Raw genomic sequence first — 57671 nt, forward strand, 5'->3', positions numbered from 1 at the left:
GTTGCTGGAATCGGTGACGGCCGACGCGCCGGACGGGTACGAGGCACAGCCGATGGCGGCGTGCGCGTACCTGATGTGGATGGCCGACCGTTCGACCGTGGCCGCGGTGCGCGCGCTCAAGGCCTTGGCCTTGGACGATGACTGTTCGCTGGCGACCCTCGTGCTCGCGGCCGGCGAGCACGGCATCCGCCCCGCATGGGCGGGACGACGACGCTGAGCGTCGGGCGTCCCCGCGGATTCACCCGGCCGGGGCGAACGGCCGGCGAGACGCCGGCGCACATTGCGGTTGAAGTCCCCGCGCAATCCATCCAACGCATCGCCCTGCAGGGGCATGGCGATGCTGCGCGTCACCTCCTCGGGATCCAGCATGCGCGTGGCGACCGTGATCCGCACGCCCATGTTCTTGCCCGCCGAGTTCCAGGAAACGGCCCCACCGGTCCACGACGTCCAGCTGCTGGTCCTGGGTCGCGACCTGATAGTTGATGTCGCTGATCCGCAGCGACACGTTCCACCGGTCGCCGCCCAGATACGCGATCCCGTTGGACAGCATCGAATCATAGCCAATCAGTTCCTTCGACGAACGAGGAATGCGACGGTTCTTCGACCGGCTTGTCCCGGTCATCTTCCCATGCCGCAATCCACTGCTTTTGATCGTCTTATCGTTTTTTGACATCAGACATGGCGACGCACGTTCCTTCCCCCTGACCCGACTGTGGCTCTTCTCCTTCAACGACGGTTTGCCGGGAAACCTCGCGGGAACATAGGACTCAAGCAGGTAGACCCTCGGACCGAAACGCTGGCGCAGCATGTATCCCAGATACCGTTCAGGCTTCAGCCCCTTCGGACGCCACCAGCCCCACAACGCGAACGGCAGGCACACCGCGTTCGCCGACGTGCGCGCATGCGACTTGAAGAACCCCACGCCGATCGGCTTGGTGTCCTCATGCACCAGGAACGCGAACGGCAACGACTGGAACGCCGTCAACGCATACAATTCGATGAACCGCACATACAGCACCACCGTGAACACCACCGACGTCAAAGGCTTGACCGCCACATCATGCACGTTCACCGCCAGCTGGTAGAGGGCGGGATTCCATGTCTCCGGCGCCTGGGACAGCAATCCGGCCGTGACCGAGCCGGCGCCAACGCCGCCGATCATGTTGAGCATGGCTACGATGAAGTCCTCCACATGTGACGGCACCCCACACCAGCCACAGGCCGCCGCCGATAGTGGCGAACCTGACGAACAACTGAAGCACCTGATTCAACAAATCCACGACGGCCTCCTCTGACGACGATCAAGGAGCCCGACAGGCAACGGCCTCCGTTGACACTCATCGTCAGGGAAAACCGGCGGAATAGCGGCGGACAACCATGTCGATCACTGCAGAGACAGCAGACAGGCTGTCATCTAAAGATGACAATTGAGCGGGAACAGGAACCGCTCAACCTGAGAACTGCAATACTGAGAATGTACGTTTGCGGAAGGTGCTTCTTTCCGTACTATATCCCGCGTCGAAGCGGGTGGTCCTATCTATCGTCATTTCCTAATGAACGCTAAGGACTAACTATGAAAACCCTCAAAGCGACACTCGCCGTATTTCTGAGCTTGTCAATTTTTATTGCGACTCCGGGAATCGCATTCGCTGCCAACACTTCTCCACATCCCGATATTCCTACCGATTCTCGATATGCGAAAGCGTATCAGGAAGATCAGGAAACGATTGCTGAAATCAATCGCAACCTACCACAGCTTCTTGCTGAAGGTCAAGAAGCTGCACAACACGATGCAAAAGCTGGGGAGCCAGTTCTGCTTGCTAACAGTCTTGGAACGTATGGAGACATCCTAGTAAGCACTCTTATAGATTCCGGCAGCGTGGCGTTTACCGGGCATGCCGCAATAGTCTCATCGTCCAGCTCGACGACTATCGAATCCTACGCCCAAAACTGGAGCCCGATCAACAAGGACGGCGTCCAAAAGTATAGCAACAACTGGGGCTCTAAAAGTGGTGCCTTTCTAGTGCGACCCTACGGCGCATCCTCTGCTCAGTTTTCCAGTGCGGCAGGATATGCAGCCAGTCAAGTTGGAAAAGGCTATAACTGGAATTTCTTCGACAAAAACAGAACCGACAAGTTCTATTGCAGTCAGCTGGTATGGAGAGCCTGGCTCAATGCCGGAATTAACACGGAAACGGGTTCTGTCCCTAACGGTGTCATAGCGCCTGCAGACCTTGTAAATTCCTCGAATACCTACGTGGTAAGAAGAGTGTAACTTAGAATACTCCTGCCCTCATTTCCTATATGAGAGCAGGAGTCACTATATACGATGAGGTGAAAAATGAGAAACGGAAAACGTGCCACACTAGTAGTGACGACGACCCTTTTAATTATAGCACTTCTAGCTATGTGCCTATTACTGCGTTTCCTATTTAACGGACGATATAAGAAATCCAATCTTCCTGCGGCTTATGAAATTATTTACTCGGATATGTTTTCGTCAAATAAAGGCGGAATGATTACAATTGATGATCAAGGGGGAATTATTGGCAGCAAGCCCCTAGATGACTTGCAAGATGCGTTTAAGTACTCATATGAAGATGGCGTGTTCGTTGCGGGGGGACATCGTCATAATACACATTTGATTGTAGGGAAAAACAGCGAATCAAAACTTGTTCATCTTCTTTCGGATTCCAATTACTCCGGAGTTATGTCCATTGAACCTCATAACGGAGGAATTGCTGCAGTAATGAATGGCAACGACTCTCCTGAGCATGATTCCTATCTCAATTTATTGGTCGTCGAAGATTCTCATGGCAAAGTTTTGGAGAAGCGTGTACTTAAAATTTATACTGAAGATCAAGTCTCCACAGATGAGGATATGTTTATCGTCGGTCACGAACTTACGCTGAGTTCTAATCGATATCAGGGTAATATAATCAGATATAACTTCTCGACAAAGAATATTGACGAGAATGTCACAGATGACAATTTACTTTATAATCAAACAGTCCTGTGGGGTGGCCGACTTCTAGCTGTTGGAACCGATCTTAATGGATCACCAAAACAGATAGATGTATTTGATGCCAATACCTTAGGCAGAGTAGCAAGTATGCGAGTGGAATCAAACTTTCAATCTCTTCTTTCTGTAGGAGAAAGGCCGTGGATTATTAGTTCTACCCAAGCATGCCAAATTTCTGATGGCTCATACGATATCGATCATTCTGAATGTCTTGATATTCCAGTCATAAAGGACACTCAATATGTCGCACAAGCTATTGCTTCTCGAGATAAAGCTCTTATTCTTGTAAGGGATAAAACTATGTCAGAGGCGAAGGGAATCAAAACCATCGGAAGCATTCTCGCAATAGATACCAAAACAGGAGATAGCGTCATCACGCCTGTCCGTATTCCTTCAAGCAAAAGCGCTGACAGTATTCTCTTTCTGCCGTATTCTTCTCGATGAACAATGCATGTGTGGCAGTGGAGCGCAGGAGCCGCAGGCTGTTCGCCCGGCTCGTCGACGACAAGAGCGCGTCCGCCACGGCCAGGGCCGAGTACGAGATATTCAAGGGCATGCCGCCGGCCGCGCGCGTCGACCGCACGTGGGACAACGGCACGGAGGCGTCCCTGCACGTGCTGGTGGACGAGGCGCTGGGCATGCTCACGTACTTCGCCGACCCGTACGGTTCCTGGCAGCGTGGCAGCAACGAGAACAGGAACGGCAGGATCCGCCGCTACCTGCCCAAGGGAACCAGTTTCGAGGATCTCACGCAGGACGAGCTCGACGCGATCGTCGGGGAGATCAACGACACCCCCATGAAGCTCCTCGGCTACAAAACGCCCAACGAGGTATGGGACGAGGAGATGGCCAAGCTATAATCAAAACAAGCCGACCCGAAACCAGCCGTTGCACTTACAAGTTGAATCCGGGGAAGCAAGCATTAGCAACGTCGTCGTAGCATCGTGCGTTCCTAGAGGCAAGCCTTGTCTCTAGGAACGCCTTTTTGGAAGGTGGATCATGCCAGTTATATTGGCGACCAATCTCTCGATTGGGTACAAGAATTCCCCGATTGTCAGTGACATCAACTTGCGGTTGAATACGGGTAGGATCGTCTGTCTGCTCGGGGCGAACGGCGCGGGTAAGACCACGTTGATGAAGACGCTGCTCGGGCGGATCAGGCCCGTGAGCGGGGAGGTCACATACACCGGGACGAACATCAACGAGATGTCCGCGGCGATAGACCATCCCAGTTTCTTTCCCTACCTGTCTGGTAGGGAGAACGTCGAGGTGGTCTCCGCGTTCTGGGGTCTGGACGTGGACCCGGAGACGGCGTTGAACAATGTGGGCATCAACCACGCGGCGCATGGACGGAAGGCGAAGGACTATTCGACGGGTATGAAGGAGCGTCTGGAGCTGTGTCTCGCCCTTGTGCCGCATCCGAGGTTTCTGTTCCTCGATGAGCCGCAGAACGGATTGGATCCCGATGGCATAGCCTCCTTGTCCGAAACGCTTCGCGCCTATCGGGACAGGGGGAACTGCGTCGTCATCTCCACGCATCTGCTTCATGAGATTCAGGGAGTCCCGGATGAATGCATCGTGATTCGACATGGCCGGGCCGCGCAATTCACGGATCTGACCGGGGTAAACCTCGCGGACCTGTATCAGGGGAGGTAAAGGTGAGTGCCGTTTCTCCTGTTCGCGCGTTGGTCGCCTATTACTGGAACGTATGGTATTTTCTCGCCGCGGTGTTCGGAGCCGTGGCGTCCCTTCTGCTGGGTTCGTGGATTTCAGGCGCGGCGAACGGAACCCCGATAGCTGGAGGATACAGCTTCTTCTTCACCGGCACCCAGCCGGTGATTTGTCTTGCGCTGCTCTTTGTGTGCGATGCCAGGGTTGCGAAGGCGCACTATGGAGGTTTGCCCCGCCACGTGTATTCCGCATGGAAGCCGTGCTCGCTCAGAACCATATTCCGGGCTTTGATTCTGGCCGCTGTGAACCTGCTGAGCGTATTATGCTTCGACGTCATCATGGTTCTGATGGGTACCGGGATGCATCCGAATCTGGCCGTCGTCCTGTGCTTCGTCGTGCTGCAAAGCCTTTTGACTGCCCTGATCTATTCGATCGTCGAGATTGCCGTCAATCCCGAAGTCGCCGGGATCGTCTCGGCCATCCTTTGCTATGTATGGGTTCTTCTGCCGGGCGACTTGTCCGACTATGCGACGCCCTACGTCGCGAACGCCCTACGGGTCGTCGGGTTGAATCTGAACGGCACCGTGATGTCGCCGGCGGAAACGGCGAGCCGATCGTCTGTCGGCCCTGTGGTGGTGGTCGTCCCGATTGTGGTGCTCCTGGTTGTCTATGTTTTGTTGAGCTGGTTCCGTCGCGAAGGAGTGGACAGGAAATGAAGTCCCTATTGCGTATTGAGCGCGTGGCATTGATCCGTTGGTCGATGCTCGCCTTTGTGGCCGTGCTGCTGCTTCCGCTGTTCTTTTTGCGTTACGGGAGCATGGGCGCGGTGGCGCAGTCGGCGATGGTGATGGCACTTCCCATAACCACGGCCGGCCTTGTTTTCTCCCATGCGAGGGTGCCCCGCTCATATCGTTCCTTCAGCATCCACGATCGGCTCCTGCTTCGCTTTACCTTGAAGTCACTATTGCTTGGTGTCGCGGTCAGCATCTGCCTGACTCTGCTGTACGGATTTGCCGTCGGATTTATCGTCAATAAGAGACCGCTCTCGTTGCATGTCGCTTTGATGTTTGCGTTCACCGCTGTCGTTCTTTCCCTTGCATGCTTCGTCCTGCGACTCTGGGCCAGTCCTGTTGTCGCTTGGAGCATTGTCGGCTTCTTCATCGTCGCCGGCCTTCCGGTCAGCTCCGGCATGTTCGAGGGCTCGCCGATTCTGCATGCCGTTATACCGACCACATGGATGCTAAGCGGGGCGCGATTTGCCGGTTATGTGATTCCGGTCGGTGTAGTTGTTGCCATGGCAAGTGCATGGCTGCTGCTTAAGGCGGTGAAACGTGTCTAGATATACTCTGCTCGGATCTCCATACGTGAGGATTGCAGCGCTTCCCGTCGACAAGTTTCCTAAGAAAGGCAGTTCCGCGTTATCGGTGTTCGCGGACACCGTCATATCCGAACCCGGTATTCGTGCAGTTCTAGAAAACTCTGCTCCATCATTTTACGCTGCTGTCACAAAAAATCTTGCAGAAGATTCGAAGACTGAGCGAACAAAGGTTTTGAAGGTAGCTCGAAGCGCGCTAAAATACTTATCGCGCCTTACAACTAGAGCGACTCCTTTTTCGACTTTTGCAACCGTTGGAGTGCTTGAGAATGTTGTATCAAATCCCGATGGTCTTGAGTTAGAAGTAGGACAGCGACGTATTCTCGAGCGGATAGCCGTAGGGATTGATGACATTGAAAAGACCTTCACATTTAACCCATCCGCTTATCTTCTTGGTGAACGGCTTTACATTCCATCACCATCAAAGAGCCAAGAGACGATTTCTGTTCGTTACAGCGAAGCCGTACAAGCTGTAAAACAAGTAACAGAAGGTCGCCTAATTGGTCTTGAACAACTTAGCTCAACACTCGCAACCAAATTCGGACCTCTGAGGGCCTAAGTGCTTTTATCGATGGCCTTATCGATTCCGGCATACTCCTTGCCGCACCAATCTCCTATCAAATGAGGGATTGGAAGGAGGATCTAGCATCGTCAGATGTTACCTCAACCGTACAGCTATTTTCGCTGGCACGATTCAGTGGCACGTTTCCAAGTAATCTCATCGACGATACAGGATTGGCAATTGAGTTGATGGGAAGACTGTTCTCATTTTCAACTCAAAATAGGAATATTGAATCCTTTACGGAACGCTATATTTCTAGATATGGTAACTTCCGTTTTCCCGCCAACCAAGTTATCGATAACTATGATGGCATTGGTCTGCTTCCGCCTCTTGGATCGGAAGACCTTCAGCCTGCAGGGCAAGGTAAAGCTCGATTTGATTTGACCAACAAATTTCTATCTGAGGTTATATTTACAAATTCAGATAAGTCAAGTATCGATTTAAGCCGTTATGCTTCTCGCATATTAAGAGAATGGCCGGCAGTGGAATTTGCTTCATCCTATGACGTCATACTGAAAGTCGAAAAAGTAAATTCCCAAACATGCGAGGCTTCGACCAACTTTGTGTTCGATGATATTGGAACAATCCCTTTAGCAGGACGTGCCATGGCTAGGTTTGCTGAGCTCTCTGCCGAGATGAAGAACAATCATCGTGAAATTGTCACCCGAGCATCTGGCCTTGAGCGCACCGAGAGATTACCACTCCTATATCGTTATAATTCCCCGAGGCCGGATTTTCTAAGTGGAAATTCTTCTGTATCCGGGAATGCTCTATCCTTGGGATTTTTGCCTCATGTCGAGCAAGCTGTTTCAATCGTTGGTTTGTCAGACATCTCAGTTTTCGAGAGTTCCAGCAAGATGTACTGCTTCGATGAAAGGCATCAAAAAGTTGCAAATATCCACCTTCCTGGCTTGGTAAATCAAGACTTGCTATCGGGAATAGGTAGATCATTGGTGCAAATCTCTCAAATGAATCAAGCCACACCATATTGGAGCTGGTTGGGTTATGAAAATCACGCTAATCACTTACCGGAGATCCGCCTAGGAGTCACAATACTATCACGAGAGAAATGGAAGTTGACTAATAGGGGAATTGGGACGCTTGATGATTTGAAACGAGTTTTGGCTGATCGAAAAGTTCCTCGATATATCTATGCTGGTGCGTCAGACAACAAGATTCTGCTTGATACTTCAGCTTTCGACCATCTTCGACTCCTAAAGCACGTCATCGAAAACTCTGATGAGGATATCTGGATAGAGAGAGGCGTCGAACCAGAAGATTTAGGTGTTACGAAGTCTGAGTCAGACGATAAAGCTAGGTTTGCTACGGAAATTGTCATTTCGGTTTCTTCGACTGATTGGGCGGAGACGGCGACTCTGCCTGTCGCTCAGATTCCGCCCGTCGGTCTCAATCTAGACTTGTCAAAACGGTCCGTTCTAGAGAGTTCAACCGCTTTTACCTTTGTTGTGCTATGCAACGACTCTAATCAGGAGAGGGTTCTTGCAACTGCCTTTGATGTTCTTGATGACGCTGGTCTCGAAGCATACTTTGTTCGCTACTCTGAGGAAGGTCGCCCAAGTTTACGTATCCGCGTGCGGGGAAGCTTTGACGACACGTTCATTCGGGTGTTTTGCGATTCGGTACTCTCGCTACGCCTCGCGACAGATGTCGAATTCAATCTTAGACTTCCCGAGTATTCACGGTATGGAGGTCCCGAGTGCTTTAAATATTTAGAATCGTTCTGGTGTCTTGAGAGCACCCAACTGGTTAAGATGTTTACCCGCTTATCATCGGATACCCCCGAGCAGGTACAAAAAGCCAAAAGCAATTATATGTGTTTCCTTATCCAGCAACTGGGGTTCACCAGACATTACGTATCTGCCGTAGCAGAAAGCTATGAACATGAGTTTGAAGCAGATCGGCATTCTATTAGAAAAGCCGCCAGAGCTCTGCGAAGTGTTTTTAGTTCCGACGATATGCCCGAAGTGTTTACCGACGAAATGCAAGAGGTTCTTGCGCGTTTTTCATCCTGCCAGCTTCAAAGTAATGCTTCAGCCCAAGACGTTAAGCAATCTATTGCACACATGTCTGCAAATCGCCTTGGGCTTGATCGTAAAGACGAGGCCATATTCTGGCGGGCTCTTCTCAATCATCTAAGATCCGCAGATTTTGGAGGTGAGGAATGAAGACACGTAATGACATTCAACAGGAGGTGACCCTCATTGCAAGTAATCTCGAAGATATCATCCCCATTCGGTATCAAGAGGCTAATCGTACGAAAAGCTTTAACATTAACGGAGGGACTCCTGCCGCAATTCTATATTTAAGTGTCCTTGACGCATTATTTCCCGATGCTGGATATGATGTTCAGGCTCACAACTACGCGACAAGCATGATTTTGGAATATAAACATACCCCAAACATTGGAATTGGACTGTTCGGGGGGACCACACTATTGGCTTGGTGTCTGCAGTCGATTTCCCGTGGAGGAAGCAGATATCAAGGCGCGATTAGAGAACTTGAATCGAGGATCGTCTTTCAGGCAAGACAACAATTGACATTTTTATCAAACGTGAATGCGCCAATATCATCCGAATATTACGACGTTATATCCGGACTCTCTGGCGTGGTTTTGTATGGCATGCGATTCCGGTCCGATGGGCTGCGATTGATTTCTCGGCAGATTTGCAGTAGATTTTGCGAACTATTAGCAACTTCGAATTTCCACGCCTTCGGGTCTTTATCAGCCACTTCGGGACAGGATTCCGTGGCTCAGAAGACGACCACCGACTATGGTTACGCGCATGGTATTTTGGGAGTATTGATGAGTTGCATTCTTTCGGATGTGAACCATGATAATAATATGGAACCATTCGCTGCGATAAGGCAGCTTGTTGATATTTCGAATCACTCGAGAAACTACATACTTCCATACTCTTCCTCAGATTATACTGAAACCGTTAGTAATGGACGGTATGCCTGGTGTTACGGCAACATGCCCTTCTATTTTTTGTCGCTAATGCTGAAACCGGTTGATCCAATAATTGCGGAATCTCTATTGAATGCCGCTATTGCTCCCCTGAAGGTTAATACCAGTCAAGTACATGATCTTGGCGTAATCGGTCTTGTTGATAACTCTATATGCCATGGCCGAGCGGGAATAGTCCTAGGGCTTCACCCCTACTTGAGCCACAAGGATAGTCGGCCTATTCGCGATCAGCTCCTTGAAGAGATCGATTGTTCTGTTGCGAATCCTATTGACAGTGGATTTCTCGAAGGCGACTTGGGCACCTTGGCTGTCCGAGTGGCACTAGAATACACCGACTCTATTGCGCATCTACCGGCTTTCTTTCCTTTTGTTTCTCCTACACTTTGTGAGGGAATATGATTGCTAGAGCATTAAATGTGACACTGATCTATGGAAAATCGAGAAATCCAGTCTTGCATAGTTTGAACCTTGAAATCGATTCAGGGCAAGTTCTTCCAATCCTTGGCGGTAATGGAACAGGAAAAACGACACTGTTGAAAGCACTATCGGGGCTACTTCGCCCACACTTGGGTCGAATCCTAATTGATGATTCGGATCTTTATCAGAAGAGAGGGAGTGCACTGCAAAGGCTCTCGAGCTCGCTCTACTCCGAAAGATCATTTTATTATCGCTTGTCAGCCCGCGAAAATCTCCGCTATTTCTTGTCGCTTCGTGGCATTTATGGCAGGACTGCAATGTCGTCAATTGACATGGCTCTGGACAGATTCGATTTGCTTGGATTGCAGGATATTCCATTCATGCACTTATCCCTAGGGCAACGAAAGCGACTAGGACTTGCGCGAGCGCTCGCTGCGCCAGCCAGTCTCTATATCTTAGATGAACCTACGGCAAACCTAGATGCCAAGTCATGCAGGCTTGTCTATCAAGCCATGACGGACAAGAGCGCCGACGGAGCTAGTATACTATTCTCTACCCACAACGTGGCCGACCTTGCTACCTCCACAGGAAATGTAATATATCTTAAAAATGGGAATGCGACACGTGTTCATCTCGAGACTCGAGACTCCATTACTGCCCGCAAGCGTTTTAGAATAGTCGGATCTCTTGACCCTGAATCCATTGCATCAATTCCCGAAGTGTCTTGTGTGATTTCTCAGTCCGAGGTCGAGGTTGATATACCTGTTGGTAAGTCTCTTGGATCAGTGCTTCAATCCTTTGAACGAATTGGGATCGAGGTCAACGAAGTAATTGATGACCGGAGTAGATAAAATGCATTCTTTTTTAATCGGCCTCTACCTGTATTTGCGGAGAGAATTCCTTGAACTCGTAACTTATAAGCTCTCCTTGATGCTAGGTGTTGTTTCAGCGGTTGTTGGCATAGTTCAGTTTGCTTTCTTGGCTGTTTTTCTCCAGCAGGGAAACAGTTTTCCTTCATTACAGAATTATGGTGGAAGCGTGATGGCGTTTCTGGTCTCTGGAGCGCTTTTTACTGGTTTTATGAGTTCTTCTCTCTCCGGTTTCTCGCAACTAATATCCTCTGAGCAGCGGACAGGTACATTGGAAGCTGTTTTGACTACACCATTTTCTATTGGCCGAGTGATTGCATATGCTGCGGTTAGCTCATTTATTCAATTGGTAATCGGCACGTTTTTAATGATCACTTTTTTTGGGATTGCATTCTCTATCCCCTTCAACGTTAACCCGTGGCAACTCATATTGGTCATGATTCTCGGCTACTTCACACTTGTTGGCCTCGGGCTCGCGGGTGGAGGAGTTCTTTTGGTTACAAAGAAAGGCGACCCGGTGACATGGTTGTTGACAACTTTTACGACATTATTTTCCGGAGTACTTTATCCGGTCGAAATTCTTCCACAGTGGCTTCAATCGATTAGTTGGTATGTGCCAACCACGCGGATATTGAGTTCTCTCCGGGGGGCATTAACCGGCTATACCAGTATGTTTATGCTTGATGTGGTTTACCTTATAGTTGCAAGCATAGTTAGTATGAGTATAGGATTGCTAGTATTTAGATGGGGTCTAAACAGAGCTATATGGGATGGTTCCGCGACAAGTTATTAAATAATCATACATTTGGGATATTGAAGTTTGACAATATGGCATAGAAAAGCGTTTCTTGTCAAATATCATATGAACTTTGGGATTGACATACTCTATTAGAATATTGTACCAGATTAAGGTCATTATTTCAAAAAAATGACTCTATTCTAATAGAATGTTTCCTTCTTTCGTCGCGCCAAAAGAAACATCAATTGTAATCCGTAATAATTTGATGAATACATGATAGTTCTTCCAATCGTAAGATACTCCGACTGGAAGAACTATCATGACGGGAAGCAGGTCCGACGTCCGGGTCAGATCACGGACGATTCGTAAGGAATCTCATCCGTAGTCTCGGCGACATCCTCGTCGGTATCCGCGATATCGCTGGACTGCGCCGATTCTGAGTGACGGCCGCCAGCACTGTTCCCGTGTCTGAACCGGCGGGCGGCGACCAGTCCCACGCCGACGGCGAGCAGGGTGATTGCCGCTGCGATCACGCCCTGGATGGCGGCGCCGGTATGGGCGAGCCCGGTCCGGTAGCCGTTCCAGTCGTCGGTGTTGCTGACCACTTCGGTGTCGGGGCAGACGAGCCTGCCGTCGATCGTGACCGCGTCATCGGGTGCGGACGTCTCGTCCTTGCCGTCGAACGGATCCGGGTCGGAGACGACGCATTCGACCAGCGGCGTGCCGGTGACCGTGGCGCGGTCGGTGTGATGATCGGTCACGCCCTTGAGGATGCCCTTGACCTCGACGCTCTCGCCGGGCTTGAGGACACGGCTGTCCCAATCGGCGGGATATTCGAGATCGGTCACCCGGCCGTCGCCGGCGACCAGCTGGTCCTTGAGGTTCAGGTCCTTGGTTCGGTACCATGCGCCCTGCTTGGTGTCGGGGTCGGTGGTGCTGGTGTTGGTGATGGTGAACACGATGCGCGTGTCGCCCTGCATGGCCAGCGCGTCCTTGACCTGGTCGCGGTCGCCGGCCGGCCAGCCGGAGGCCTCGTCCCATTTCTCGATCTTCAGGCTCGGGGTCATGTCGGGCGTGTGCGTCTCGACCTGGTTGGATGGACGTTTGGTGCCGTTGAGGGTTTCGTCGAACCGGTTGGCGATGTGTTCGCCGGTCTTGACGCGCTTGCACTGGATGAACGCGGTCCATGCCTGCTCGCTTTCGTCGTTGCCGCTGACGAGGTCGAGCATGCGCTGGGTCGCGGTAACGGTGACCACGCCCTTGTCATCCTGCGTAAGGGTGAACAGTTCGCCGCCATACACACTGGCGTCGAAGCCGCTGCCGGCGATCTTCACGCCCTTGCGGGCGATCACCCTGCCCTGCTCGGTCAGGTCGCGCATGGCGTACACGGCCCATTGGCCGGTGTACTGGTCATGCTCGGTGTCGAGCGGGTCGGTGATGCTCCAGTCGGTGACCTTCTGGTAGGCGCGGTGCGCGGGTAGCACGGAGCTGTCGAGGCGGTAGAGGAACAGGCTGTTGAGGTACACGCTGTGCTTGTCGATGGATTCGCCGTCCACCTTCACGACCACGTCCTTGGACGGGTTGACGGGTTTGAGGGGGTTGGCGACCTCGTTGGTGTCCTTGCGGGTGTCGTTGACGACCTGCGTGGCCTTGTTCTTCACGATATGTCCGTCGGTGACCTTGATGACGGTCATCGGCAGGCTCACCTCGTAGCTCGTGCCCAGCATCGACTGGTCGATGGCCGGCTCCTTCAACGGGTCGTGGTCCTTCTTTTCGGCGTATTCCTTGAGGTTCTTGGGCTGGGGGTCGCCCTTGATGGTCTCGCCGGTGGCCGGCACCTTCGTGTCCGCGGTCTTGGCGTACACGTAGGCGACGCCGTCGATCGCCGCGATGTTGAACTTCGCGGTCACGTCCTTGCCGGTAGCGGTGTCGGTGACCTCGATGCGCTTGGCGTCGAGGGAGAGGTATTCGTCGTCCCAGTCGTCGGTCATGCCGAGTCTCCAGACCTTGTAGGCCTGGTTGGTCTGCTTGGCGTCGATGGTCACGCGGTAGTAGATTCGGTCGCCCAGCAGCGCGGTCTTGCCGTCGATGCTGATGGACGGGTCGGCCTGGGTGTCCTTCTTCACGGGAGTGAAGTCGGGCGGCTCGTTCCATACCTTGTTGCTCGGGGTGATCATGTTGTTCAGGGTCAGGGCCCACTGGTTGCCGATTTTGGTGTCCGTGGGCGCGTCCTTGGCGACCGTGCCCTCGAAGCGGACGATGATGCGCGGGTTCGCCCCGTTGCGCCAGTTGGTCTTCACGTACCCGTCGGAGAACACGAGGCGCACCGCGTGCTGCGCGTCGTTCCACTGGGTCTCGTACTCGGTCTTCGGGATGAACCTGCCGGTGGACAGGTCGGTGACCTCCAGGGTCTGCTTGTCCACTTCAAGATGCTCGTCATAGGTGTCGGTGACCGCCACCTCGCTGACCGAGTACGCGAGATTGCCGGGCAGGTGGGGCTGGGTCTCCAGACGGTATTCCACGCGCTGGCCCGGGTAGACGACCCTGCCGTCCACGGACGCCTGGTCGCCTCCCTGCGAGGATTCGCCGACCACGTCCTTGACGACGGGCGGTATGTAGCCGCAGATCTTCGGCTCGTTCGTGGGGATGGTGTGCGTGTTGACGGTCTGGGAGCCCTTGTTCGTCAGCGCCTTGCCGTCCGGCGCGGTGCAGAACGACAGTTCGTCGCTCGCCTGCTTGCCGAAGTCGTCGCGCACCTGGCCCGCGCCCTTGCCGTTGGCGTAGGCCGCCTTGCCGGGAATGAGCAGCGTGACCTGCTTCGCGGTCTTCAATCCCTTCAATCCCTCGCGATAGGCCCGGCCTGCGGTGGCGGTCACCGTGGTGCCTTCCATCGTGATCGTCCACTGGTCGGTGACGTCCCTGCCGTGGTTGGCGATGTCGGTGACGCTGGACTCGCGATCGGTGCCGGCATCGGCCTCGTACACCTTGATCTTCGACTTGTCGTCGGCGTCGAACAGGTAGTCGGCGGCCGACCAGTCGTCCGTGAGCGTCAGGGTTTCCGGGGCCTGGATGAGGTTCTTGGCGATGGTGCCGTTGACCACCGAGGCGACCCGGTCCCCGTCCAGAAGCGTCATATCGTCGGCGCCGGTCCGGTTGGTCTCCTTCGGGTCGATGACCGCCTCCCACTGGCCCTTCGCGTTCAGGCGGATCCAGCTCTTGTCGGGATTCGGCCGCCACGTATCGAACTGTTTCTTTCCGGCGTCGGCCTCGGGCTCGTGGTTCCACTGGCCCCACGCATGGTCTTTGACCTGCTGGAAGTCGGAGGGCTTCGACACGGTCACGTCGAAGCTGAACTCGTAGACATGGTCCATGGGCATCTCGCCCTTGTCCGCCGAACGCGCGGCCGACACCGTGTTCGACGCCTTGTCCCAATTGATTTCGAACTCGCCGGAAACGTCGCGATTGTCGTCGGTCCTGTCGATGAGCCTGTAGTTGTCCACGGAGTATTCGACGCCGTTGGGTTCGATCACGTCGCGGAAACGCATCTCGTAGCCGCCGCGGCCGGTGCCGTACGTGATGGTGGTGCGGTTCGTCATCCGGTCGGCGCTCACGCCGTCCTCGATCTTCTTGACCGGGGGTTCGGGCGGCACCGAGCTCACCTTCCAGGATTCGGCCGGATCGCGGTCCGCGGTGTCCACGGCCGCCTGCATGCGGCCCTGCTTGGGTACCTGGATGTCGATCCAGTACGTGCCCTCGGCCCAGTATTTCATGCCGAAATCCTTCGGCGAGGCGAGATCGTCGAGCTGAGTGTCCCCATTGCTGGAGAAGCTGATCGGCTTGCTCACGCTCTTCGCGGGCAGGTAGGGGCCGTTCTCGTAATGGATGATCGCGGTGCCGTTCAACGTCTCCTTGATCGCGGAACCGCCGTTGTCGGCGTGGATGACGTCGCCGACCGGGTCGGTGGAGCCGACCTGCATGTCGGTCTTCTGCTTGTGGCTGGTGGTCACGTTCAGCTTGTAATCGACCGGCGGCTGGTTCTGCGCCAGCACAATCACGCGGAACGAGGCGTTCGGGTTGGAGTTGATCGACTCCTGCGCCAGAGAGTCAACGCTGCGTGTGCCGAGCTTGTCCTTCCACGTGGTCGAGGTCGAGTACTTCTGCCCCTGATACGTGTAGTCGCCCTTCGCCTCGGCCCTCCACTGCGCCTCCCAACGATTCTTCGCATTCGAACTCACATAGCTGCCATTGAACAAGCCGTTCCCGAGCCGGGCGTATCCGACGGCCACCATACGACAGTCCGCGTTTCCCTCACCCGTATAGGAGCGCCGGCACTCATCGATCGCGTCGCTCAAGGTCTTGTTCATGTCCACGTACTCGTTCGCGCCATCAGACAGGTCCGACGACAGCGTGACGTTTGCGTCGCGCAGCGCTGACTTCATGCCATCCAGCGTGGCCGGCCATGAATCCTTGTAGATCCAATGCACGTCGGCGGTCTGAGAAGGACCGCCATGGTCGCCTCCGCCTCCCTCGCCGGAACCGCCACCGCCGTTATCGGCCAACGCAACCGGAACCAGACATGTCAGCAACGCCGCGGCTGCCGTGATTGACGCCACCGCGCCGATACCCTTCTTCCCGAACCTCATACGAAATCCTTTCCCACATGCAATCACAAGCCCCTCTCCGGGAAAGGGAGGAGACGGGGACTCCAGAACCCGCCTCCTCCCGGGTCCCTGGAAGAAAAGCACGCCCGCAAGCCCGACGGCCGGCCGCCGGACCCCGAACGCACCATCAGCATCACCCCGCGTCGGGTTCCTCTGCGGCGGACAAACGTTGCCTCGGTCGAACCACCTCATCGTGGATCGGGGCTGTTGTGTCGCTCCGGTTATGATCTGATTACGAAACGCGGTGGTATGCACACAGGTTACGCTGTATAATAGTCATGTATTTCAATTAAAAATTGATTATTGTGAGTTTTAGAGAATGGCAATGTGATGATTCGTTTGAAAAGACTTGTTCTGGATGACATGAGGAACATATCGCATGGCGTCTTGGATTTCGATGATCTGCCCACCGGCGGCAGCGTCACGGGTATTTACGGGCAGAACGGGTCGGGCAAGACCACCGTCATCGACGCCATCGGGATACTGCGCGCGCTGTTGTCCGGGAATATGCTGCCGGATACCGCCGGTGATGTCGTCAGCGCCAGCGCCGGTTCGGCGACCGTGACGGCGACGTTCCTCATTGGAGATAAGCAGAAGCCGAGCTATCTTGAGTACAGGGTGTCCATGCGCAAGGCGAATCCGGATTCGACGCGGGCGCGCGTCGTCGCCGAATCGGTGCGTATCGGCGACGATCCCTCGCGTTTGGGCCGTGAGGTGCTGGGGCATCGTATGGAGGATTCCGAGGCGGACGGGTTCGTGTCGACCCCGGTCTACGTGTGGCGTTCCATCGAGGCGGTCAGTTCGGTGAAGACCGTGGTCTCGCGCACCGCGGACCGCGCGTACATGGAAGGGCGTTCGTTCCTGTTCTCCCGGTGCGCCACGCTCGACGACCGGCCGGACGCCGAGTTCCTGATCGACTGGGCGGTGGCCCGTGTGCGGGAGACGAATGGCGTGTCCTCCAGGTCGTTGACGTATATCAACGAGCGTTTCGGCGAGTTCGTCCGCCTGCGCGAGACGCTGTGCGGTTACGCGACCAACGACATCTTCGTGTCCACCACCCGTCGTGGCTCCTACGCCGCGTTCGCGATCATCCCGATCATGGAGGAGAACCCGGAAGGCCGCAACACGGAATTCCCGTTCGACCTGCTGCAGCCCAATCCACTGACCCCCGGCCAGGCGAAGCGGCTCGGACAGACCGTGGAGTCCTTCGACCGCATCCTGCCCACCATCGTGCCCGGCCTGCACGTCCTGCTGAAGACCGGCACCGCGCCTTCCGGCAAGGACGGCGAGGACCGGGTCACCGCGGAACTGTTCTCGCGCCGCGGCGACGTCATGGTGCCCTTCCGCTGCGAGAGCGAGGGCATCATACGCATCACCGCGCTGCTCGGCTACCTCAAGCACGCGTACAACGACGAGAACGCGCTGGTCGCCGTGGACGAGTTCGACTCCGGCGTGTTCGAACTGCTGCTCGGCGACATGCTGGACCAGTTGGCGGACGGGTGCGCGGGGCAATTGGTGTTCACCGCCCACAACCTGCGTGCGTTGGAGGTGTTGCCGAACAGCTGCATTCGCACGACGGTGACCGATCCCGACAACCGGTTCGCGACCATCCCCCGTAAGTCCTCCACGAACAACCAGCGCAAACGGTACCTGACAGCCAGCGAGCTCGGATGGAACGGCCCCGACATCTATGATTCGCCCATACCGCGCATGTTCGGCAACAGCCTCTACGCCGCCGGCCACCCCGACGAGGACGACGACATCGACGACGATCTGGCAGCACTCAATGCCGCCGGGACGGAGGCGGACCGTGGCTAAACGCAAGATCGTCCTGCTGGTCGTGGAGGGCACGAGCGACGCCAGCCTGCTCGTGCCGGCGTTCTCGGCGTTGATCGAGAACCGCCTGTTCCAAGGTCAGGAATTCCATTGCGACGTGCTGACCGCGCCGAACCACCGCGAGGAATTCCATCGGCGCAACGGGTTCTACCCCGCGGACAAACCCTCGCAAACGGTGCGCGAACTCGTTGAGTATTATCTCAAGGACCATGATCGCACATGGGGCCAGCTCGGCCATGTCATCCAGATCTGCGATCTGGACGGTGCGTTCGCGCCTGACGACAGCGTGCGGGAGAACCCGTCAGCGGAAGAAACCCTGTATTCGACGACCGACATTGTCACCACGAACCGCGACGCTCTGATCGCGGACCGGACGACCAAGCGAAACGGCGTGGGCTCCCTGCTCAAACTCGACGGATTCAGGAAGAAGCAGGGCGGTCGCACCGTCTTGATTCCATACCGTCTGTTCTATGTCAGCCGCAACCTCGAACACGCGTTCCGCGGCAGGACCGACAACCTGGACGCGCAGCACAAGCAGAGCGGCGCCATCAAACTGGCCGACCGCTTCACACGGGACCCGAACCTGTTCTCGACGACTCTCCAATCCCTGCTACGCATACACGGCAACCCGGCCACTTGGGAGGAATCCTGGCGATACGCCATGCAGGACTTCCACTCACTCGAACGCGGCAGCAACCTCGCCTTCGTGGAAACCATACCTGGCAGGCGAACTGCAATAGGTCATCCGTAGCTGGATAGCCTGGAGTCACATTAGCAATCCTAGGACCATCCGGCTGCGGACACGAATTATGGTTAAGAATATGGACTTAGAGTATTTGTAACATAACGCAGAGGTCGTCTATAACATTGTATTTCGCATCTATTTCAGTTTCGACAAATGCGGGCATGATGTAGATAATGAGGACTATATGGAACGCGGATTCGCAGTCGATAAGACATTGTCGATGAATTGCAGATGATTACGTACAAGGAAGTATACAATATGATAATACATGAAAAACATATCTCCGCACCTTATAAAAGTCCGCTATATCGCAATAATGAATATCATATTTCGGTTGGTAATCAGGGAATCGACCTAGATAGTATATATAATGACAACAAGGTTGAAAACGCTGAATTTTTACGATGGCTTGGATATGAGTCTTTCTGGCTTATTATTGGAATAATATTATCCTCTATTTCGGCCATAGCCCGTCATTATAAGGAATTATCTTTAAATGAGTTGGCAGAAAAATCTTCTTGGGATAAGACGGAATCTATACTAAAAGCTTTCCCCTGTTTTGCAGAAGATGCAGGCCTGTCTATTATCCTCGCTTTATTGGCGATAGTTGCGGGTCTTTCCGTGGGTATCGCAGTTGAGGATCTTTCAAAAAATCATATGTTTAGATTCAGATCTATGGGTAGAACGCTCATACGATTCAGTAATCTTTCCGTCTGCTTTCTCGGCCTGTCATCCGCTAGTCTGATTCTCCGGTATGGGAAAGGACTTGGTGTTCTTCTTATTTTTGGTTTATTGTTTTGTTTCACTATGCTTTACGGCATAGGCGATATATCTGTGAATTATCGTACTCGATTGAAGGAATTATCCAATAGATTGCACGAAGCGGAAAAAGAGCTATGCAATGTCGCCAATAGGAAAAGAAAGCGCTATGTGTTTCGCAGTGTAGGAAGATGGAATAGGACTCTTAATAGTATCGGATTGTCGTTTGTGATTCTGGTCTATGTTTGCTCATCCGTGCATCAGCATAAGTTATTGTTGGCCAATTTGGTGATTTCTTTTACATTGGTTGTTTTTTACTGGTTGTCAGTTTACGTTCTAGGAAGCATCCTTTATGATTCAATAAAGGTGTTTGAAGGATTGACGAAAGAAATTCGTCCACTAAAAATACTTTATCGCATTGCATTGTCAGTTTTCTCATTTACCGCATCAATGTATTTGAGTATGATTTTTATTCTTACGTCTCATCAATGCCTGTATTATGTAAGCTGTGTTTTATTGTTTATCCTATTGCTTTATATCTGCTACTTTTCTTTATCGTCAAAAAATAGGCGGTTTCTGTTTATTGAAACAAGAACCGCAAAACTAAAGAAAAACGTCAGTTTAACTCGGCGACTTATTGGCCTAATGCAATCTGAGGAACAATTGGTTTAATTGGGTTAATTTTCTATATTTATCAAAGTGATTATCGTCCGGGTCATGTATATTTTTGGGTATTCGGATTTTATGGTGGAAAAGGGCTTATAAATCACCCTTCTCCAAATTCTTAATAAGTGTGGAAAAATCGACACCTAAGTTGTCTGTAATGTCGTGATCATTCACTTCATGCCAATTGAAAGTATCGTATAACATAGCTTTATTGAAAGCACTTGAATTAAATCGTGGCTTACGCTTTTTATGGAGCTTCTCATTGAAAAGGATTTTGGCTCGTAAGGCATCAAACGAGTAACCTCTACCCATTCGCTCTACCTGCCTAATAATGCTGTTAATTGACTCCGTATAAGCATTAGTGAGCCTTTTATCAAAGTAGTTGAATATTTCAACATGCCAGTTGTCTACGGCTCTCACGAGGTCTTTATATGCGTCTTTAGAGTTGCTGGACATACAACGGTGTCTCCATTGACTATAACGAAGATGACCTTCATCTGGATCAGGAGTATCCCATATCCAGTAAAACTCTTCTTTGAGTTCATAGGCTTCTTTTAAAGCAGGAAGATTACCTAACCAAGTATCTAAGAGGAATGATTCACGTTCATTTAGATCGTGTTTACGCTTTAGAAGGATAAACCTTTCACGCATAAGGGTACGTCTTTCTTTTTGGCTCATATGGGCTTTCAAAGACTTTCTGACGTTATCTAAGGCTTGATTAGCCATTCTAACTACATGAAACTTATCTACGACAACTTTAGCTTGTGGAAGGATAGTGTTCACTGCGTCTTTGTAGGGCTTCCACATATCCATTGTGACGTACTCAATGTAAGTCCTGTCACTGATTTCTGAAAGACGTTGGATGACTGTTTCCTTGTTACGGTTAGGCTTGATGTCATAAATAGTCCTGCGTTCAATATTAGTCAATACAAGCCGAGGTCTACGGATAATATGTATCTCGTCTATCCCAAGCCACTTAGGAGTTTCAAACTGGTATTCACGTTCTTTGAGTGCCACATAGTCCTTAAAAACGTTCCTAATGGTTTTCTCGTCAACACCAACGCTTTCTGCGACTTCTACAAAGGTCTTAGACATGGATTGCTCTTGAATGGACTTTAAAAGCCTTTTGGTCATACTACGCTTTTCATCTACAGATATTAGGCGTTCCCAGAAGGTAGATCCGCATTCACGACACTTGTATCGTCTACGGTTCAATTGTAAGCCCACTCGCTTTAAACGAATGGGCAAATCCATAATTAGTTGATTTCTTGAACTGTGTTTGTACAACTTGTCAAAACCACATTTAGGACAACGTTCAGGTGGTCCGACTGCTTCAACTTTAAACATCATATCGGTTTCATTTTCTTGTGGCGGTTCTATTGTTTTAATGTCTGGTAGGGATAATAAGTCTGACATATTATTCATCCTTTATTACTCTGCGGTGTTAAGGTATCAATTATAGATTTGATGTCGAAATCATCAGTGTTAAATTATTTTTGTGACCACAAATGCACTTAGAAAATCCCTTAAAGCATTAGCTGGTTCACTTGAATAGGGAGTTGTAAAAAAGTTCCCTTAGCCTGCACAACAAGATAATTTCGAAATATCTTTATCGAACGTAAGTGCAACTAATTTTAGCCCTTCAGCCATTGTTAAATATGGTGCTAGGGTTTCTGTTAAATCTTCTATCGTTAAGCCAAATTTAACAGCTAATGATGCTGCATAGATGACATCTCCTGCATTTTCAGATACAATATGAACCCCTAATACTTTTAGTGTTTCTGCATCTGCTACTAGTTTAAATACACCGGTTGTTTCACGGTTTACAATTGCTCTTGGAACAGCATCTAAAGGTAATACAGATGTCTTCACATCATACCCTTTCTCTTTTGCTTGTTCTTCTGTTAAACCAACCGTTGCAACCGTCGGATTCGTAAACGTAACAGCAGGAACTACCGATAAATCTATTTTTTTGTTTAATCCACCAATAGCATTATCAGTAATAATTCCACCTTCATAGGCTGCTACATATACAAATTGTGGTCCTAAAGTCACATCTCCTGCTGCATAAATCTTTTCATTACTTGTTTGACCAAAATCATTGATCAGGATTTCATTATCTTTTCCAGTTTCAACACCTGCTGCACTTAAATTTAAAGAATCCGTATTTGGTTTTCTTCCAGTGGCAACAAGTAACTGATCTGATTCAATGACTTCTCTACTGCCATTTACTGTTACGTAAACCCTTTTTATCTCTCCACTTTGTTCAACACGCTCAAAAGTCGCCCCTTTGACAAGGTTTATACCCTGTTCAATTAACGCTTTTTCAACTGACTCTGAAATCTCAGGATCATACTCCTTTAAAAGTCGCTCACTTCTTTGCATAAGCGTTATTTCTGAACCTAAATGATGAAATAGTTGTCCAAGCTCCATTCCAATGTATCCTGAACCAATTACAGTTAATCGTTTTGGTATTTTCTTTAACTCAAGAAGTGTTGTACTAGTTAAATAGTCCATTTTTTCAAGTCCTGAAATTTGGGGCAACGAAGGCGATGCACCTGTTGCAATTAAAAAGCGTTTTGCAGATAACTTTGTCCCATTGACCTCAACCGTACTAGCATCAACGAATTTTGCTTCACCTTTAATTAAATCAAAATTATATTCATCAATTAAATCCATATATTTTTGATTCCGAAGTTCGCTCACCAATTTATCCTTTTGCGTGATTAAACTAGCTAAATCCACTTCTCCAGCGGATGTTTGTAAACCTATAAACGGATTGTCTTTTGATAAATGATTGATTTCCCCTGCCCTAAGAAGAGTTTTTGACGGAACACAGCCAATATTCACACAGGTTCCCCCAACCGTTCCACGCTCAATCATTCCAACTTTTGCACCGTATTCTATAGCTTTAATTGCCGAAGAAAAGGCAGCAGCACCAGAACCAATAATAAGAAGGTCATAATTGTCTTCATTAATTAACGCCACGTTTTCTAGTGATGATACTTCTTCAATTTCTCCGGCTTGGTAATTTGCTTCATCAATCGCCTTTATTGCACTTTCAACCTCAATATCATCGGGCAGTTCAAATACTGCTTCACCACGACGATAACTAGACTCAATATTTTTAGCACCTATCTTTTCAAGTGCTGATTCTACGTGTTTTTCACAACCCGTACAAGTCATTCCTGAAATGTTTACCTTAAATTTATTCATAAAAAAGCTCCTTTCGTTAATTAATCTCTCATGTTATAATGTTTCTATTATTGGACACGAATGTAATTTCTTTTCATCTGGACATCGTTGTTTTAAGTCGTCTAACATAGTTTCAATTCGTTTTAAATCCTCTATTTGTTTTTGCACTTCCTTTTGTTTTTTAGAAACAAATTCGAACATATCTTGACAACGAACTTCATCTTTATCTACAACACCAAGTAATTTATAAATCTCGCTTAAAGAGAAACCAAGTTCCTGTATTCGTTTAATAACCCCAACACGCTTAACGTCATCATATGAATATATCCGATAACCAGCTTCCGTTCGGTGAGGTTCTTGTAATAAATTTTTTCGCTCGTAATATCTGATCGTTTCTTTATTAACTCCACATTTATCTGCAAACTCACTAATGCGATAAATCATCTTATTTCACCCCCTGAATATTATAAACCATGTACCATAGTACACGGTCAAGTAAATTGGACTATTTTATTTTTTTCCCAAAGTATCACTCGTATGTGATTGATACTTTTATATAATACTATTGATTTTCCTAACATCCCACCAGAAAATCCGATTTAAACACCAGTTGTTTTTAAACTATTAAGAAAGTAATTCCACTATATATTCCGAAGACCCTATTTTTTTAACGTTTTAATGACGCAGATAGCGAAAGCGCCAATGATAGCGATGGCGGCGAGGATTGCCAGTCGCGTTTCACGGCGTTCCCTGGCCGCCATGTCGGCCTGCCGGTTGGCCAGGGCCTCGGCTTCGGCGGCGACGCCGCTGGCGGCGATGGCCGCGATGTGCGCGCTCATCTGGTCTTCGAGCGTGGAATCCTCGCTCGTGCCATCGAAGGGCGCTTCGTCTTCGTTGTGGTTGTCGTTCATGGTTCTGCTCCGTTCCTGATTGTTGGATTGTTTGTTTTCCTGATTGTTGGCTTGCTTGATTGCTTGCATGTCCGATTGCCTGCATGCAATCAAGTTTGATTGTTTGATTATCTGCATGCGGGCTTGTCTGCTTGTCAGCTTTCGGCTTGTCCGGCGAGGATGGACATGCGGGCGGCGATGAGCGCGTGACGTGCGATCGCCAGATAGAGCTGGTGGCCCTCGCCGTCGCCCCAGAACCGGTCGAACCGTTCGGTCGGCATCATGGTGGCGGGATCGAACCCGTTCCACACGCCGCCGCAGAACACCTTCGCCGCCGCGTTCACCTCCTCGTCGGACGGCATGCCCGGATGCCCCTCCGCAGCGTCCGCAGCCGCGCGCATCTGCGCACCGAACACACGGGCCTGCAACGGCGAAAGCGTGTATGCCAGACCCGCCGTGGAACCCGCGGGAAATCCCGTGCTCACGCCGAGGGTGATGACGTGCGCCTCCTCGCCGATGCTGATCCGGTCGCCGAGCGCGGAGACCTCCATCGAATAGTCCATAGTGGCTCCTTTCCGCAGACGCGGCGCGTCTCATGGAATCGTGTCTGCAGGTTGATTGCTTGAATGCTTGGTCGTTGAGTTGTTTGCTTGCTGGATTGCTTGATTGCTTGATTGTCCGACGGATTACGGCTCGTCGTCGCCGCCGAGCCGGTCGAGCTCGCGCTCGATAGCGGCGCGCAGGAGCTGCTGCATGGGCAGGTCGTGCGCGGCGGCCGTGGTCTTGAGCCGGGTCTTGAGCGACACGGGTATGCGCAATGAAAGCATGACCAACGGTTCGTCCGCGGTCTTGGAGGTCTTGTTCTGTTGGCGCAGCACGTCATCGAATGGTACCGGTCGTGCCAGCGGCTGATAATTGCCCTGCATGGTCTCCTGCTTTCCGGCGATCTGCTGGAGTTCGGTGACGAGGTCGCGGTATTCGCCCAGCTGGTGCGGGTTGGTGCCGAGCGAACGCTTGTAGGACTGGGCCTTCGGCACGATCGTGTCGAACCGGGGCGTGTCCATGGCGTTGAGGGCGTCCATGGTGTCGTGGAACGCCTTCGTGCTGCGTTCGGCCTTGACCAGCAGCAGCGCGGCGGGCGTACTCATCCTGGCCATGTCGAGGGTGCTCCATGCCTGCTGGAGATCCATGGGCGAGTCCGATGCCGGCACGATCACGAAGTCGGCCGCCTTGATGGCCATGTCCAGGGTCGGCCCCTGCGGCGGCGCGTCGATGATCGCCCATTCGTCCGGATCCGATCCCGCGGCGAGCTGGCGGAGCGTGGCCTGGTTGGCGGGCAGCACGTCGAACGTCAGCGGGCCCGCGGTCTGTTCGGCGGCGGAAGCCCACAGGCTCGCGCTGGACTGCGGATCCGCGTCGTACACGACGGCTCTGCCTCCCCTGGACACGATGACCGAGGCGATGTAGATGCTGGACGTGGTCTTCGCGACCCCACCCTTGGCGTTGGCTATGGCGATGCGCATTCGTTCTTCTCCTTTGCGATTGCCTGTAACCATGCAAGCCTGATTGTCTGCTTGCCTGGTTGTTTGGATTACTGCTTGTCTGATTGTCTGATTGTCCGACGTGGTCATGCGAGGCGTGATGGTTGGCCCGTCCGGCGTGCGCGAAGACGCCGTTGCTGGCGTTCGGCGCTGGCCTCGCCGGTGGCCTCGTCGAACACGTTCAGGTGGGAGCGGATCCAGTCCGTGAGCAGCCGCCAGCGCTGTGGCCACGGCAGGCTGCGGTCCCGGCAGGGGACGCCGTCGGCTTCGGCCATGCGCGCGATCCTGCGCCGGTCGGTGCACACCTTGCCTCCGTACACGCCCCATTCGAGTCCGCCGCTGGCGGCGTAGGCCAGGCATTCGGCGCGTACCGGGCACTGTTCGCACACGGCCTTGGCGACCGAATGGAACGCCTTCGCGTCGTCGGGCCGGTGCTCGAACTCCAACGACCACAGGTAGTCGGACCACGGCTGCGGGAAGTCGCGGCATTCGCCGGCCTTCTTCCATTCTTCGAGACGATTCCCGTCCCCGCTCATGACCGTACCGCCTCAGCCGGTGCGGCGGTTTTGGTCCTGCTCCGCCCTGCGACGTCGTGGGTGGCGTGGTTGCGTTTGTCGTACGCGCATACCGGGCACGCCTCCTGCGGAACGGCGCCCTCGATGTGCTCCTGGCATAGCGAGGTGCGCAGCAGCGCCGCCCCGTAGATCGGCACGCGGCTTGCGGACGATGAGCTGACCGGTATCGCCCGGTTGGGATCCTTGACGACCGGCAGCGGAGTGTCGGGTGCCCGTTTGCCCGTCGGGTCGGGATGGGTGAGCATCTCCAGCCGCAGCTGCACGTAGTTCGCGGCGAACCTGGCACCGCTGGCGAGCCGGGGCAGCCAGTAGCGGTTGCGGTACGCCCAGTCCATCGTCGCGACGACCTCGCCGTACGGTCGGTCGATCAGCAGCGAGTGAACGGCCTTGCGGTCGGCCATGGTCGCCGGCACGTCGAACCTCTGGTCCACGGCGAGCATACGTCGGCGGATGCCGTCGAGCACGCGCACCTCCTGGCCGGCGCGTTCCGTGACCGGTTCGGGCAGCTTGCCCGGGTCGGGCACCCACAGCGGGTTCCTGCAACCCCTTGGAGGCAATGCCTTGCCCCAATCGGTCGTCGGAGCGGTTTCGGGATTCGGGCCGGCAGCCGGCTGTGCGCTGGCTTGTTCGTCGTTGAGGGGAGCATCCCCGAAGGGGATGAGGGGAGAATTGTTTATCACTTGTCTATTGGGTGACTTTCTGTCCAAGATTCCGGGACAATTTGTCCGCGGTCCCATGCCCTTCGGCTCGGGTGACGATCCGTCGGGTGACAAATTTTCCTCGTCTGCTTCGGGATTGTTTTCGCGATCGGCCAGCGCGTCCAGGTTCCGGGGCCTCTCCTCGATGTTCTCGACGGGGCGGTCGCCATCCATGATGACATCCCACACGCGCGAACGGTGCCCCTTGGCGATCGGCTTGCGGGTGCGCGGGTTGCGCGCCGACATCTCCTGATCGCCCGGCCTGATATAGCCCTTGCGCTCCAGCTCCTGCAACGAACGGATCACGGTGCGCTCACAGCACCCGCAGTTGAACGCGATGGTCTCCACGCTCGGCCACGCGGCGGCCCCATCGTCGTAGTAGGCGCGGCGGGCCAAATACACCAGCACGAACTTGGTGATGCCCTTGACGTCGTCGCGCTCCCATGCCCAGTTCTCTGCTCTGCTGCTCATCGATCGACCTCCCCGTCGTCATGCGACGGATCCGCTTCACGGCGTTCACGCAGCCTCTCGCCGATGTCGTCGCCCAAACGGGCCGCGCGGCAAAGAGCGTACGAGAGAACGCCGCCGGATACGTACACGGCGACTGCGACCAACCACCACATGGTTCGGCCGGTATCAGGGAAACGGTCCTCGGACGCGCGCCTCAACGGCGCGAGCCCCGGGACGGATGGGCGAGCATGGACAGCACATGCGCCTTCGCGATGCGCAGATCGACGTTCCCGCCGGCCCGTGCTGTCCGCCGCGCTGCGCCGCGCGTACGGATAGGCTCGAAATCATATGCCGGACGAGCGCCGGCGATATTGGTAGAATCGGTCATGGTGATGACCCTCCTTAGGGGAATCGGAACGGCGGGCGTCTGATCTTGGCGGATATGCGCGCCCGCATGCTCCATGGTTGTTGCCGTTCAATCCCCGCGCCGGGTTCCAGCCGGTTCGGGGATTCTCGTTGCGGGTTTCCACCCGCCGTCCGTGAGATAGGCGTCGATGCCGAGCACGTACCCCGGGGACAGGTTTCGGTGAATGGCCAGCCAGACCAGGTCGGACTGCTGCCACGGTATGGAGCCGTTGACCTTCCCGGCGACCGAGGATTTGGATTTGCCCATCTCCCTCGCGAGGGCGCGGCAGCTCAGACCCGCCGCCAACATGTAGCGACGCATCGGAGAATCCATTATTCCTGCTTTCAGTCCATTCACGATAGACAATATATCAAGGAACTTGCGTCGAAGCAAATCGCTGTTGTAGATTATGTCCATCGATATTAGACGACTGCAATATGGAGGAACTTGATATGACGAATGTCGAATCATCGCCCGAGATCAATGGACTCGGCGACTACATGCAGAAGGTGTTCATCTGGAACGTCAACATGCAGCTGACCGGACGTGGGATGAACCAGCAGGCCCTGTGCGCTCCGTTGGGGCTGAAGAAGGGTGCGGTGTCCGCGAAGATGACGGGCAAGACCACCTGGACCATTCAGGACATCGCCGCGGTGGCGGAGTTCCTCAACGTCTCGCCCCTCTATCTTCTGGATGCGACGATGTACGAGCAGATGATGCGCGGAATGAGCGGCGACGGAGGTGCATCTTTGGTGGCAGTGGCCACCGCCGGGTTTCCTGTGCGCCCGTCTGAAGGCCAAGCTGACGGCCTGAAACCGTTGGAAACAAAAGGCTCCGGGCCACGATACCTCGTGGAAACCGGAGCCGGTGGGTACCCCCAGAGAGAGTCGAACTCTCGTTGTCAGATTGAAAGTCTGGTGTCCTAACCGTTAGACGATGGGGGCGAACAACTCGAGTTACTTTACGGGAGGTTGTTCGGTTGTGCAAATCGACGGCATTTCGGCGTGTCGCAATCAGTGCAGGGCGACGGCCTGATAGGTGAAGTCGTGAATCACGCGGCCGGCGGCCAGGCCCTTCTTCTCGAAGTTGGTGAGCACGCGGCCCTCGAACCGCTCGGATTCGGTGAAGTCGGCGTGCGGCATGTCGGCGGCCAGATCGGCGTTGCCCTTGCCCACGTGCTCCAGCGGGAGGCTGACGGTTACGCTGCCCAGGTTTTTCCACCCGTCGAGTCCGTCCATCACCTCGTGCACGTGCAGGGCATAGTCCTCGATGTCGGTGGCGATGCGCCAGACGCCGTCTGCGGACAGTGCGCGATGGATGTCGCCGGCCATGGCCTCCTGCACGATGCGGCGCTTGTGGTGCTTCTTCTTGGGCCAGGGGTCGGGGAAGAAGGTCCATACTTCGGCTGCGGTGCCGGGCGCGGTGACCTTGAGCAGCTCGGGCGCATTGACCTGGGCCACGCGAATGTTGGTCAGCCCCTGCTTGCCGGCGAGCAGCAGCGTGTGGGCCACACCGGGGTCATAGACCTCCAAGGCTAGAAAGTTCGTCTCCGGATGGGCCGCGGCTGCGGCCACCACGTTCTCACCCTGTCCAGTGCCGATTTCCACAATGAGTGGATTGTCGTTGCCCCATGCGGACTCCACGAGCGCGCGGTCGAGCGTGACGCCTTCGCGCACGTCCAGCAGATTGCCGGCCGCAATATCCAACAGATATGTGCCGGCATAGTTGTCCCATGCGCGCTGCAGGCGATCGTCCAAACGTCCGGAGCGGCGTACGAAGGAGAGCACCTTGTGCAAGGGGTGCGCCGGTGCCTCGGTGTGGTCTGTGGCCATCGCGGCGACGGAATCGATTGCTGTGGATTCGGGATCGGTCATATATTCCTCGGATTTTCCTTGTGCGCCGCACCGCTGTTCATTCATTAGGTCGATTTGGCGTTCATTAGGTAGGTGGTGTGCGATACCAACCACCATATCAAGCCATTTACCCGGTGTCCGTGCGGGCCGGCTCCGGGCCGACCTACCTAATGAACGCCAAATCGACCTAATGAATGCAGATATTGCCGGACGACACCACCGTTTTGTGCGATTATGTTCGTGTGATATACTAAAATTGTTTCAAAAGGTAACAAAGCGGACCAAAAGTGAACAGCCGCTGAACTCCCGACGGCCGACACTTGCAACCCGCACAAGGAAAGGTCAACTATGACAGTTCTCGTCACCGGCGGCTGCGGCTACATCGGCGCGCATGTCGTTCACGCACTCCATCAGGCCGGCGAAAAGGTCGTCGTCGTCGACGATCTGAGCTACGGCAAGCCCACTCGCATCGAAGGCTCCCGCCTGTACGGCATGGATATTGCCGCCCCGGGTGCCGGCGAGCGTCTGGCCGAAATCCTCGATGCCGAAGGCGTCGACTCCGTGATCCACTTCGCCGCTCGCAAGCAGGTCGGCGAATCCGTGGAGAAGCCGCTGTGGTACTACCAGCAGAACATCAACGGCATGCTCAACGTGCTCTCCGGCATGACCCAGTCCAAGAACGCCAAGAAGCTCGTCTTCTCCTCCTCCGCCGCCACCTACGGTGTGCCGCCGGTCGACGTGGTGCCCGAGGACGTCGTTCCGATGCTGCCGATCAACCCCTACGGCCAGACCAAGCTGTTCGGCGAATGGATGGCCCGCGCCTGCGAGCAGCCGTTCGGCATCCGCTTCTGCGCGTTGCGCTACTTCAACGTGGCCGGCTGCGGCCCGGTCGAACTCGAAGACCCGGCTATTCTGAACCTCATCCCGATGCTGTTCAACCGCCTCAAGCAGGGCAAGGCCCCCGCCATCTTCGGTGACGACTATCCGACCCCGGACGGCACCTGCGTGCGCGACTACATCCACGTTTCCGATCTGGCCGATGCCCACATCGCCGCCCTCAAGTACCTCGATCGTGACGAGCGCAAGTACGACGCCTTCAATGTCGGCACCGGTGAAGGCACCTCCGTGCGTCAGATCGTCGACGAAGTCAAGAAGGTCACCGGTCTGCCGTTCACCGAGGCCGTCATGGCCCGCCGTGCCGGCGACCCGCCGCACCTGATCGGCTCCCCGAAGCGCATCAACGAGGAGATGGGCTGGCACGCCAAGTACGACGTGGAAGACATCGTCAAGTCCGCGTGGGATGCCTGGCAGGCCAACCCCGAACACCACATCGACGTCGACACCTGGAAGCAGGCTGACTGAGATTGACGATTGCTTTGCGGTGGATGCCGTGAAGCGTTTCCGTCCATAAGGGCGTGGCCGGGGTTCCGGTCGCGCCCTTCGTCGTTTTGTGGATGTTTGTGACAGACGTGTTCGTGTGCTGGTGATAGCAAAAACCTTGAAATTATGCGGAACACGCCGAAGTTTGCGCGACCGGCGAATTTCAGTAATATATACATCTGTTGCCTCACGCAAGTGAGAACAATGGCCCCGTAGCTCAGTTGGTTAGAGCGCCGCCCTGTCACGGCGGAGGTCACCGGTTCAAGTCCGGCCGGGGTCGCTGGAATGGTTATGAAGCCCGGGTTGTCCGGGTTTTTGACCGTTCATGGCTCTGTAGCTCAGTTGGTAGAGCGAGCGACTGAAAATCGCTAGGTCAACGGATCGACGCCGTTCGGAGCCACTACAATGAAGCCCCGCCTTGTGCGGGGCTTTTGCATATCCGTCACGTACCTACTCCGGCGGGCTGGCCGGTCAATGCGAAGGCTCGCGTTCGCCAACAACTGTCTTCCTCACCGCAACTACGCACGCCAACAGCACCAATGCGAACATCGGGTTAGGGTTAAGTAAAGAAACGTGGGTCTTATCCGCGCGTGTCATGGTCGGTGCGATCGTCCGCCTCAGCCGTTTCTGGGGCTGTGGCGCTCATAGAGTCAGTATTGCAGAAAAAGCACCCGCGAGATGCGCGCGCAAAGAGAATCGTGTGGGACGGCACGTGATTTTGCCGATTTTTGACGTGCTGTCCCACAGCGTTCGAAGAACGTCCTCAGAGCTGAGGGTAAAGAACGGCTCTATTCTGCGGTTCTCGGCTTATGTCATGCGGGATAGCAGATGCGTCAACCGATTGACGTATCTGCTATCCCACACTTTTGTGGGACGGCAGATGAACAATGGTAAAAACCGCGTGCCGTCCCACAAAAAGGAATCAGGCCCGCCACCATTGGCGCAGGGGGTACCACTTGCCGTCCGGGTGGCCCACGCGATCCGGCTTGACGGCCAGGAACTGGTGGATCTGGATGCCGTCGAGCTCGAAGTTCAGAGCGCAGGCGGCCATGTACATACCCCATACCTTGGCGCGTTCAAAGCCGACCTGCTTGACCGCGTCGTCCCAATGCTCGGAGAGGTTCTGGTTCCAGTGATGCAGGGTGAGCGCATAGTGCTGGCGCAGGTTCTCCTGATGTACCACGTTGAGGCCGGCGTCATGGATGCACGATTCGATGAAGCCGGGCGCGCCGAGATCACCGTCCGGGAAGATGTAACGGTCGAGGAACTCGTCGGTACCGGGCTTGCCGTGGGGTTTGTCGTGGCTGACGGTGATCTGGTGGTTCAGCAGCCGGCCCATCGGCTTCAGGAGGCGGAACATCTCTTCGAAGTAGCTCTGGTAGTTCTTGACGCCTACGTGCTCCATCATGCCGATCGAGCAGATACCGTCGAAGTCATGCTCGGGCACCTCGCGGTAGTCCTGTACGCGCACTTCGGCCAGATCCTGCAGCCCTTCACGGGCGATCCATTCGTTGGCGTACGCGGCCTGTTCCTTGGAGAGGGTGACGCCGAGCGCCTTGATGCCGCGACGGGCGGCGGTGATGACCATCGAACCCCAGCCGCAGCCGATGTCCAGTAAGTGCTGGCCGGGCTGCAAGTCCAGTTTGTCGAGAATCAGGCGCAGTTTGTTGGCCTGTGCGTCTTCAAGGCTCATGTGCTCGTTGTCGAATACCGCGCAGGTGTACGTCATGGAGGGGCCGAGGAAGTCGGCGTAGAACTCGTTGGACATGTCGTAGTGGAAGCTGACGGTTTCCGAATCGGCCTTTTCGGTGTGCGGCATCAGGCCACGCTTGATGCGGGCGAACTTGCTTGGGCCCTCGGTGGCGGGCACCGGCGGCTTCTTGAAGCCGTGACTCAGAATGCCGGCGGATACGCGGGCAATGGATGCGGGAGTGAGTGGGCGAACGTATTTGGCCAGCGACACCAGCTTGCGCATCGCCGGATACGGGTCGGCGTAGTCAATGTCGTCCACGTCGAAATCGCCCAGAATGTATGCGCGCACGATGCCGATTTCATTCGGGTGCGCGAGCAGCTGGTACATGCAGTTCGGCGCGGCGATTTTGACCTTCAAATCCGCGTCTGCCGGGCCGAAATGCGAGCCGTCAAAAGCGTCGATACGAACGGGAGTGTCGGGGTCGAGAAACAGGGATGCCATCTCGCCGACCGTCATAGCCTTGCCATTTGCCATTATCTGCCTCATTCTCTTATGATGACCACCCCAATTGTCGAGGTATCTTAGTCCTCTTCAAGAGACTGAAACCGTTGAATACACCATCTGGTGAACCAGTTCGCGTTCGGCTGATGAAACACGAATGGAATTAGGCATCTCGCATATTGATTGCGTACGCGCGAAGTAAGCGGATAAGAGACGAGTTTCTCGGAGAGCACCAAGCGACTCCGGAAAATGGTCTTATCGTTGAGATCTCGGGCGATTGAACTGGTTCGGTCAATGGACAATAATTTGACAAGTGCGGAATTCCGCCATTTCTTGCCATTATTTTCAGTGTTGTTCTTTCAGCGTGTTTTCAGGTGAATGCTCATGCGCGGAGTAGACTGGGGAACCGTTGGACCACTCAAAGAGTGAGCGGACCACCAGTTAAGACACTAGCTCAAAAGGAGAGTCCCTATGGTATACCGCATGATTTTCAACCAGACTGCATACTTCGGACGTGGCTCGATCAAGGAAATTCCGGCCGTCGCCAAGCAGCACGGCTTCACCAAGGCATTTATCGTCACTGATCCGGTACTGCTGGAGACCGGCACCGCCGAGAAGGTCACCAAGGTTCTGGATGAGGCCGGCCTGGCGTATGAGGTGTTCTCCAACGTCAAGCCGAACCCGCCGGTAGAGTGCATTAAGGACGGCGTCGCCAAGTTCGCCGAATCCGGCGCGGACTTCCTGATTGGTCTGGGCGGCGGCTCCCCGCAAGACACCTGCAAGGGCATCGGTATCATCACCGCCAACCCGGAGTTCGCCGACGTGCTGTCCCTGGAAGGCGTCGCGGATACCAAGAACCCGTCCGTCCCGATCTTCGGCGTGCCGACCACCGCCGGTACCGCTTCCGAGACGACCATCAACTACGTGGTCACCGATACCGCCAACAAGCGTAAGTTCGTGGCCGTCGACCCGCACGACATCCCGATCGTCGCTTTCGTGGATCCGGACCTGACCGACTCGATGCCGCGCGGCCTGAAGGTCGCCACCGGACTTGACGCCCTGACCCACGCCATCGAGGGTTACATTACCCCGGGTGCTTGGAGCCTGTCCGACTGCCTGTCCATGCAGACCATTCGCATGATTGCCCAGAACCTGGCCAAGTCCGCCGATGGCGACATTCCGGCAGGCGAGCAGATGGCCTACGCCTCCTACATCACCGGCATGGCCTACTCCAACGTCGGTCTCGGTCTGGTGCACGGCATGGCTCACCCGCTGGGCGGGCGTCTGGGGGTGGCCCACGGTGTGGCCAACGGCATTCTGCTGGCCCCGGTCATGGAATACAACAAGGACTTCACCGGCGAGAAGTACCGCGACATCGCCGATGCGTTCGGCGTCGAGGACGCCTACACCGGCGACCTGGAGACCGTGCGCGAAGAGGCCGTGCAGGCCGTCCACAAGCTGACCGTGGATTTGAAGAACCCGACCACGATTTCCGAAGTGGGTGCCACCGAGGGCGACCTTGAGCCGCTGGCTCACGACGCCTTCAACGACGTGTGCACCCCCGGCAACCCGCGTCAGGCAACCGAAGAGGACATCCTCGCCATCTACAAGTCGCTGATGTGATTCGTCGATGACGCCGACGATGCCGGTGGGTTCCCGACGAGGGGAAGCCACCGGCATCGCTATCTCTCGTGCCTTTCGTCGTAGACTTCGTCGGTGGTGGTCTCGTCGTACAGCTGCTTGCCTTGCGCCTCCGCCAGTTCCATCTGCTCGTTGATCCACGCGGCTTCAGCAGGATTGATATCCGCGGAATTCAGTACTTTCTGCCACACCGGGTAGAACATGTGCATCGCCGGATACATGGCGGTGAACAACACCTCTGGCTTATGCGTGCGCGTATGTTGCGGATGTGCATCAAACGTATTCTTAAAACGTCGCATGTAGTTCAGGAATGAACTCAGCGACGTGTCCATCCGTCGCGCGCTCATCGCGGCGATCATGCGCGGCGAGTACACGGTTTTCAGATTCTTGCCCATCAGATGCAGGGAAATATCGATATCCTCATGCATCACATCGGCCTTATCTCGGCAGACCTCATTCGCGATCTGATGCCAAGCCGAAGCGCGCAAGGCCATATTGGAACCGAACAGCAGCGGCTGTCCGCCATCGGCGCGGTAGATTCGCTTGCGCAAGGAATTGTCGCCCTTCAACCCAAAATGGCGTGAGGGCATGTCGTAATACATCACCGGACCAGTGGCACCCATCGCGGCCGGGTCTTCGGTGAAGATGCCGGAGACCACCTCCACCCAGTCGGGCCGAATCATGCAGTCGGCATCAAAACGGCCCAGCACATCGCCGGTCGCGGCGTCCAGGCCAAAGTTGCGGGTGGGAATCAGTCCCTGTTCATCGTTCTGATGCAATAGTTTGATCGGGGCCTCGGGATGTTCGGCGATGAACTGTTCGACAATCGCGCAGGTGTTGTCCGTAGAACGGTTGTCCACCACCAGCACCTCATGCGGCATGATGGTCTGACGGGTGGCGTTCAGCAGGCAGTCGCGGATGCGTTCGGCTTCGTTCCACGCTGGGATGATGATCGAAACGTTGAGCATGACATCAACAATAGAAAAGCGGGTGTACGCCGCCGGCGTATCCGAGCTTCAAACCCCTCGCTACAATGGGGAGCCATGAGTGAACGCGCGCGAAACGTAAACAGCACCGACACGTCGAGAACCGGTGCCGCAGAAGCCGGGACAGACCCGGACGACGAGAATCGTATCGACTTTGGTACTTTGTTCCCCGCCAAGGGAGATTCCCGCAGGCCACCGGAATGGTTCGGCCGCGCGCTGCTGTATGTGGCCCTCGCCGTCATCGTGTTCATGTTCTGCTGGCGCTCGTGGGGCGACATCTCCTATCTGGTGTTCGACATCATCATCTCGCTGTTCCTGGCGCTGGCCGTCGAACCGCTGGTGGTGGCGCTGGTGGCTCATGGCTGGAAGCGTGGCGTGGCTTCCGCCGTCAGTCTGGTGGGCGTGGCCGTGGTCGTGGGTGTGCTGCTCACGCTGTTCGGCAATATGTTCGTACAGCAGATGATTGCCATGGTCCGCGGTTTGCCGGCAATGTATGGGCAGATTCGTGAGTTCGCGGACCAGTACACCACGTTCAAGATGCCGGAAATCAGCAATCTTGGCATGGAAATCTTCAACAATATCCAGACCTCGTGGGTCACCGATTTCGCCGGCACCGCCATGAGTACGGTGGGTGGCCTGTTCTCCTTCCTGCTGAACCTCATGACCGTGGTAATGACCACGTATTACATCTCCGCCGCCGGCCCAAAGCTGCGCCGCTCCTTCTGCCAGTGGCTGGCCCCCAACACGCAGCGTCGATTCCTGCTGGTGTGGACCGTGGCCCAAGGCCAGATTTCGTCCTTCCTGTTCTCCCGTTCGATTCTGGCGTTGATCAACGCCATTTGCACTGCCATCTTCTTGGAGATCCTGCATGTGCCCTACTGGCTGCCGTTGGCCCTGTTCTGCGGCGTGGTATCCCAGTTCATCCCCACGGTCGGTACCTATATCGGCGGTGCGCTGCCGGTGCTGTTCGCTTGGGGCAACCGCGGGTGGACGTACGCCGTGGCGGTGCTGGTGTTCATCATCGTCTACCAGCAGATTGAGAACCTGATTCTCTCGCCGAGAATCTCCCAGCGCACGATGGACATCAACGCGGCCGTCGCCTTCCTCTCGGTGCTGGCGTTCGGCTCGCTGTTCGGCGCGTTCGGCGCGTTCCTGGCGCTGCCGGTCACCGCATCGCTGCAGGCCATTTTCCGTGCGTACACCAAGCGCTATGAGCTGATTGACTCACCGCTGATGAACGATCCGACTCCGGAGAAGAAGTCCAAGATCGTCGAGGCGTCCGAGGCGTTCGGCGAGCACGTATTGCAGCCAATCGGCGAGCACATGCCACGTGCGGCCAAGGGGTCCACCAGCCGTGTGCCGATGAACGAGGAACTGCGTTTGCTGCAGGAACAGATCTATGCGATTCCGCCACACGAGACGAAAGAATCCGATTTGGACGATTCCGCCACCGTGGCGATTCCGAAGAACGTGCTATCCTCCAGCGCTCGCAAGGGATTGCGCGGCACCGAGCCGGAGTCGGATGCCGATGATACCGATAACGCCGATAATACAGTCGGTGCGGATGCAAGCTCTGATGAGCCGGACGCGGCGGCGATTCCGCAGCGTGGTGCCGCGGATACGCAGCAGCCTGAGCAGCCCGAGCAGCCTGAGCGGTCCGCCGAACAGCCTGAGCAGCCCGAGCAACGCAAGCAAACCAAGCAGTCTGATCAATCTGCCTCCAGCAATCCTAGGGCGGGGTGGTGCTGATGACCCTGCTTTCAGTACTCGATATTCTTCTGGTAATCGTCGGTGGTGCCGGCATGATATATCAGGGACTGTGTATCGTGATGTCCCTGTTCGCCAAGCCCGTGCGCTTCCCCGACGCCCCGATGACCAACCGGTATGCCGTGCTGATCTCCGCGCGCAACGAAGAAAAAGTGATCGGCAACCTTATTGGGTCGATTCGCGATCAGACCTACCCGTCCGACCTCATCGACATCTGGCTGGTGGCCGACAACTGCACCGACAACACCGCCGACGTGGTGCGGTCTTTGGGCTGCCATGTGGTGGAACGCCACAACCTCGAACTGATCGGCAAAGGGTATGCGCTGACCCATCTGCTGGGACACATGCTCGACACCGGCGTGGCCGACGACTATGAGGCCTACTTCGTGTTCGATGCCGATAACAAGCTGGACAAGCACTACTTCGAGGAAATGAACAAGGCGTTCTGCTCCGGATTCAAGATTCTGACCAGCTACCGTAATTCGGTGAATCTGGCGGATAACTGGGTGTCTTCTGGTTCTGCGCTGTGGTTCATCCGTGAATCGCGATTCCTGTCTAACTCGCGTATGATTCTCGGCTCCTCTTGCCACGTGGGCGGTACGGGATTCATGTTCTCCCGCGAGGTGATGAAGCGGAACAAGGGATGGAAGTTCCATCTGCTCACTGAAGATCTTGAATTCACTATGGATTCGATTCTGCATGGCGACCGCATCGGCTATTGCGGTACTGCGATTCTCTACGACGAGCAGCCGGTTACCTTCTCGCAAAGTTGGCGTCAGCGTTTGCGTTGGAGCAAGGGATTCCTGCAGGTATTCCGTTATTATGGCTCGGCATTGCTGAAACGCGCGGTTCGCGAACGTGATTTCTCCTGCATCGACTTCACCTTGATGCTGTGTCCGTTTACCGTGTTGGGCGTGATTCGCGCGGTAATGGGCTTGCTGTTCGCCGCGTGTGGCTTCGTGAGTTGGCCGAGCCAGCTGCAATCGCTGGCCAGTTGGTCCAGCGGCATCATCATATCGGTGTTGGGCCTGATGGCATTGGCTGCATTGACCATCATTGTCGAGCGCGACCAGATCGGTGCCACGAACAAGGAGCTGCTCGCCTATGTGCTCAGCTTCCCGATTTACATGCTCAGCTACGTGCCGATCTCCTTCCAGGCCCTCTTCGCCAAAGCCCAGTGGAAGCCCATCGCGCATAAGGGTTGACCGAGTCCGCTAGTCCGGAGCCGCTCAGCGGGGCAATCCAACAGCAACCCGGGGGGTTTGCTTCGCTGAGGGTTGGCTGGTGGGCTAGAGTGGATGTATGAGCTTAGACAATACTCAAAGGAATGTCGGATTTCAGCCGCCGATGATGCCAGCCGCCGCCCCCCGCGCCTGCACAGCCGTCGCAACCGCAGCCACAAGCATGGCCGCCGAATCCGAATGCGGCGGTGTCCATTCGTGGCCTGTTCAAGCACTTCGACCGGAAGATCGCCGTCAACGGACTCGCGCTCGATATTCCGGTCGGCTCGTTCTATGGACTTGTAGGCCCCAACGGCGCCGGCAAAACCACCACGCTCAATATGGTGACCGGTCTATTGGTACCGGACGCCGGCACCGCCATGATTTTGGGCCATGACGTGTGGAGCGACGTGAACACGGCCAAGCGCATGATCGGCGTCATGCCCCAGCCCGACCAGATCTTCGACCGACTGACCGGTTTGCAATTGCTCGTCTACTCCGGCATGCTGCGCGGCATGAGCCGCGATGAGACCACGCGTCGCGCCCAGGACCTGCTCAATGCTTTCGACTTGGCCGGGGCCGCCAACACGATGGTCACCGATTATTCGGCCGGCATGACCAAGAAGATCTGCCTGGCCTCCGCGATGATTCATAGCCCGCGCATTCTGGTCCTGGACGAGCCGTTTGAATCCGTGGACCCGGTGTCCAGCGCCAACCTCAAAGACATCCTCATCGAATACGCGAAGACCGGCGGCACGGTGATTATCTCTTCGCACGTGATGGCATTGGTCGAAAAGATGTGCACGCATGTGGCCGTAATCAACAACGGTCTGGTGTGCGCGGCCGGCACGGTGGACGAGGTCGCCGCCGGCGAAGAACTCGAAGACCGCTTCCTGCAACTGGTCGGCGGCCGCCACAAAGCCGCCCATCTCGCATGGCTCGACGGCGGGCAAGCCCAAGCCCAAGCACCAACTTCGGTCCAGCCGGTCCAGCCCATTCCGCTTACAACCGCCACGCCCGCCACACCCACCGATGAGGCCCGCCGATGATCAGCAGCGCCATCACCCTGGTCCGCCTGCGCTGGACGCTCACGCTCGCCACCCTGCGAAAATCGGCGTGGCAGACCGTCGCCTATGTCTTTTCCGCCGTACTCGCGGCCGGCACCATCATCGGCACCGGCGTGCTCGCATGGTTCATCGGCATACTGCCGCCCTTCACCGTGAACGCGGATGGCTTTCCGCTGAACATCCTTGGTTCCGGAGGCATCGTCAACATAGTCGTCGTGCTGGTCGGCGCGACCATGACCATCTTCATCGGCTTCATCCAGCTCATGATGCTTGGCGAAGGCTCCACCATGAACCCACGCAAATTCGCGCTCTACGGCATCGCCGACCGCAACCTGCAATTCGGCTTGCTGCTTTCCGGCCTGTCCGGCATCCCCGCCCTTACCGGCGTGGCCTCACTGATGCTCTGGACACTGGCCTATCGGCATATGGGACCAGCCGTAATCATCAGTTCCCTCCTCGCCGCAGTGCTGGCCGTCATCACCATGATGAGCATCTCCAAACTGCTCATCGCCCTATTCACCACGCTGGTGACCAGCAAACGCGGCAAAGGCGCGTTCTATATCTTCATCGTGCTGACGTTCGTTATCATCTGTCAGTTGCCGAACATTCTGGTCAACTCCGGCGTGGCCTTCAGCCTCAACACCGAAACCTGGGGCGCGGCGACCACCATCGTCGCATGGACGCCGTTCGGTGCGGCCTTCCAACTACCGTTCGACGCGCTTACCGGAGCCTGGGCGGTGCTGCTCGCCCGCATCGCCATCCTTGCCGTCACATGGATTGTCTGCTTCGCCGTCTGCACCTGGTGTCTGAGACATGAACGGCTCACCATCGGCGCAAACAGTCCGTCCGAGACCGCCAAAGGCATCGGCGCATTCGCATGGATGCCCGATTCGGCATCCGGCGCGGTTTCCGCACGCCTGATCACCTATCTCAAACGAGACCCCCGCCAAGCCATGACCTTCGCCATGCCGGTCCTGTTCCTGATCATCTTCGCCTTCCAGGCACACGGCATCAGCGCGGTCGTCTGGCAGTCGCTGATCTGGTGCGGCTGGTTCATGTCCGTCGTGGAAAGCAACGGGCTCGCATATGACGGCCGCGGCTTCACCATGGAAGTCATCGCCGGCGTGCGTGGCCGGACCGACAGAATCGGCCGCGTACGCGTCTACGTCGGCATCATGGTCGTCTACATGGTGCTGCTCTATCTCGCCGGCATCGTGCTGGTCGGCGCACTGACCGGCCGCTGGGCGCAGCCCGATGACCTCACTACCGGCCTGATCTTCCTCGCCGTGGACATGGGCATCGCCTTGAGCGGACTGGGCGTGGCCGAAGTCACCTCCTGTGTACTGATGTACCCGGTCGCCTCAATGGACAAGCCGTTCTCCGCGCCTCAAGGCCGCGCCATGGCCCAAGGCTTCTTCCCGTTCGTCTACATGCTTGGCAGCCTGCTGCTCATGCTGCCCACTGGCATCGTGGCGCTGGTCATGCTGCTGACAGGAGCCGAAGGCGGCATGTGGCTGGCGATTATTCCGGTCGCGCTGGCCAATGGCATCGGCATTCTGGCACTCGGGACATGGCTGGGCGGTAAGCTGATGGATGCGCGAATGCTCTCGATTGTGGCAACACTCGACTCGTTCGCCTCATTGCAGAAATGATTGCCTTGGCATAAGGAGCACGATGGTATCTACAGCGGTATCACGCCGTCAGCGACGTGAAGCGCAACGGCGGCCCCAACAATCGCATCGCCGAACACTGACCGTCATCATTTCCGCACTGACCACCATCGCCCTGTTCGCGGGGTACTGCACCGCCGACATCACCGACGTGGCCCCCGGATTATTGACGTTGAAGCCCGTCACCGCACCTGTTTTTGCCGATCCAGCCACCGCCAAATCAGGCGGCACCGTCGCCGGCACCTTGAACACGAACAAGGCCATTGATTCCACGGCCGCTTCTGCGCTGGTCAACGAATTGCTGTCCGCGCAAGGCGTGGGAAACGATACGTCGGTGATCATTGAAGACGCCCAAGGCACCGTCGCCGCCGAACACGAGTCGAACACTCCACGCGAGCCTGCATCCACACTGAAAACGCTGACCGCGCTCGCCGCCTCATCCACCCTGAATATGGCATCCACCTTGGATACCCAAGTGTTCCTCACCCAATCCGATGACGGCACCAATACGTTGACCCTCAAAGGCAATGGCGACATGCTGCTGTCTGCAGGCGATTCCGACGCCAACCATACCAACGGACGTGCCGGTCTGAACACCTTGGCCAAGGCCACCGTGGCCGCGCTCACCCAGCGAGGCATCACTTCCGTCAATCTCGAGTACGACGACACCCTATTCGGCGACTCACGCATTCCCGCAGGTCTGTCGGAAGGTGGCGCGGTTTTAAGCGACTACACCGTCTACTTCACGCCGGTCTCATCAATGGCGATTGATGGAGGCCGCCAACACACCGCCGATACGCCTGCGCCGGCCGACCCCGATGATTCGGCCGGCTACCCGGAACTGTCCCAGCACACCGCCAGCGACGTGGCCACGAAATTCGCCGAACTGCTCCAATCGAACGGTGTGGCCGTTACCGGAGACGTGACGGCAAACACCGCTCCATCCGGCGAAACGCCTTTGGCTTCGGTGAGTTCGGCAACACTGTCCGAAATCATGGCATACACGTTACGGCATTCGGACAATACGCTGGCCGAGGAGTTCGGCAGACTCACCGCTTTGGCGAAATCAGCGACAAACAGTCCTGAAGGCGGCACGGAGGCGGTCAAATCCACTCTGAACGATCTCGGTCTCGATACATCCGGTCTGACCATGGCCGATTGCTCCGGTCTGTCTCCCGGCTCCCGGCTCACCGTACGCACGCTGGCGGCCGTCCAACAACGTAATCTGACCACCAAGAGTGGCGCGGCCGGCGCGGAAGGTCTATCCATCGCGGGATTGGTGGGCACGGCGCAGGATCGGTATACGGATGATGCCGTGGCTGGTCTGCTGCGCGTCAAAACCGGCAGCCTCGGCACGGTTGCGTCGATGGCCGGCAATGTGTCCCGCACCAATGGGGGAGCGTTGTCGTTTGCCGTGGTGGTCAACAATCCTGAGGATTATGCCGCCGCGCGTAGCGCCATCGACTCGTTCATCACCAAGCTCGCGGGGCTGTAAAAGACCCATCAAGTGCCATCAAAGGCTACAAAGGCCGTAAACGTCCATAAACGCACGAGTACACATAACCAGAAAAAGGGTGGTGAGTACATGGCATATTCCGCACGATTGCGCAAGGCCGTAGGCGCGGTCCGCGCAACGCTGAGCGCTGTGGAACTATGCGATGTGCAGGCTCCCGAATTCGCGCAGCATGGGGACCATGCCGTTGCCGCCGATGCGCCGCTCGTGCTCGTGGCCTGTTCAGGCGGGCGCGATTCGATGGCACTGGCCGCGGTGAGCCATATCGTATGCACGTCCATGGGCGTGCGTTGCGGTGCCGTGATTGTGGATCACGGCTTGCAGGAGGGTTCCGAACAGGTCGCCGGCGAGGCTGCGAATCGTTGCCGTGCGTTGGGACTGGGCCCGGTCATCGTGCGCAACGCAACCGTGCAGGCACGCGGTGAGGGCCTCGAAGCGGCCGCGCGGCAGGCCCGGTACAACGAGCTGTGCGCCGCGGCGCGTGAATCAGGTGCCATTGCCGTGCTGTTGGCCCACACTATGGACGATCAGGCGGAAACCGTATTGATCGGACTGCTGCGCAGCCGTGGCGTGGATGCGTTGGCCGGCATGCCGCAGGTCTTCACACGCAGTGGCGTGACTTTTGCGCGGCCGCTGCTTACCCTTACTCGAGCCGAAACCACCGGCATCTGTGAAGACTTAGGTGTGGAATATTGGGATGACCCCACCAATGGCGATGCGGTAGACGGCGAGTTACCGAACGACTATCCGTTGCGCTCGCGGGTGCGCCATGACCTGCTGCCGGCCATCGAGCGATTCGCTGGATTCAATGTCGCCCGCCATTTCGCTGAAAGCGCACGGTTGGCCAGAATGGATAAGGAGTATCTGGATCAGCGATCCGACGAGGTGATGGGGGAGGCGGTTACGACAGTTGATTGGCCGGCATCGTCTGCAGCGGTATCGACCGATACGCCACGAGCCTGTGCGGCAGGCGATACCAACGATTCGAGCCATGGTGTCGGCCTGATGATCAGCGTCAGACGTATTGCACGTGAGCCAGAGGCGATTCGGTTGCGGGTCATCGCTCACGCGCTGAGCCAAGCCGGTATGAACGCCAGTGCCGCCCAGATTGCCGCCATCGACCGGCTGGTCGTCGATTGGCATGGCCAAGGCGGCGTCTCACTTCCCAGAGGTTATTCAGCCAATCGCAAGAAACACGTCATTCGCGTGTGCCAAGATGGTGCGCATGCGAATCGCTGACGTTGAGGAAGATATTGACCACGAGCTGGTCAGCAAAGAACAGATCGATGCCAAGATCCACGAGATGGCCGCTCTCGCGAGCGAGGATTACCGCGATAAGAATCCGCTGCTCGTTGCGGTGCTGAAAGGGGCCGTGAATACGCTGGTCGCGTTCACCCAGGCCATGAGCATTCCTGTACAGATCGACTTCATGAGCCTGTCGAGCTATGGCTCGGGCACAGTGTCGAGCGGTGAGGTCACAGTCAGGCAGGATTTGTCCGCCGATGTTCGCGGACGGCACATCTTGATTGTGGAGGATATTGTTGATTCAGGACACACGCTCGCGTGGCTGGTCGCAGAACTGAAACGTCGTGGTGCCGCTTCCGTGGAGGTCTTCGCTTTGCTGAGCAAGCCCTCCCGCCGAGAGGTGGACGTTGATGTGAAGTACGCCGGCTATGAGATTCCGGACGAGTTCGTCGTCGGCTTCGGCCTCGACTTTGACGAACGCTACCGCAATCTCGATTCGATCGCGGTCCTCAAGCCGTCCGTCTACCAAGGAGTGCAAGCATGAGCTTCCCGCAAGGGCCGGGTAACGGCAATAATCCGAACCCGAACAACAACCGTAACAACGGCAACCCGTTCACCAACCCGTTCAACCGTGGCAATAACGGGAACAATGGCAAAGGCAACAACAACGAGAACCGCCCGATATGGCAGTCCCCTTGGCTATGGGGTGCCGTGCTCGTGGTCATGGTCGTGCTGATGTTCCAGATGTTCGCCGGCGGTGGCACCAAAACCATCGACACCAAAGATGGTTTCGCGCTGATCAATCAGGGCAAGGCCACGTACGCCGAGATTACGGACAACAAGCAGGTCGTCCGCCTTAAGCTGAAGAACGACTACACCAAGAAGAATGCCGACACCGGCAAGGTGACCAACTACGGCAAGAACGTGCAGTTCTACTACACCTTCGCGCAGGGCGCCCAAGTGGCCAAGGCCGTGGAGAACGGCAACCTTGAGAAGGGCTGGACCTCGAACATCGAGCAGACCAGCATGCTGAGCTACCTCGTCACCTCGATCCTGCCGTTCATCATCTTCTTCGCCCTGTTCTGGTGGCTGATGAGCCGGATGGGCGGCGCCGGCGGCATGCTCGGCATGGGCGGCAGGAAGAACAGCGGCAAACTGCTCGACGGGCAGACCCCCACCACCAAGTTCGCCGATGTGGCCGGTGAAGACGAGGCCGTGGCCGAAGTCGAGGAGATCAAGGACTTCCTCAAGGATCCGTCCAAGTACAAGGCGCTGGGTGCGCGCATCCCGCGCGGTGTGCTGCTGTACGGCCCTCCCGGCACCGGTAAGACGTTGCTGGCCCGAGCCATCGCAGGCGAGGCCGGCGTGCCGTTCTACTCGATGGCCGGCTCCGACTTCGTCGAAATGTTCGTGGGTCTCGGTGCCTCCCGTGTGCGCGACCTGTTCGATGAGGCCAAGAAGAACGCCCCCGCCATCATCTTCATCGACGAGATCGATGCTGTGGGCCGCAAGCGCGGTTCCGGCATGGGCGGTGGCCACGACGAGCGCGAGCAGACGCTGAACCAGCTGCTCGTCGAGATGGACGGCTTCGACAACGACACCAACCTCATCATCATCGCCGCCACCAACCGTCCCGACGTGCTCGACCCCGCCCTGCTGCGTCCGGGCCGATTCGACCGGCAGGTGGGCGTGGCGGCCCCCGATCTGGAAGGCCGTGAGGCGATCCTGAGGGTGCATGCCAAGGGCAAGCCGTTCGTGCCGGACGTCGACCTGCACATGGTCGCCGTGCGCACGCCGGGCTTCACCGGTGCCGATCTGGCCAACGTGCTCAACGAAGCCGCCCTGCTGTGCGCCCGTGCCGGTGCCCAGTTGATTGACAACCGCGCCATCGACGAGGCCATCGACCGTGTTCAGGCCGGACCGAAGCGTAAGTCCAAGGGCATGGCTCTGGAAGAGCTGCGCAACACCGCATACCACGAGGGTGGTCATGCGCTGGTGGCCGCCGCCCTGAACAACACCGATCCGGTGACCAAGGTGACGATTCTGCCGCGAGGCCGCGCCCTCGGCTACACCGCCGTCATGCCGACCTCCGACCGCTACTCGCAGTCGCGCAACCAGCTGCTCGACCAGATGGCCTACGCGATGGGCGGTCGCACCGCCGAGGAAATCGTCTTCCACGACCCGACCACCGGTGCCTCGAACGATATCGAGAAGGCTACGAGCATCGCCCGTACGATGGTGATCGAATACGGCTTCTCCGACAAGCTCGGCGCCATCAAGTGGGGTTCCGACGACGATCAGACCACCGTGATGGACGGTCTGCAGCCGCGCAAATACTCCGACCGCACCGCCGAAGTGATTGACGACGAGGTGCTGAAGCTGGTGGAAACCGCCCACACCGAGGCGTGGACCATCATCAACGACAACCGCGATATCCTCGACGAGCTGGTCCGCCAGCTGCTGGTCAAGGAAACTCTGAACGAGAAGGAGCTTGCGGAGATTTTCGCGCCGATCAAGAAGGCGCCGGTCCGCCCGGTGTGGCTGTCCAACGACCGCCGCCCCGACTCGGACAAGCCGCCGGTGGAGATTCCCGAAAGCCTCAAGCGCTCGGTCGGCATGAAGCCGGAAGAGTAGACACGATGACGATTCGGCCCGACCTGTTCATGTGGTTTCTCACGTACGCAGGCCGGGCCGACGTCGTTGTGGACAATGACAAGGGAGAGATGAGATGAACGAATATATAGAGTCTTGCCAGCGGGAGAAACGCACATACGACGAGGAAGGCGTGCGCGAAGCCGTACGCCTGTTCCTGAAGTCGATTGGCGAGGATCCCGAGCGCGAGGGACTGGTGGAAACGCCTGACCGTATCGCCCGCGCGTGCCGCGAGCTGTTCGCCGGTCTGCAGGCTTCCCCGGCCGATGTGCTGGAGAAGCACTTCGACGTGGATACCGACGAGCTGGTGCTGGTCAAGGACATCGAACTGTATTCGGTGTGCGAGCATCACCTGCTGCCGTTCCACGGCGTGGCCCATGTGGGCTATATTCCCGCCAAGGACGGGGTGATGGGGCTGAGCAAGCTCGCCCGACTGGTCGAGGTGTATGCTCGCCGGCCGCAGGTGCAGGAGCGACTGACCCAGCAGATCGCCGACGCGCTGGTCGAGTATGCGGGCGCACGTGGTGTGATTGTGGTGACCGAATGCGAGCACCTGTGCATGTCGATGCGCGGCATCAAGAAGTCTTCCGCCCGCACGGTGACCTCTGCGGTGCGCGGCATGCTGCGCAATCCGGCCACCCGAGCCGAAGCCATGAGTCTTATTCTGGGTAAGTAGCGTTCGGCAAGCCCTCTGACAAGGGAGTTCACCTGCATGGAAGGAGAACCAATGACTGATCTGCAAGCGTTGCGCGACTCGTCGCGCACCATGGTGATGGGTGTGCTCAACATCACCGAGGACTCGTTCTCGGACGGCGGCCTGTGGCTGGACCCGGCCAAGGCGGCCCAGCACGGGCGCGACATGATGGCCGCCGGCGCGGACATCATCGACATCGGCGCCGAATCCACGCGCCCCGGCGCCAAGCGCGTTGCCGAGGCCGACGAGCTGGCCCGCATCACCGGTGCCGTCAAGACATTGATTCCGGCCGGTGCCATACTGTCCATCGACACCACGCGCGCATCCGTGGCCGCCGCTGCGCTGAGCGAGGGCACCCAGATCATCAACGACGTCTCCGGTGGCACGCTGGATGCCGAACTGCCGCATGTGGTCGCCGACCACGACTGCCTGTACATCGTGCAGCATTGGCGCGGTTGGCTCGCCGGCTCCAAGGGCGCGAACCCCGATCAAGACACCTCCGTCTACGAGCACGGTGTATTGACCGACGTACACGACGAACTCATGCGCCAAGTCGACGGTGTGCTGGCCGCCGGCGTAAAGCCTGAGCGCATTATCATCGACCCGGGCCTGGGCTTCTCCAAGCCTGGCATCGAGCACAACCTGCCGCTGCTGACCGGACTCGAGACCTTCCGCGCCACTGGATATCCGGTGCTGATCGGCCAGTCCCGCAAACGCTTCATCTCGGCGATGCTTACCGAGGCGGGCGCTGCCGGTGCTGATGGGCCGATCATGGCCCAGCGCGATGACGTGACCGCAGCCTTGTCCGCCCTGTCCGCCGAACATGGCGCATGGGCCGTGCGCGTACACGACGTGGCCAAAAGCCGCGCCGCCGTCATCGCCGGCAACACCTGGCGCGAATACGCATGATTCCCCTGGCTCCCTGTTTTGGTTGCTTCTAGGCCTTGGCTCCCCTCGGGCGAGGGGAGCTGGCGCCGAAGGCGACTGAGGAGAGCATTTGAGCAGAAAGCCTTACCAATGGACACCATCACACTTACCGGCGTACATGCCAACGGCACCCACGGTGTGCTCGCCTTTGAACACGAACGGCCACAAACCTTCGTCGTGGACGTCACCCTGCACCTTGATCTGGCCGCAGCCGGTCAATCCGACGATCTCAACGACACCATCGATTACGGCCGTGTGGCCAAGGACATCACGGCTGTCATCGAAGGCCCTCATGTGGACCTGATCGAGCGTCTGGCCCAACGTATCGCGGATAAGATCCTTGCCGATGCGCCGGCCGTCGCCTCCATCGACGTCACCGTGCACAAGCCTCATGCGCCCATCGTCGTGGCTTTTGCAGATGTATCGGTCTCCATCTCGCGCGTGCGTGCCACCGATAATGGACGCACTGCTGAAGAGCATGCCATCCATAACGCGGTGGTGGCCTTGGGCGGCAATGTGGGCGAGGTGGAATCCACCTTGCGAGCCGCCGTTCGGGAGATTGACGCGCTGCTCGGCACACAGGTGACCGGTATCTCACCGCTTTACCGCACGGCCGCGTGGGGCATGGCCGACGGTACGCCGGATTTCCTGAACGCCGTGGTGGAGCTTGAAACCACAATGGGCAGCCACGAATTGCTCGCCGCGTTGCAAAGCATCGAGGCGAACCATGGGCGAATTCGTGAGAATCATTGGGATTCCAGGCCGTTGGACTTGGACATTATCGACTTTGATGGCATCACCAGCGCGGATCCGGATCTGGCATTGCCCCATCCGCGTGCTTGGCAGCGCGCGTTTGTGCTGGCTCCCTGGGCGGCGCTGAATCCGAACGCCAAACTTGCCGGAGCCCATGAGGGGCCTGTAGCCGATTTGCTGGCCGCCGCACCGGACCGTAACGCCGTGCAGCTCGAGAGCGAAGACTGGATGCTCGGCGGGCATGCAGTCAAGCAAAAATCAGCGTCGGAGTCGGCACCCGTCTCACGCAAGGCGATTATTTCGCTGGATTCCACCTCGCAGGATGTCGAACGGCTGTTCCGCGAAACCATCGTTTCCATCGACAGTGTTCCTGGCAATCAGGTACAGGGCATCTCGCCGCTCTACCATGTCAGCCATTTCGACGGCCCGGACGCGATGAGCGCGGTCATCCAAATCGAAACCAGGTTGCCGCCCGCCGACCTGATTGCCGTATTGGGCAGCATCGAAAGTGTTCATGATCTGGCAGTCGACCTTGACCTTGTCGACATGGAAGGCGTGACTTCCGACGAGCCCAACTGCAGCATTCCTTGGCCGTCGGCCCGTAACCATGCGTCGGTATTGGCACCTTGGCTGGATATGGACCCGAATGCTTCTCTGGGCGGCGACCCGGTGGCCTTCCTTTTGGCCATGGCACCGGATGCCGGACAGGTCGGATTGCTATCGGACAACTGGATACTGTCGAACAGTTGAGCTGATGGCAGAACCAGTTACGAACGGTAGGCTAGAAACCAGACGGTGACGGACCGGTATCTGACCTCGAACAGCCAGGCACGGCAGTGACGAAAACCAAATCAAGATGAGCAGCCTAGGAGCGAGGGCCGTTCGCAAACAGCAACGCAACGATAAGGAGGCCGGACATGAAAACACGGCGAACAGCATGGTGGCAGTATGTGATCGGTGCCGTGCTGGGCCTGTTGGCGGGTATCGGTCTGGCCTCCTACGGCGAAAGCTCGGGACTGTCGCTGATTGGTGCGCCTCGGATTGTGACCGGATTGCTGGCCGTGCTGGGCGTTATCGTGCTGATCTTGGCCCTGCAAGTGCATAAATACGCGAATACCGACCCCAAGAAGCGTCCGCATAGCTTCATCAATCCCACTATCGCGGTGTATACGCTGGTGCTGTCTAAGGCACTGGGATTGGCGGGCGCAACGCTTGCCGGCTGGTATGGCGGTCAGATTGTGATGAGCCTGAGCCATATTGAGGCGGATTTTTATGCACACGCCGTCACCGAGTGTGCAATCGCGGCCGTGGTGTGCATCGCCGACATGATCATCGGCATTATCGGCGAATGGTTGTGCCAGCTACCGCCGAACGAAGGCCCCGAAAACCCGAAAATCAAGGAAGCCAAGCGCCGTAGCGACATAGCCCAGGCCTACAAAAGATAATCCGTATAAGCCCCCTCTGACGAGGGGGCTGTAGGCGTAGCCGACTGGGGGAGAGAAGAAGAAAAAACCACACCATCGGCCAAGCCGATTACCACTATTCCTGCGGCACGCGAACCATAGCTTCCTGAGTGATGGCCGCCACCAAGTCGCCATTCTGCGCATACACTTTGGCGATGCCGAGTCCGCGCCCGTGCGCGGCGATAGGCGTATCCTGCACATACAAATGCCATTCGTTGATATCGATATCCTGATACCACCACATCGAATGGTCGATGGACGCATAGGAAATGCCCGGTGTGGAAATCGACAGTCCGGCGCGGCGCAGCACCGGTTCCATCATCACCTGATCGCAGCCGAGTGCCAGCATCGCACGATGCATGACCTGCGGCACATCGACGTGGCCATCGGCCTTCATCCACACCATCTGCTTGCCGGAATCATGCTCGGCGGAATCCTTGTCCGCGCGCAGCATCACGGTCGGTGTCACGTGGCGGATATCAAACGGCGATTTCTCGGCATAGTAATTGGCGAACGGCGACTGTGCGGCATACGGGCGCATGAGCTCCTTGGCGGAAGTCAACGTTTCGGGATCGGGCAGGTTTTCCGGCATCGGATCGGCAAATTCCACACCCTCCTGACCGGTCTCCTGGAAGGAGGCGATGGCCGTGAGAATCGACCCCTCGGCTTGGGTGACGTTGACCCGACGAGCGGAGAACGAGCGGCCGTCGCGAAGGTTCTCGACGTCAAACAGCAGGTCTTGACGAATATCGCCGGCGGCAATGAAATAGCCATGTACCGAATGCGGCAGGCGTGAAGGGCCTACTGTTTTGGACGCGGCGATCACCGACTGGGCGATGACCTGGCCACCGTAGACGCGGCCGGTGGGAAAGTACATACTCTCGCCATTGATGTATGTGTGATTGCGGTAAGCGGAAGGCTCGCCCAACTCCAGCACCTTCACCAGATGGTCCAATGGAGTTACGGTGGTTGCCTGAGCCATGGCGTTCCTCGATTCCTGTTCTGCTGTGTTCGATATTCGGTTATCGTATTCCAACCTATGGTTGGCAGTCTATCCGGTGGGGGTTAAGAGTTCCGGGAGTGAAATGTAACGAGACTGTTTGGAAGGTAAACGGTTGGTTATGCGGTGCGTTGCCGCTACGTTGCTGCTGCGCTGCCGGTGTGTTGCCGGTGCGCTGCCGTAGGTGACTGTGGGATTTTATGGGATGCGGGGCGGGGCAGCCATGGAGCAATTATGGGAAAGCCGCCCCTGAGGGACGGCTTTCGACGTATAAAGCGCGTTGTGGCACTAATGCCGGCGTATCTCAGCCGCGCACGAGCTTCTTGTGCAGACGGTGCGGGCGGGCGGCGTCCTCGCCGAGGCGAGCCACCTTGTTCTCCTGGTAGGACTGGAAGTTGCCTTCGAACCAGTACCACTTGGCCGGATTGTCGTCGTCGCCTTCCCACGCGAGGATATGCGTGGCGACACGGTCAAGGAACCAACGGTCGTGGGAAATCACCACGGCGCAGCCCGGAAACTCGAGCAGTGCGTTTTCGAGGGATTCCAAGGTCTCGACGTCCAGATCGTTGGTGGGCTCGTCGAGCAGCAGCAGGTTGCCGCCCTGCTTCAGGGTCAGGGCCAGGTTCAGACGGTTGCGCTCACCGCCGGACAGCACGCCGGTCAGCTTCTGCTGGTCGGCGCCTTTGAATCCGAAGCTGGCCACATAGGCGCGGGTCGGCACCTCCACACCGGCCACCTCGATGAAGTCGAGGCCGTCGGACACGGCTTCCCACAGGTTCTTGTTCGGATCCAGGCCCTCACGGTTCTGATCCACGTAGCTGATTTTGACGGTGTCGCCGATCTTCAGCTCGCCGCTGGTCAGTGGCTCCAGGCCCACGATGGTCTTGAACAGCGTGGACTTACCCACACCGTTCGGGCCGATCACACCGACGATGCCGTTGCGCGGCAGCGTGAAGGACAGGTCGTCGATGAGCACGCGCTCGCCGAAAGCCTTATGGATATGGTTGGCTTCAAGCACGGTGGAGCCCAGGCGCGGGCCGGCCGGAATCTGAATCTCGGAGAAGTCGAGCTTCTTGTTGTTGCGTGCCTCGTTCTCCATCTGGTCGTAACGTTCCAGACGGGCCTTGTTCTTGGCCTGACGGGCCTTGGGGGAGGAGCGCACCCAGTCGAGCTCGTTCTTCAGTCGCTTGGCGAGCTTGGCGTCCTTGGCTCCCTGGATCTCCAGACGCTTGGCCTTGGTCTCCAAGTAGGTGGAGTAGTTGCCCTTGTACGGGTACAGGTGGCCGCGGTCGACCTCGCAGATCCATTCGGCCACATTGTCCATGAAGTAACGATCGTGGGTGACGGCAATGACCGCGCCCTTGTACTGGTGCAGGAACTGTTCCAGCCACAGGATGGACTCGGCGTCCAGGTGGTTGGTGGGCTCGTCGAGCAGCAGCAGGTCCGGGGCCTCAAGCAGCAGCTTGCACAGGGCCACACGGCGGCGCTCGCCACCGGAGCACACGTTGACCGGGGTGTCCGGGTCGGGGCATTGCAGGGCGTCCATCGCCTGCTCAAGCTGGGAGTCGAGGTCCCAGCCGTCGGCGGCGTCGATCTCGGTCTGCAGCTTGCCCATTTCTTCCATCAGGGCGTCGAAGTCGGCGTCCGGGTTGGCCATTTCTTCACCGATCTCGTTGAATCGGGCGACCTTCTCGGCAATCGGGCCGAACGCCATCTTGATGTTCTCGCCCACGGTCTTGGTGTCGTCCAGCGGCGGCTCCTGCTGCAGGATGCCGACCGTGAAGCCCGGGGTCAGCGTGGCCTCGCCGTTGCTCACGGTTTCGAGGCCGGCCATGATCTTGAGCAGGGTGGACTTACCCATGCCGTTCGGGCCCACGACGCCGATCTTCGCGCCGGGCAGGAAGCTCAGGGTCACGTCATCGAGAATCACGCGGTCGCCGTAAGACTTGCGGGCCTTGATCATCTGAAATACGAATTCTGCCATATAAGTGTCTTATCCTGTCTTATCGTTGCAATTTCAACGTTTTGCCGGGCTTGGATTCCGTGATGACACACTGTGGAACGATGCGTCCGGTTTCGGGGGTTTCCGAACGACCCGTTTGATGCCGCCCGTCCCTGGATTTCCGTGTCATCGCGGCGCCTCGGTCCCAAGCAAAAGCACCTTGTGGATTATCCCATATCCCATCGTCATACCGCAACGGGGGATCTCCTGTAAGTACATTTGGTGGCAGTTTGGTCATGCGGCTAGTTTGCGTCGCAATATCTTCGGATAATTCTGTCTGAACGTGCGCCGGTCGCCGCATCTTGTGGTCGGTTTTGGCGCTTTCCCCGGCTTTGAATTTCAGTGCGGTCAGTTCGATGGTGCACATGAGGTCGGCGGTCTGCTCGAGATGATAATCCTTGGGGTCGGCCTTGCGATAGGCGACCGCCTCCTTGGCGAGCGTGTAGCTGGCGGAGGCCTACAATGCGTTGGTGACGACCTGCTGTCCGTTGTCATAATGGATCTTGATGGTGTCGTACGACTGAAACCGGTTGAGATGCGTCAGCAGGTAGTCAGCCAGGATAACGCCCGTCTTCTTGCGTAGATTCGGTTGTGGGTTCCGATGAAAAGGACATGGCCCGGCTTTGGTACGATTTTCAGTCGCTTACACATGAAAACCGCGAATCCGCCGGCGCACCCGGGTCGTGGGCGGCTTCCCCGGCTCCAACAGCTGGCCAACAGCCAATCTGCGCAAAGAAGCGGGCACTATCATTTAACAAATGTGAAATACAAGTAACAATTGACGGAATACCATTGCGGGGAATAATAACCAGCTAGGTGAAGAAAGGAGTTGTTATGGTAGACGTCAAGTTACATGGTATTGCCGAAGGCCGTCTGGGAACTGGTTCAATGTGCTACGATTTGGCAAATGGTAACACAGTCGCAGATGTTGTAAAGCATGTAGCTCTACAAGATGAAGGCCTGACAAGGACCCTAATTGATGAATCTAGACAAAAGCCTCGTCGACTTTGTCGAATCATGATTAATTGTCCTTCTTGTGGAGCAGGTAAATGAATTCTATTGAACAACGGCTGCAACGTGCTGCTTTATTGGCTTCTGGTATTGATGCGTTTGGTACGGGCTTGTTTGTCAGCGCTGCGGCGGTAATTTTTTCTTCATATAATCATGTTTCTGCAGGCATTATTGGTCTTGGACTGACCTTTTCAGCTGTTTCTGGCATGATTGCTTCGATGCCTGCTGCGTATCTCGCCGACCGTATCGGAGGGTTGCGCGTTTTCACTTACTCGTATTTGCTACGAGCGGTAGGAATGCTTGGATGGCTTATTATCTCTGGTGATGCTGCATTTCTTGTCTATATGACGCTGTTCGGTATTATCGACCGCTCAGCAGCATCGCTTACACGAGGACTGATTATCGCACCGCTGAGCCGAGAGCAAGCCACAATACTCTTGGGTCGCATGGCATTACCGACGAATGTCGGTTACGCGCTTGGCGCGGCACTAAGCACAATGATGCTGCTTATCCAGTACGGGAATGTGATCATAGTGGCAGCAAATTCACTCTCGTTCGTTGTCGTAGTTGTGCTATATCGCAGAGCGCTCAAAGGTTGCAATGTAACCGCTGCAAAGGTGAAACGTTCACCGCTAACTTCGTGGACGGTTTTTCGCACTGCACTAACTTCAAGGTCTCGTTCTCGGCTGATTATCGAAAATTTCCTGTTCTCGTTTCATCGTACACTGCTCAATGTGTATCTACCATTACTGATTATTCATTACGCGCCTACCGACACATGGCAGGCGCCAGCCATATTCGTTGCCAATACGGTAGTTATTGCACTAGCCCAAGGTCCTGTCAACCATTGGGCCACGAAAGCACATAATTATGCGCTGGCTTGGCGCTGCAGTGGACTACTGCAGGCAATTGCATTTATTGCTGTAGCCTGCATACCTTTCCTGTCACATGATTTTCCCTTCATGGCACTGGTTATGTTGCTTGCCATGCTGCAGATTATCGCTGAACTGCTCAGCACCGCAGGTATTACCATGTATATGGCATTGCTGAGCAGAAAAGATTATCTGACTACTGACTTAAGCGCTATTAATCTTGGTGGACAATTCCAGAATATTGTAGGGCCATCACTCTTTGCTAGCACGATTACTGCCGCTAATTGTGTGCTTCCTGCTGCTATGGGTATTGCCATTACGCTCGCTGCTGCGCTACCTAGAAAATCCGAATAAAAGCATAACAATCGTGGATACCTCATTGGTAGAAAATCATAATTCGCACAATTCGCCTCTTCCAATCTGTGATTATGTAAGACTGTTTTCTTCTCTTTTGGACAAAGGACTCTACGTAGGATGCGGAAACGGAAGGAATGCGTTTCCACTCCTCTCAGAGGGATGGAACTTATATGCATGCGACGTATCTAATTTCAATATACAAAGAGCCCAAAAGTATTTGCCACAATATTCTGATCGATTTGAGGCTCTTAGCTGTGACCAAGCTTTCTCTTATATACCAGAATTTGATTATGTGATATGTAGTAGAGCCCTAGTATATGGTAGTTTTGAAGAGAGCCTTCAGCGATTTAAAATACTTAGACGGCGGCTTAGGCCTAGCGGAATTCTTTTGTTCCAGCTACCTGCTATTGGAACAGATTTATGGCCTAAATGGGTTAACTATGCGATAACCGAAATGGGGAGTTTGATAGTTGGATACAACTTACATTCCCCGTCAAAAGTATATTTATCGTTTACTGATGTATGTGATTTACGGGTATTCGGATTTTATGGTGGAAAAGGGCTTATAAATCACCCTTCTCCAAATTCTTAATAAGTGTGGAAAAATCGACACCTAAGTTGTCTGTAATGTCGTGATCATTCACTTCATGCCAATTGAAAGTATCGTATAACATAGCTTTATTGAAAGCACTTGAATTAAATCGTGGCTTACGCTTTTTATGGAGCTTCTCATTGAAAAGGATTTTGGCTCGTAAGGCATCAAACGAGTAACCTCTACCCATTCGCTCTACCTGCCTAATAATGCTGTTAATTGACTCCGTATAAGCATTAGTGAGCCTTTTATCAAAGTAGTTGAATATTTCAACATGCCAGTTGTCTACGGCTCTCACGAGGTCTTTATATGCGTCTTTAGAGTTGCTGGACATACAACGGTGTCTCCATTGACTATAACGAAGATGACCTTCATCTGGATCAGGAGTATCCCATATCCAGTAAAACTCTTCTTTGAGTTCATAGGCTTCTTTTAAAGCAGGAAGATTACCTAACCAAGTATCTAAGAGGAATGATTCACGTTCATTTAGATCGTGTTTACGCTTTAGAAGGATAAACCTTTCACGCATAAGGGTACGTCTTTCTTTTTGGCTCATATGGGCTTTCAAAGACTTTCTGACGTTATCTAAGGCTTGATTAGCCATTCTAACTACATGAAACTTATCTACGACAACTTTAGCTTGTGGAAGGATAGTGTTCACTGCGTCTTTGTAGGGCTTCCACATATCCATTGTGACGTACTCAATGTAAGTCCTGTCACTGATTTCTGAAAGACGTTGGATGACT

49 protein-coding genes, 3 tRNA genes and 4 pseudogenes (2 of these 56 cut by a window edge) are annotated in these 57671 nt (G+C 55.9%); 35 read left to right on the top strand and 21 right to left on the bottom strand.

Annotation, left to right across the window (positions count from 1 at the left end):
• Window positions 1-217, top strand: the 3' end of a protein-coding gene (locus MMB48_RS02670) for a hypothetical protein (RefSeq protein WP_176338717.1). 428 nt of this gene lie to the left of the window's left edge; only the last 217 of its 645 coding nucleotides appear in the window; its start codon lies off the left edge, out of view; its stop codon occupies window positions 215-217.
• A 21-nt stretch (window positions 218-238) separates the two neighbouring features.
• Here MMB48_RS02670 and MMB48_RS02675 read toward each other — a convergent pair whose 3' ends face one another.
• Entirely contained in the window at window positions 239-673 is a 435-nt protein-coding gene (locus MMB48_RS02675; protein ID WP_032743790.1) for a hypothetical protein, read from the bottom strand.
• Window positions 673-1192, bottom strand: a pseudogene (locus MMB48_RS02680) (hypothetical protein). Before MMB48_RS02680 ends, MMB48_RS02675 begins: the two are co-directional and overlap by 1 nt.
• 381 nt (window positions 1193-1573) lie before the next feature.
• On the opposite strand from MMB48_RS02680, the gene MMB48_RS02685 reads away from it, so the two are divergent.
• The 11 genes and pseudogenes from MMB48_RS02685 to MMB48_RS02735 all read left to right on the top strand — a co-directional run bounded on the left by MMB48_RS02685 (window position 1574) and on the right by MMB48_RS02735 (window position 11698).
• Window positions 1574-2275 (top strand): YiiX/YebB-like N1pC/P60 family cysteine hydrolase, encoded by a 702-nt coding sequence (locus tag MMB48_RS02685; RefSeq protein ID WP_050496224.1) that lies wholly within the window; start codon window positions 1574-1576, stop codon window positions 2273-2275.
• Between the two features lie 66 nt (window positions 2276-2341).
• A complete protein-coding gene (locus MMB48_RS02690) occupies window positions 2342-3466 on the top strand; it encodes a hypothetical protein (RefSeq protein WP_080714711.1) in 1125 nt (374 codons plus the stop codon).
• Between the two features lie 17 nt (window positions 3467-3483).
• Window positions 3484-3882: pseudogene (locus tag MMB48_RS02695) on the top strand (IS30 family transposase); the annotation flags it as partial.
• Window positions 3883-4021: 139 nt separating this feature from the next.
• Window positions 4022-4678, top strand: a complete 657-nt coding sequence (locus MMB48_RS02700) for an ATP-binding cassette domain-containing protein (protein WP_032743788.1) — start codon at window positions 4022-4024, stop codon at window positions 4676-4678.
• A gap of 2 nt (window positions 4679-4680) precedes the next feature.
• The gene (locus tag MMB48_RS02705) at window positions 4681-5409 is read left to right on the top strand and encodes a hypothetical protein (protein WP_012576926.1); all 729 of its coding nucleotides are present in this window, start codon (window positions 4681-4683) and stop codon (window positions 5407-5409) included.
• The gene (locus tag MMB48_RS02710) at window positions 5406-6032 is read left to right on the top strand and encodes a cytochrome c oxidase subunit IV (protein WP_012576927.1); all 627 of its coding nucleotides are present in this window, start codon (window positions 5406-5408) and stop codon (window positions 6030-6032) included. Before MMB48_RS02705 ends, MMB48_RS02710 begins: the two co-directional genes overlap by 4 nt.
• An 85-nt stretch (window positions 6033-6117) precedes the next feature.
• Window positions 6118-6627, top strand: a complete 510-nt coding sequence (locus MMB48_RS02715; protein ID WP_217906305.1) for a lantibiotic dehydratase — start codon at window positions 6118-6120, stop codon at window positions 6625-6627.
• 62 nt (window positions 6628-6689) lie between these two features.
• A complete protein-coding gene (locus MMB48_RS02720; RefSeq protein ID WP_080714709.1) occupies window positions 6690-8816 on the top strand; it encodes a thiopeptide-type bacteriocin biosynthesis protein in 2127 nt (708 codons plus the stop codon).
• Window positions 8813-10018, top strand: a complete 1206-nt coding sequence (locus MMB48_RS02725) for a lanthionine synthetase C family protein (protein WP_032743786.1) — start codon at window positions 8813-8815, stop codon at window positions 10016-10018. Before MMB48_RS02720 ends, MMB48_RS02725 begins: the two co-directional genes overlap by 4 nt.
• Window positions 10015-10887, top strand: coding sequence for a heme ABC exporter ATP-binding protein CcmA (gene ccmA / locus MMB48_RS02730; protein WP_080714708.1), 873 nt, complete (start codon window positions 10015-10017; stop codon window positions 10885-10887). Before MMB48_RS02725 ends, ccmA begins: the two co-directional genes overlap by 4 nt.
• Complete coding sequence (locus MMB48_RS02735; RefSeq protein ID WP_080714707.1) at window positions 10871-11698, top strand: ABC transporter permease; 828 nt, start codon at window positions 10871-10873, stop codon at window positions 11696-11698. The genes ccmA and MMB48_RS02735 overlap by 17 nt, the downstream gene beginning before the upstream one ends.
• A gap of 293 nt (window positions 11699-11991) precedes the next feature.
• Here MMB48_RS02735 and MMB48_RS02740 read toward each other — a convergent pair whose 3' ends face one another.
• Window positions 11992-16287 carry an LPXTG cell wall anchor domain-containing protein gene (locus MMB48_RS02740; protein WP_032743783.1) on the bottom strand — a complete coding sequence of 1432 codons (4296 nt, stop codon included), beginning with the start codon at window positions 16285-16287 and terminating at the stop codon, window positions 11992-11994.
• Between the two features lie 348 nt (window positions 16288-16635).
• Here MMB48_RS02740 and MMB48_RS02745 point away from each other — a divergent pair, with 348 nt between their 5' ends.
• The 3 genes from MMB48_RS02745 to MMB48_RS02755 all read left to right on the top strand — a co-directional run bounded on the left by MMB48_RS02745 (window position 16636) and on the right by MMB48_RS02755 (window position 20317).
• Complete coding sequence (locus MMB48_RS02745; RefSeq protein WP_012472183.1) at window positions 16636-18123, top strand: AAA family ATPase; 1488 nt, start codon at window positions 16636-16638, stop codon at window positions 18121-18123.
• On the top strand, window positions 18116-18892 hold the full coding sequence (locus MMB48_RS02750; RefSeq protein WP_230581189.1) for a hypothetical protein: 777 nt from the start codon (window positions 18116-18118) through the stop codon (window positions 18890-18892). Before MMB48_RS02745 ends, MMB48_RS02750 begins: the two co-directional genes overlap by 8 nt.
• Window positions 18893-19117: 225 nt before the next feature.
• Window positions 19118-20317 (top strand): hypothetical protein, encoded by a 1200-nt coding sequence (locus tag MMB48_RS02755; protein WP_234896748.1) that lies wholly within the window; start codon window positions 19118-19120, stop codon window positions 20315-20317.
• A gap of 87 nt (window positions 20318-20404) precedes the next feature.
• Here MMB48_RS02755 and MMB48_RS02760 read toward each other — a convergent pair whose 3' ends face one another.
• The 10 genes from MMB48_RS02760 to MMB48_RS02805 form a co-directional block, all read right to left on the bottom strand.
• A complete protein-coding gene (locus MMB48_RS02760; protein ID WP_032743809.1) occupies window positions 20405-21727 on the bottom strand; it encodes an ISL3 family transposase in 1323 nt (440 codons plus the stop codon).
• Window positions 21728-21886: 159 nt separating this feature from the next.
• Window positions 21887-23527, bottom strand: coding sequence for a mercury(II) reductase (gene merA / locus MMB48_RS02765; protein ID WP_080714717.1), 1641 nt, complete (start codon window positions 23525-23527; stop codon window positions 21887-21889).
• Window positions 23528-23560: 33 nt separating this feature from the next.
• Window positions 23561-23950, bottom strand: coding sequence for an Hg(II)-responsive transcriptional regulator (merR, locus tag MMB48_RS02770; RefSeq protein WP_080714099.1), 390 nt, complete (start codon window positions 23948-23950; stop codon window positions 23561-23563).
• Window positions 23951-24165: 215 nt separating this feature from the next.
• Window positions 24166-24534, bottom strand: a complete 369-nt coding sequence (locus tag MMB48_RS02775) for a hypothetical protein (RefSeq protein WP_230581246.1) — start codon at window positions 24532-24534, stop codon at window positions 24166-24168.
• 17 nt (window positions 24535-24551) lie between these two features.
• A complete protein-coding gene (locus MMB48_RS02780) occupies window positions 24552-24959 on the bottom strand; it encodes a hypothetical protein (RefSeq protein ID WP_032744516.1) in 408 nt (135 codons plus the stop codon).
• A 123-nt stretch (window positions 24960-25082) separates the two neighbouring features.
• Window positions 25083-25919, bottom strand: coding sequence for an AAA family ATPase (locus tag MMB48_RS02785; RefSeq protein WP_032744517.1), 837 nt, complete (start codon window positions 25917-25919; stop codon window positions 25083-25085).
• A gap of 104 nt (window positions 25920-26023) precedes the next feature.
• Entirely contained in the window at window positions 26024-26473 is a 450-nt protein-coding gene (locus MMB48_RS02790) for a WhiB family transcriptional regulator (RefSeq protein WP_032744518.1), read from the bottom strand.
• On the bottom strand, window positions 26470-27681 hold the full coding sequence (locus MMB48_RS02795; protein WP_032744519.1) for a helix-turn-helix domain-containing protein: 1212 nt from the start codon (window positions 27679-27681) through the stop codon (window positions 26470-26472). The genes MMB48_RS02790 and MMB48_RS02795 overlap by 4 nt, the downstream gene beginning before the upstream one ends.
• 193 nt (window positions 27682-27874) lie before the next feature.
• Window positions 27875-28048 carry a hypothetical protein gene (locus MMB48_RS02800; RefSeq protein ID WP_010081583.1) on the bottom strand — a complete coding sequence of 58 codons (174 nt, stop codon included), beginning with the start codon at window positions 28046-28048 and terminating at the stop codon, window positions 27875-27877.
• Between the two features lie 87 nt (window positions 28049-28135).
• Window positions 28136-28387, bottom strand: a complete 252-nt coding sequence (locus MMB48_RS02805) for a hypothetical protein (protein ID WP_235685103.1) — start codon at window positions 28385-28387, stop codon at window positions 28136-28138.
• Between the two features lie 179 nt (window positions 28388-28566).
• Between MMB48_RS02805 and MMB48_RS11660 the strand changes: the two are divergent.
• Window positions 28567-28770, top strand: a pseudogene (locus MMB48_RS11660) (helix-turn-helix domain-containing protein); the annotation flags it as partial.
• A 168-nt stretch (window positions 28771-28938) separates the two neighbouring features.
• On the opposite strand, the gene MMB48_RS02810 reads toward MMB48_RS11660, so the two are convergent.
• Both MMB48_RS02810 and trmB read right to left on the bottom strand, forming a co-directional pair.
• Window positions 28939-29010: transfer RNA gene (locus tag MMB48_RS02810), tRNA-Glu, on the bottom strand.
• Between the two features lie 69 nt (window positions 29011-29079).
• Window positions 29080-29985 carry a tRNA (guanosine(46)-N7)-methyltransferase TrmB gene (trmB, locus tag MMB48_RS02815; protein ID WP_032744520.1) on the bottom strand — a complete coding sequence of 302 codons (906 nt, stop codon included), beginning with the start codon at window positions 29983-29985 and terminating at the stop codon, window positions 29080-29082.
• A 282-nt stretch (window positions 29986-30267) separates the two neighbouring features.
• Here trmB and galE point away from each other — a divergent pair, with 282 nt between their 5' ends.
• The 3 genes from galE to MMB48_RS02830 all read left to right on the top strand — a co-directional run bounded on the left by galE (window position 30268) and on the right by MMB48_RS02830 (window position 31699).
• A complete protein-coding gene (galE, locus tag MMB48_RS02820; protein ID WP_032744521.1) occupies window positions 30268-31281 on the top strand; it encodes a UDP-glucose 4-epimerase GalE in 1014 nt (337 codons plus the stop codon).
• Between the two features lie 224 nt (window positions 31282-31505).
• Window positions 31506-31579 (top strand) — tRNA-Asp (locus MMB48_RS02825).
• Window positions 31580-31626: 47 nt separating this feature from the next.
• Window positions 31627-31699: transfer RNA gene (locus tag MMB48_RS02830), tRNA-Phe, on the top strand.
• A gap of 522 nt (window positions 31700-32221) precedes the next feature.
• On the opposite strand, the gene MMB48_RS02835 is transcribed toward MMB48_RS02830, so the two are convergent.
• Window positions 32222-33526, bottom strand: coding sequence for a class I SAM-dependent methyltransferase (locus MMB48_RS02835; protein WP_032744522.1), 1305 nt, complete (start codon window positions 33524-33526; stop codon window positions 32222-32224).
• A gap of 438 nt (window positions 33527-33964) precedes the next feature.
• On the opposite strand from MMB48_RS02835, the gene fucO reads away from it, so the two are divergent.
• Window positions 33965-35116 (top strand): lactaldehyde reductase, encoded by a 1152-nt coding sequence (gene fucO / locus MMB48_RS02840; RefSeq protein WP_032744523.1) that lies wholly within the window; start codon window positions 33965-33967, stop codon window positions 35114-35116.
• 59 nt (window positions 35117-35175) lie between these two features.
• On the opposite strand, the gene MMB48_RS02845 is transcribed toward fucO, so the two are convergent.
• Complete coding sequence (locus MMB48_RS02845; protein ID WP_032744524.1) at window positions 35176-36102, bottom strand: glycosyltransferase; 927 nt, start codon at window positions 36100-36102, stop codon at window positions 35176-35178.
• 75 nt (window positions 36103-36177) lie between these two features.
• Here MMB48_RS02845 and MMB48_RS02850 point away from each other — a divergent pair, with 75 nt between their 5' ends.
• From MMB48_RS02850 to MMB48_RS02905, 12 genes and pseudogenes are all read left to right on the top strand, one after another.
• Window positions 36178-37869: an AI-2E family transporter gene (locus tag MMB48_RS02850; RefSeq protein WP_032744525.1), complete on the top strand. Its 1692-nt coding sequence runs from the start codon at window positions 36178-36180 to the stop codon at window positions 37867-37869.
• Entirely contained in the window at window positions 37869-39092 is a 1224-nt protein-coding gene (locus MMB48_RS02855; RefSeq protein ID WP_032744537.1) for a glycosyltransferase family 2 protein, read from the top strand. The genes MMB48_RS02850 and MMB48_RS02855 overlap by 1 nt, the downstream gene beginning before the upstream one ends.
• A 142-nt stretch (window positions 39093-39234) precedes the next feature.
• Window positions 39235-40156 (top strand): annotated as a pseudogene (locus MMB48_RS02860) (ABC transporter ATP-binding protein).
• Window positions 40153-41826, top strand: coding sequence for a hypothetical protein (locus MMB48_RS02865; RefSeq protein WP_032744527.1), 1674 nt, complete (start codon window positions 40153-40155; stop codon window positions 41824-41826). Before MMB48_RS02860 ends, MMB48_RS02865 begins: the two are co-directional and overlap by 4 nt.
• A gap of 22 nt (window positions 41827-41848) precedes the next feature.
• On the top strand, window positions 41849-43339 hold the full coding sequence (gene dacB / locus MMB48_RS02870; RefSeq protein ID WP_032744528.1) for a D-alanyl-D-alanine carboxypeptidase/D-alanyl-D-alanine-endopeptidase: 1491 nt from the start codon (window positions 41849-41851) through the stop codon (window positions 43337-43339).
• Between the two features lie 90 nt (window positions 43340-43429).
• Window positions 43430-44596: a tRNA lysidine(34) synthetase TilS gene (gene tilS, locus MMB48_RS02875; protein WP_032744529.1), complete on the top strand. Its 1167-nt coding sequence runs from the start codon at window positions 43430-43432 to the stop codon at window positions 44594-44596.
• A complete protein-coding gene (gene hpt / locus MMB48_RS02880; protein WP_012472190.1) occupies window positions 44583-45146 on the top strand; it encodes a hypoxanthine phosphoribosyltransferase in 564 nt (187 codons plus the stop codon). The genes tilS and hpt overlap by 14 nt, the downstream gene beginning before the upstream one ends.
• Window positions 45143-47236 (top strand): ATP-dependent zinc metalloprotease FtsH, encoded by a 2094-nt coding sequence (ftsH, locus tag MMB48_RS02885; protein ID WP_012576956.1) that lies wholly within the window; start codon window positions 45143-45145, stop codon window positions 47234-47236. The genes hpt and ftsH overlap by 4 nt, the downstream gene beginning before the upstream one ends.
• A gap of 94 nt (window positions 47237-47330) precedes the next feature.
• Entirely contained in the window at window positions 47331-47930 is a 600-nt protein-coding gene (gene folE, locus MMB48_RS02890; protein ID WP_007057754.1) for a GTP cyclohydrolase I FolE, read from the top strand.
• A 51-nt stretch (window positions 47931-47981) separates the two neighbouring features.
• On the top strand, window positions 47982-48857 hold the full coding sequence (folP, locus tag MMB48_RS02895; protein WP_032744530.1) for a dihydropteroate synthase: 876 nt from the start codon (window positions 47982-47984) through the stop codon (window positions 48855-48857).
• A 108-nt stretch (window positions 48858-48965) separates the two neighbouring features.
• Window positions 48966-50378, top strand: coding sequence for a 2-amino-4-hydroxy-6-hydroxymethyldihydropteridine diphosphokinase (gene folK, locus MMB48_RS02900; RefSeq protein WP_032744531.1), 1413 nt, complete (start codon window positions 48966-48968; stop codon window positions 50376-50378).
• A gap of 167 nt (window positions 50379-50545) precedes the next feature.
• On the top strand, window positions 50546-51073 hold the full coding sequence (locus tag MMB48_RS02905; protein WP_013141238.1) for a DUF3180 domain-containing protein: 528 nt from the start codon (window positions 50546-50548) through the stop codon (window positions 51071-51073).
• 94 nt (window positions 51074-51167) lie between these two features.
• Here MMB48_RS02905 and MMB48_RS02910 read toward each other — a convergent pair whose 3' ends face one another.
• The 3 genes from MMB48_RS02910 to MMB48_RS02920 form a co-directional block, all read right to left on the bottom strand.
• Entirely contained in the window at window positions 51168-52073 is a 906-nt protein-coding gene (locus MMB48_RS02910) for an acyl-CoA thioesterase (RefSeq protein ID WP_032744532.1), read from the bottom strand.
• Window positions 52074-52395: 322 nt separating this feature from the next.
• Window positions 52396-54075 (bottom strand): energy-dependent translational throttle protein EttA, encoded by a 1680-nt coding sequence (ettA, locus tag MMB48_RS02915; RefSeq protein WP_032744533.1) that lies wholly within the window; start codon window positions 54073-54075, stop codon window positions 52396-52398.
• Window positions 54076-54094: 19 nt separating this feature from the next.
• Window positions 54095-54460 carry a hypothetical protein gene (locus MMB48_RS02920; protein WP_230581247.1) on the bottom strand — a complete coding sequence of 122 codons (366 nt, stop codon included), beginning with the start codon at window positions 54458-54460 and terminating at the stop codon, window positions 54095-54097.
• A gap of 467 nt (window positions 54461-54927) precedes the next feature.
• Between MMB48_RS02920 and MMB48_RS02925 the strand changes: the two genes are divergently transcribed.
• Genes MMB48_RS02925 through MMB48_RS11665 form a run of 3 tightly spaced genes read left to right on the top strand, consistent with a single transcriptional unit; the run spans window position 54928 to window position 56925 of the window.
• Entirely contained in the window at window positions 54928-55146 is a 219-nt protein-coding gene (locus MMB48_RS02925) for a hypothetical protein (protein WP_126386285.1), read from the top strand.
• Entirely contained in the window at window positions 55143-56330 is a 1188-nt protein-coding gene (locus MMB48_RS02930; protein ID WP_032744535.1) for an MFS transporter, read from the top strand. Before MMB48_RS02925 ends, MMB48_RS02930 begins: the two co-directional genes overlap by 4 nt.
• A gap of 13 nt (window positions 56331-56343) precedes the next feature.
• A complete protein-coding gene (locus MMB48_RS11665) occupies window positions 56344-56925 on the top strand; it encodes a class I SAM-dependent methyltransferase (RefSeq protein WP_176338718.1) in 582 nt (193 codons plus the stop codon).
• On the opposite strand, the gene MMB48_RS02935 is transcribed toward MMB48_RS11665, so the two are convergent.
• Window positions 56897-57671, bottom strand: the 3' portion of a protein-coding gene (locus MMB48_RS02935; protein WP_032743809.1) for an ISL3 family transposase. It continues 548 nt past the right edge of the window; the window shows 775 of its 1323 coding nt (coding positions 549-1323); the start codon falls outside the window, past its right edge — the gene reads right to left on this strand; its stop codon occupies window positions 56897-56899. The genes MMB48_RS11665 and MMB48_RS02935 overlap by 29 nt on opposite strands.

This window comes from Bifidobacterium sp. FKU, from assembly GCF_026016385.1.
GTDB lineage: Bacteria > Actinomycetota > Actinomycetes > Actinomycetales > Bifidobacteriaceae > Bifidobacterium > Bifidobacterium infantis.

Coding starts and splice junctions, on each gene's coding strand:
- MMB48_RS02675 (WP_032743790.1), bottom strand. CDS start 673: ATGTCAAAAAACGATAAGACGATCAAAAGCAGTGGATTGCGGCATGGG.
- MMB48_RS02685 (WP_050496224.1), top strand. CDS start 1,574: ATGAAAACCCTCAAAGCGACACTCGCCGTATTTCTGAGCTTGTCAATT.
- MMB48_RS02690 (WP_080714711.1), top strand. CDS start 2,342: ATGAGAAACGGAAAACGTGCCACACTAGTAGTGACGACGACCCTTTTA.
- MMB48_RS02700 (WP_032743788.1), top strand. CDS start 4,022: ATGCCAGTTATATTGGCGACCAATCTCTCGATTGGGTACAAGAATTCC.
- MMB48_RS02710 (WP_012576927.1), top strand. CDS start 5,406: ATGAAGTCCCTATTGCGTATTGAGCGCGTGGCATTGATCCGTTGGTCG.
- MMB48_RS02720 (WP_080714709.1), top strand. CDS start 6,690: ATGAGGGATTGGAAGGAGGATCTAGCATCGTCAGATGTTACCTCAACC.
- MMB48_RS02725 (WP_032743786.1), top strand. CDS start 8,813: ATGAAGACACGTAATGACATTCAACAGGAGGTGACCCTCATTGCAAGT.
- ccmA (WP_080714708.1), top strand. CDS start 10,015: ATGATTGCTAGAGCATTAAATGTGACACTGATCTATGGAAAATCGAGA.
- MMB48_RS02735 (WP_080714707.1), top strand. CDS start 10,871: ATGACCGGAGTAGATAAAATGCATTCTTTTTTAATCGGCCTCTACCTG.
- MMB48_RS02740 (WP_032743783.1), bottom strand. CDS start 16,287: ATGAGGTTCGGGAAGAAGGGTATCGGCGCGGTGGCGTCAATCACGGCA.
- MMB48_RS02745 (WP_012472183.1), top strand. CDS start 16,636: ATGATTCGTTTGAAAAGACTTGTTCTGGATGACATGAGGAACATATCG.
- MMB48_RS02755 (WP_234896748.1), top strand. CDS start 19,118: ATGATTACGTACAAGGAAGTATACAATATGATAATACATGAAAAACAT.
- MMB48_RS02760 (WP_032743809.1), bottom strand. CDS start 21,727: ATGTCAGACTTATTATCCCTACCAGACATTAAAACAATAGAACCGCCA.
- merA (WP_080714717.1), bottom strand. CDS start 23,527: ATGAATAAATTTAAGGTAAACATTTCAGGAATGACTTGTACGGGTTGT.
- merR (WP_080714099.1), bottom strand. CDS start 23,950: ATGATTTATCGCATTAGTGAGTTTGCAGATAAATGTGGAGTTAATAAA.
- MMB48_RS02775 (WP_230581246.1), bottom strand. CDS start 24,534: ATGCAGATAATCAAACAATCAAACTTGATTGCATGCAGGCAATCGGAC.
- MMB48_RS02780 (WP_032744516.1), bottom strand. CDS start 24,959: ATGGACTATTCGATGGAGGTCTCCGCGCTCGGCGACCGGATCAGCATC.
- MMB48_RS02785 (WP_032744517.1), bottom strand. CDS start 25,919: ATGCGCATCGCCATAGCCAACGCCAAGGGTGGGGTCGCGAAGACCACG.
- MMB48_RS02790 (WP_032744518.1), bottom strand. CDS start 26,473: ATGAGCGGGGACGGGAATCGTCTCGAAGAATGGAAGAAGGCCGGCGAA.
- MMB48_RS02795 (WP_032744519.1), bottom strand. CDS start 27,681: ATGAGCAGCAGAGCAGAGAACTGGGCATGGGAGCGCGACGACGTCAAG.
- MMB48_RS02800 (WP_010081583.1), bottom strand. CDS start 28,048: ATGACCGATTCTACCAATATCGCCGGCGCTCGTCCGGCATATGATTTC.
- MMB48_RS02805 (WP_235685103.1), bottom strand. CDS start 28,387: ATGCGTCGCTACATGTTGGCGGCGGGTCTGAGCTGCCGCGCCCTCGCG.
- trmB (WP_032744520.1), bottom strand. CDS start 29,985: ATGAATGAACAGCGGTGCGGCGCACAAGGAAAATCCGAGGAATATATG.
- galE (WP_032744521.1), top strand. CDS start 30,268: ATGACAGTTCTCGTCACCGGCGGCTGCGGCTACATCGGCGCGCATGTC.
- MMB48_RS02835 (WP_032744522.1), bottom strand. CDS start 33,526: ATGGCAAATGGCAAGGCTATGACGGTCGGCGAGATGGCATCCCTGTTT.
- fucO (WP_032744523.1), top strand. CDS start 33,965: ATGGTATACCGCATGATTTTCAACCAGACTGCATACTTCGGACGTGGC.
- MMB48_RS02845 (WP_032744524.1), bottom strand. CDS start 36,102: ATGCTCAACGTTTCGATCATCATCCCAGCGTGGAACGAAGCCGAACGC.
- MMB48_RS02850 (WP_032744525.1), top strand. CDS start 36,178: ATGAGTGAACGCGCGCGAAACGTAAACAGCACCGACACGTCGAGAACC.
- MMB48_RS02855 (WP_032744537.1), top strand. CDS start 37,869: ATGACCCTGCTTTCAGTACTCGATATTCTTCTGGTAATCGTCGGTGGT.
- MMB48_RS02865 (WP_032744527.1), top strand. CDS start 40,153: ATGATCAGCAGCGCCATCACCCTGGTCCGCCTGCGCTGGACGCTCACG.
- dacB (WP_032744528.1), top strand. CDS start 41,849: ATGGTATCTACAGCGGTATCACGCCGTCAGCGACGTGAAGCGCAACGG.
- tilS (WP_032744529.1), top strand. CDS start 43,430: ATGGCATATTCCGCACGATTGCGCAAGGCCGTAGGCGCGGTCCGCGCA.
- hpt (WP_012472190.1), top strand. CDS start 44,583: ATGCGAATCGCTGACGTTGAGGAAGATATTGACCACGAGCTGGTCAGC.
- ftsH (WP_012576956.1), top strand. CDS start 45,143: ATGAGCTTCCCGCAAGGGCCGGGTAACGGCAATAATCCGAACCCGAAC.
- folE (WP_007057754.1), top strand. CDS start 47,331: ATGAACGAATATATAGAGTCTTGCCAGCGGGAGAAACGCACATACGAC.
- folP (WP_032744530.1), top strand. CDS start 47,982: ATGACTGATCTGCAAGCGTTGCGCGACTCGTCGCGCACCATGGTGATG.
- folK (WP_032744531.1), top strand. CDS start 48,966: ATGGACACCATCACACTTACCGGCGTACATGCCAACGGCACCCACGGT.
- MMB48_RS02905 (WP_013141238.1), top strand. CDS start 50,546: ATGAAAACACGGCGAACAGCATGGTGGCAGTATGTGATCGGTGCCGTG.
- MMB48_RS02910 (WP_032744532.1), bottom strand. CDS start 52,073: ATGGCTCAGGCAACCACCGTAACTCCATTGGACCATCTGGTGAAGGTG.
- ettA (WP_032744533.1), bottom strand. CDS start 54,075: ATGGCAGAATTCGTATTTCAGATGATCAAGGCCCGCAAGTCTTACGGC.
- MMB48_RS02920 (WP_230581247.1), bottom strand. CDS start 54,460: ATGTGCACCATCGAACTGACCGCACTGAAATTCAAAGCCGGGGAAAGC.
- MMB48_RS02925 (WP_126386285.1), top strand. CDS start 54,928: ATGGTAGACGTCAAGTTACATGGTATTGCCGAAGGCCGTCTGGGAACT.
- MMB48_RS02930 (WP_032744535.1), top strand. CDS start 55,143: ATGAATTCTATTGAACAACGGCTGCAACGTGCTGCTTTATTGGCTTCT.